At 33.8% G+C, this 56,222-nt stretch carries 45 protein-coding genes and 1 tRNA gene; 31 read left to right on the plus strand and 15 right to left on the minus strand.

Annotated features, from left to right (window positions below; translation table 11 throughout):
* From IJ258_RS06450 to IJ258_RS06490, 9 genes are all read left to right on the plus strand, one after another.
* Positions 1-213, plus strand: a 213-nt coding sequence (locus IJ258_RS06450) for a hypothetical protein (RefSeq protein WP_292804620.1), incomplete at its 5' end; no start/stop codon positions are given.
* Positions 214-349: 136 nt separating this feature from the next.
* Positions 350-4,117, plus strand: coding sequence for a DUF3344 domain-containing protein (locus IJ258_RS06455; protein WP_292804622.1), 3,768 nt, complete (start codon positions 350-352; stop codon positions 4,115-4,117).
* 68 nt (positions 4,118-4,185) lie between these two features.
* Complete coding sequence (locus IJ258_RS06460) at positions 4,186-4,761, plus strand: flavodoxin family protein (RefSeq protein ID WP_292804624.1); 576 nt, start codon at positions 4,186-4,188, stop codon at positions 4,759-4,761.
* Between the two features lie 49 nt (positions 4,762-4,810).
* A complete protein-coding gene (locus IJ258_RS06465; protein ID WP_292804627.1) occupies positions 4,811-6,370 on the plus strand; it encodes a flippase in 1,560 nt (519 codons plus the stop codon).
* Between the two features lie 118 nt (positions 6,371-6,488).
* A complete protein-coding gene (locus tag IJ258_RS06470) occupies positions 6,489-7,181 on the plus strand; it encodes a TOBE domain-containing protein (RefSeq protein ID WP_292804630.1) in 693 nt (230 codons plus the stop codon).
* Positions 7,182-7,190: 9 nt separating this feature from the next.
* On the plus strand, positions 7,191-7,394 hold the full coding sequence (locus tag IJ258_RS06475; RefSeq protein WP_292804633.1) for a 4Fe-4S binding protein: 204 nt from the start codon (positions 7,191-7,193) through the stop codon (positions 7,392-7,394).
* Positions 7,395-7,433: 39 nt separating this feature from the next.
* On the plus strand, positions 7,434-8,012 hold the full coding sequence (hisB, locus tag IJ258_RS06480; protein WP_292804636.1) for an imidazoleglycerol-phosphate dehydratase HisB: 579 nt from the start codon (positions 7,434-7,436) through the stop codon (positions 8,010-8,012).
* Positions 8,013-8,513: 501 nt separating this feature from the next.
* Entirely contained in the window at positions 8,514-8,777 is a 264-nt protein-coding gene (locus IJ258_RS06485) for a hypothetical protein (protein WP_292804639.1), read from the plus strand.
* Entirely contained in the window at positions 8,774-9,049 is a 276-nt protein-coding gene (locus IJ258_RS06490) for a type II toxin-antitoxin system RelE/ParE family toxin (protein ID WP_292804642.1), read from the plus strand. The genes IJ258_RS06485 and IJ258_RS06490 overlap by 4 nt, the downstream gene beginning before the upstream one ends.
* A gap of 154 nt (positions 9,050-9,203) precedes the next feature.
* On the opposite strand, the gene IJ258_RS06495 is transcribed toward IJ258_RS06490, so the two are convergent.
* A complete protein-coding gene (locus IJ258_RS06495; protein ID WP_292804645.1) occupies positions 9,204-10,031 on the minus strand; it encodes a F420-dependent methylenetetrahydromethanopterin dehydrogenase in 828 nt (275 codons plus the stop codon).
* A 256-nt stretch (positions 10,032-10,287) separates the two neighbouring features.
* Positions 10,288-10,359, minus strand: a tRNA-Val gene (locus IJ258_RS06500).
* Between the two features lie 121 nt (positions 10,360-10,480).
* On the opposite strand from IJ258_RS06500, the gene IJ258_RS06505 reads away from it, so the two are divergent.
* Together IJ258_RS06505 and IJ258_RS06510 are read left to right on the plus strand one after the other, a co-directional pair.
* Positions 10,481-11,404, plus strand: a complete 924-nt coding sequence (locus IJ258_RS06505; protein ID WP_292804648.1) for a branched-chain amino acid transaminase — start codon at positions 10,481-10,483, stop codon at positions 11,402-11,404.
* A 12-nt stretch (positions 11,405-11,416) separates the two neighbouring features.
* The gene (locus IJ258_RS06510; protein ID WP_292804651.1) at positions 11,417-12,250 is read left to right on the plus strand and encodes an undecaprenyl-diphosphate phosphatase; all 834 of its coding nucleotides are present in this window, start codon (positions 11,417-11,419) and stop codon (positions 12,248-12,250) included.
* Between the two features lie 804 nt (positions 12,251-13,054).
* On the opposite strand, the gene cobT is transcribed toward IJ258_RS06510, so the two are convergent.
* Entirely contained in the window at positions 13,055-14,119 is a 1,065-nt protein-coding gene (cobT, locus tag IJ258_RS06515) for a nicotinate mononucleotide-dependent phosphoribosyltransferase CobT (RefSeq protein ID WP_292804655.1), read from the minus strand.
* Positions 14,112-14,612 carry a hypothetical protein gene (locus IJ258_RS06520; RefSeq protein WP_292804658.1) on the minus strand — a complete coding sequence of 167 codons (501 nt, stop codon included), beginning with the start codon at positions 14,610-14,612 and terminating at the stop codon, positions 14,112-14,114. Before IJ258_RS06520 ends, cobT begins: the two co-directional genes overlap by 8 nt.
* A gap of 82 nt (positions 14,613-14,694) precedes the next feature.
* On the opposite strand from IJ258_RS06520, the gene IJ258_RS06525 reads away from it, so the two are divergent.
* The 8 genes from IJ258_RS06525 (at position 14,695) to IJ258_RS06560 (ending at position 25,262) form a co-directional block, all read left to right on the plus strand.
* Positions 14,695-16,293 carry a bifunctional N(6)-L-threonylcarbamoyladenine synthase/serine/threonine protein kinase gene (locus IJ258_RS06525; protein WP_292804661.1) on the plus strand — a complete coding sequence of 533 codons (1,599 nt, stop codon included), beginning with the start codon at positions 14,695-14,697 and terminating at the stop codon, positions 16,291-16,293.
* 43 nt (positions 16,294-16,336) lie between these two features.
* Positions 16,337-16,888, plus strand: coding sequence for an XTP/dITP diphosphatase (locus IJ258_RS06530; RefSeq protein WP_292804665.1), 552 nt, complete (start codon positions 16,337-16,339; stop codon positions 16,886-16,888).
* Between the two features lie 62 nt (positions 16,889-16,950).
* Positions 16,951-17,349, plus strand: coding sequence for a 30S ribosomal protein S15 (locus IJ258_RS06535; protein ID WP_292804668.1), 399 nt, complete (start codon positions 16,951-16,953; stop codon positions 17,347-17,349).
* Positions 17,339-18,673, plus strand: coding sequence for a DHH family phosphoesterase (locus tag IJ258_RS06540; protein ID WP_292804671.1), 1,335 nt, complete (start codon positions 17,339-17,341; stop codon positions 18,671-18,673). The genes IJ258_RS06535 and IJ258_RS06540 overlap by 11 nt, the downstream gene beginning before the upstream one ends.
* 1 nt (position 18,674) lies before the next feature.
* A complete protein-coding gene (locus IJ258_RS06545; RefSeq protein ID WP_292804673.1) occupies positions 18,675-19,862 on the plus strand; it encodes an aconitase X catalytic domain-containing protein in 1,188 nt (395 codons plus the stop codon).
* Positions 19,863-19,999: 137 nt separating this feature from the next.
* Positions 20,000-21,385: a Mur ligase family protein gene (locus IJ258_RS06550; RefSeq protein ID WP_292804676.1), complete on the plus strand. Its 1,386-nt coding sequence runs from the start codon at positions 20,000-20,002 to the stop codon at positions 21,383-21,385.
* Positions 21,378-22,886 (plus strand): Mur ligase family protein, encoded by a 1,509-nt coding sequence (locus IJ258_RS06555; protein WP_292804679.1) that lies wholly within the window; start codon positions 21,378-21,380, stop codon positions 22,884-22,886. The genes IJ258_RS06550 and IJ258_RS06555 overlap by 8 nt, the downstream gene beginning before the upstream one ends.
* 57 nt (positions 22,887-22,943) lie before the next feature.
* Entirely contained in the window at positions 22,944-25,262 is a 2,319-nt protein-coding gene (locus IJ258_RS06560) for a DEAD/DEAH box helicase (protein ID WP_292804682.1), read from the plus strand.
* Here the strand turns inward: IJ258_RS06560 and IJ258_RS06565 are convergent.
* From IJ258_RS06565 to hisS, 4 genes are read right to left on the minus strand one after another with little or no spacing between them, the layout of a single operon-like run.
* Positions 25,259-26,008, minus strand: coding sequence for a sugar phosphate isomerase/epimerase (locus IJ258_RS06565; RefSeq protein ID WP_292804685.1), 750 nt, complete (start codon positions 26,006-26,008; stop codon positions 25,259-25,261). The two genes, IJ258_RS06560 and IJ258_RS06565, sit on opposite strands and share 4 nt — an antisense overlap.
* A 5-nt stretch (positions 26,009-26,013) precedes the next feature.
* Entirely contained in the window at positions 26,014-27,858 is a 1,845-nt protein-coding gene (locus tag IJ258_RS06570) for a PINc/VapC family ATPase (RefSeq protein ID WP_292804688.1), read from the minus strand.
* The gene (hisI, locus tag IJ258_RS06575) at positions 27,859-28,266 is read right to left on the minus strand and encodes a phosphoribosyl-AMP cyclohydrolase (protein WP_292804691.1); all 408 of its coding nucleotides are present in this window, start codon (positions 28,264-28,266) and stop codon (positions 27,859-27,861) included. It abuts the gene before it with no gap.
* A 3-nt stretch (positions 28,267-28,269) separates the two neighbouring features.
* Positions 28,270-29,565: a histidine--tRNA ligase gene (hisS, locus tag IJ258_RS06580; protein ID WP_292804694.1), complete on the minus strand. Its 1,296-nt coding sequence runs from the start codon at positions 29,563-29,565 to the stop codon at positions 28,270-28,272.
* 189 nt (positions 29,566-29,754) lie between these two features.
* On the opposite strand from hisS, the gene IJ258_RS06585 reads away from it, so the two are divergent.
* Together IJ258_RS06585 and IJ258_RS06590 are read left to right on the plus strand one after the other, a co-directional pair.
* On the plus strand, positions 29,755-29,895 hold the full coding sequence (locus tag IJ258_RS06585) for a hypothetical protein (RefSeq protein WP_292804697.1): 141 nt from the start codon (positions 29,755-29,757) through the stop codon (positions 29,893-29,895).
* Complete coding sequence (locus IJ258_RS06590; RefSeq protein WP_292804700.1) at positions 29,892-30,059, plus strand: hypothetical protein; 168 nt, start codon at positions 29,892-29,894, stop codon at positions 30,057-30,059. The genes IJ258_RS06585 and IJ258_RS06590 overlap by 4 nt, the downstream gene beginning before the upstream one ends.
* Before the next feature lie 268 nt (positions 30,060-30,327).
* On the opposite strand, the gene IJ258_RS06595 is transcribed toward IJ258_RS06590, so the two are convergent.
* Together IJ258_RS06595 and IJ258_RS06600 are read right to left on the minus strand one after the other, a co-directional pair.
* On the minus strand, positions 30,328-30,468 hold the full coding sequence (locus IJ258_RS06595; RefSeq protein ID WP_292804702.1) for a hypothetical protein: 141 nt from the start codon (positions 30,466-30,468) through the stop codon (positions 30,328-30,330).
* 81 nt (positions 30,469-30,549) lie between these two features.
* Entirely contained in the window at positions 30,550-31,809 is a 1,260-nt protein-coding gene (locus IJ258_RS06600; RefSeq protein WP_292804705.1) for a transposase, read from the minus strand.
* Between the two features lie 439 nt (positions 31,810-32,248).
* Here IJ258_RS06600 and IJ258_RS06605 point away from each other — a divergent pair, with 439 nt between their 5' ends.
* Together IJ258_RS06605 and IJ258_RS06610 are read left to right on the plus strand one after the other, a co-directional pair.
* Positions 32,249-33,097 carry a shikimate dehydrogenase gene (locus tag IJ258_RS06605; RefSeq protein WP_292804708.1) on the plus strand — a complete coding sequence of 283 codons (849 nt, stop codon included), beginning with the start codon at positions 32,249-32,251 and terminating at the stop codon, positions 33,095-33,097.
* A gap of 7 nt (positions 33,098-33,104) precedes the next feature.
* Positions 33,105-33,788 carry an ATPase gene (locus IJ258_RS06610; RefSeq protein WP_292804711.1) on the plus strand — a complete coding sequence of 228 codons (684 nt, stop codon included), beginning with the start codon at positions 33,105-33,107 and terminating at the stop codon, positions 33,786-33,788.
* Here IJ258_RS06610 and IJ258_RS06615 read toward each other — a convergent pair.
* Positions 33,785-35,284: a replication factor C large subunit gene (locus IJ258_RS06615; RefSeq protein ID WP_292804713.1), complete on the minus strand. Its 1,500-nt coding sequence runs from the start codon at positions 35,282-35,284 to the stop codon at positions 33,785-33,787. The genes IJ258_RS06610 and IJ258_RS06615 overlap by 4 nt on opposite strands.
* A gap of 10 nt (positions 35,285-35,294) precedes the next feature.
* Positions 35,295-36,242, minus strand: coding sequence for a replication factor C small subunit (locus tag IJ258_RS06620; RefSeq protein ID WP_292804716.1), 948 nt, complete (start codon positions 36,240-36,242; stop codon positions 35,295-35,297).
* A 148-nt stretch (positions 36,243-36,390) separates the two neighbouring features.
* On the opposite strand from IJ258_RS06620, the gene IJ258_RS06625 reads away from it, so the two are divergent.
* On the plus strand, positions 36,391-37,350 hold the full coding sequence (locus IJ258_RS06625) for a zinc metalloprotease HtpX (protein ID WP_292804719.1): 960 nt from the start codon (positions 36,391-36,393) through the stop codon (positions 37,348-37,350).
* Entirely contained in the window at positions 37,347-38,078 is a 732-nt protein-coding gene (locus IJ258_RS06630; protein ID WP_292804722.1) for a tRNA (adenine-N1)-methyltransferase, read from the plus strand. Before IJ258_RS06625 ends, IJ258_RS06630 begins: the two co-directional genes overlap by 4 nt.
* Positions 38,079-38,182: 104 nt before the next feature.
* Here IJ258_RS06630 and leuS read toward each other — a convergent pair whose 3' ends face one another.
* Both leuS and IJ258_RS06640 read right to left on the minus strand, forming a co-directional pair.
* Positions 38,183-41,038 (minus strand): leucine--tRNA ligase, encoded by a 2,856-nt coding sequence (gene leuS, locus IJ258_RS06635; RefSeq protein WP_292804725.1) that lies wholly within the window; start codon positions 41,036-41,038, stop codon positions 38,183-38,185.
* Positions 41,039-41,048: 10 nt separating this feature from the next.
* The gene (locus IJ258_RS06640; protein ID WP_394355654.1) at positions 41,049-41,828 is read right to left on the minus strand and encodes an NAD+ synthase; all 780 of its coding nucleotides are present in this window, start codon (positions 41,826-41,828) and stop codon (positions 41,049-41,051) included.
* A 74-nt stretch (positions 41,829-41,902) separates the two neighbouring features.
* On the opposite strand from IJ258_RS06640, the gene IJ258_RS06645 reads away from it, so the two are divergent.
* A complete protein-coding gene (locus IJ258_RS06645; protein ID WP_292804728.1) occupies positions 41,903-42,295 on the plus strand; it encodes a nuclear transport factor 2 family protein in 393 nt (130 codons plus the stop codon).
* Positions 42,296-42,822: 527 nt separating this feature from the next.
* Here the strand turns inward: IJ258_RS06645 and IJ258_RS06650 are convergent.
* Entirely contained in the window at positions 42,823-47,586 is a 4,764-nt protein-coding gene (locus tag IJ258_RS06650; protein WP_292804731.1) for a hypothetical protein, read from the minus strand.
* A 242-nt stretch (positions 47,587-47,828) separates the two neighbouring features.
* On the opposite strand from IJ258_RS06650, the gene IJ258_RS06655 reads away from it, so the two are divergent.
* The 5 genes from IJ258_RS06655 to IJ258_RS06675 all read left to right on the plus strand — a co-directional run.
* Positions 47,829-53,099 carry an Ig-like domain repeat protein gene (locus tag IJ258_RS06655; RefSeq protein ID WP_292804734.1) on the plus strand — a complete coding sequence of 1,757 codons (5,271 nt, stop codon included), beginning with the start codon at positions 47,829-47,831 and terminating at the stop codon, positions 53,097-53,099.
* 239 nt (positions 53,100-53,338) lie between these two features.
* A complete protein-coding gene (locus IJ258_RS06660) occupies positions 53,339-54,739 on the plus strand; it encodes an AAA family ATPase (RefSeq protein ID WP_292804737.1) in 1,401 nt (466 codons plus the stop codon).
* Positions 54,740-54,745: 6 nt separating this feature from the next.
* A complete protein-coding gene (locus IJ258_RS06665) occupies positions 54,746-54,928 on the plus strand; it encodes a hypothetical protein (protein WP_292804739.1) in 183 nt (60 codons plus the stop codon).
* A 27-nt stretch (positions 54,929-54,955) separates the two neighbouring features.
* Positions 54,956-55,234 (plus strand): hypothetical protein, encoded by a 279-nt coding sequence (locus IJ258_RS06670; protein WP_292804741.1) that lies wholly within the window; start codon positions 54,956-54,958, stop codon positions 55,232-55,234.
* A gap of 250 nt (positions 55,235-55,484) precedes the next feature.
* Positions 55,485-56,222 (plus strand): right-handed parallel beta-helix repeat-containing protein (locus IJ258_RS06675; RefSeq protein WP_292804744.1); only part of this gene is annotated, 738 nt, incomplete at its 3' end.

Genomic DNA, 56,222 nt, shown 5'->3' on the forward strand with positions numbered 1-56,222 from the left:
ACTTTAAAATCTGAAGGAAAAGCTTTGGCTAAAAAGAAAATCACTTTAACTGTCAAAGGTAAAACTTTCAAAGCTAAAACCAATTCAAAAGGTGTGGCTACAATTAAAGTTAAACTTAATAAAAGAGGAACTTTCAAGTACAAAGTGAAATTCGCTGGTGATGGAGCTTACAAAGCAATCAGTAAAAAAGGTAAAATTGTAATCAAAAAATAGGGATTAATTTCTCTATTTTATTTTTTTTTAAGATTTTCTCATTTTTTCAAACTTTTTGGAAAAACTTATATTATTATTTTTAATAAATATATTATCTAAATAATAAAATATTATTAAAAATTATTAAGGTAGGACAATGATTAATAAAAAATTTTTTCTAATTATTTTAACATTTGTTCTCATCATTAATGTTAGTATGGTCTTTGCTGAAGACACTAATGATTTAAATCAAACTACTGATGATACGGACATATTATCTATTGATGATGAGAGTGTTGGCTTGCAGGAGATTGAATCGTCTTCTGTCGATGAAAAATTATCTGATTCTCATGAAGATATTTTAAAAGATGGGGTCATAAGCGACGACATCCCTCTTGTTGAGAAAGGTGTTGTTTCAGGAGGTGTGGATTTAACAGCTACACATCCATGGGCGCCTAGTGATAGTGTTAACGGTAATCACGGTGGAATAACTTATTTAATACCGTCAGAAGCCACTGACATTAAGTTCGCATATGTTTATGTTAATATTTATGCGGGAAGTGCACAGCCAACTTATGATATAATTGCAAATACTACTATAACCACTGCTAATGCCACTTCTACTCATTCAGAATATTTATGGTATCCAAATGGGGTAATTGACGGTACAAGATTTGTTTTAAATGATTATATAGATAAAGTCTATTCTGATTATATGATCTTTTATAATATAACAGATATTGTTCAAGGATTGAATGGGACTTCAGTGTCTGTTGATGTTCTTTCCCTGCCTGGAAGCAAACAATTCGACGGCAGAATTAAGTTGGTATCTTTAATTCTTGCATATGATGATGGTGATGATGATGAGGTCTTCTACCAGTTCAATGCAGGTCAAGCATGGACTAATGCCAAGACCGGTGTTTCTTTTGATGCAGGTGAAATTGAATTAGGGGAAAATGGTAAAGCAACTCTTACAAATATTGGACTTTCAAGCAATGATGCGTTTTATGAGTTGAATGGTATGCCTCTAATTTCTCAGGAGGATTATGGAGATGTTTACATTGATGGAAGTTATTACCAATATCACGAGTGGGATTTAACTGACCTATTTGAACCTGAGTTTTATTTGGAATGCACAGCCAGTTCTTCCGGATGGGCTTCATTTAAAGAAGCCATGTCCCTTTTGGTCGTTGACAACAGCTTTTATTCTAGAGATGATGCTGGTAGCGATGAACTCTCATTCAGAACAGAGTATTCATTAGGTACCACTCCAATCATCCTTGTTTATGCAGGTACCAATAATACCATAACAGCTTCCGTTAAAGTGAATAACGCAGGAAATTATAACCTTAAGTTATTGGCTGATGGTGTGGAAGTGGATAGCGTTAACGTTAATTTGCAAAAATTGGTGGCTACAACCGTTCATCTCACTGATCCTACAATCAGGGCTGTTGATAAAAACACTGATTATAAGGCAAATCATGATAAAACTAATTACACTTTATTATTGTATTATGATGGGGAAATAGTCAATTCGTTTTCAAGTCTCATTCCGGTTCTCTACAATGGTCTTTTAAGTAAAGATCTCGCATATGAATCAGGTTATGACATTCCATTCTCATACAATGCTTCAATCACTGGAGATATTGTAGTTGATGTTAAAGATGAGAACACATACTTGAATAGAAAAGATTTAAACAGAACAGATGTTTGGAATCTGGAATTGCCTAGCGGTTCTAATCTTGTTAGGGCATTTATTTATGTTCCTTATAATTACTATATTCCAAATTATCTCAATAACATTACTGAAGATGAAAATCTGATTGAGGCCACATTCAACGGAAACAAATTGAACGTATGCGGATATTATAGGGATCAATCCAATATTCTTCATGCATTTACAACTGAATATCCTTATGCAGTATATGGATATGGTGTTTTCATTTATGATGTGACTGACTATCTTAGAAATGGTGACAATACATTGTTCCTCAAGAAATTTGATGAATATCCTGCATTAAATCCAAGCACCCTGGTATACATGTATAACATGACAGGTAGCGATACTGTAAAATTTATTTATATAGACAATACTGCAGATATTCTTGAAAACTCTTACAATGTGGCCAACAGGCCAGTCGAATTGAATACCAGATTCAATGTCAGTTCCGAATTGGTTCAATCTGCGGACCTTTACGTTTTTGCTGCAACAGACGATTCCGGTGATGATGCATACATTGTTTTTAATGGTGAAAAAACCAAATGGACAATTGAAGGCAGACAAACCTCTTTTAAAAAGTTAAATATTAAAAGAACAGTTAAGGATATCAACAATGTCACTGTTGGTGCCTATTCCAATATGCCGGGGTACAGAATCTTTGCATTGCAGCAAATAATGGTGTTAACCAAAAAAATACAGACTTCTGTTTCTTCAATAAACACTGAATATGATAATGTTGTCTTTGCGGGCAATTCTAACAAAGTATACATCGAAATTAAAAACACAAGAAGTGGCGAGTTTACAGTTAAGCTGTATGCGGATGATGTCTTCATAGGTTCACAGGATATTATTCTAAATGGAAAAAGCACTACAATATCATTAATTGACCCAACAATCAGGCCGATTGATGAAAATACAGTTTATGGTGCTACTAATGATAAAGTCAACTACACTGCTCAAATAATATTCAATGGGGAAAAGATTAGTTCATATTCAATTAATGCTCCTATATTATATGATGGTTACTTGGGAAAAGATTTATCCTATCCTTCAAATGCATTTAATCCTTTCTTTAATGGAACAATAACCGGAGATATTGTAATTGATATCAAGGATTACAATTCCTATCTGGATAATTACGGCACTTCCAGGACAGATGCATGGACTGTAACCTTGCCTGCCAATTCCGCCCTTGTAAAATCATTAATATATGTGCCTTATAATTACTTCAACCCTAATGAAGGATTAACCGAAAATTTAAGCATGTTTTCAACAAGATTCAATGATGTTGAAATAACTCCTATTATGCTGTACAGGGATCAAATCAACTTTGGAAGAGAAGCTGACTATGGATATGGTGTCTTGGTTTATGATGTAAGCCAATTAATTAAGGCAGGTTCCAATTCATTTGCTTTAACTAAAAAATCAAACATTCCATTTGTTTATCCGTCAACCCTAATTTATATGTACAATACAACAGGAAGCAAAACCATTAAGGATGTTTACATTTCAAATGATGCAGATTTGCTCTCTTTCGTTGATTTCAATGATTTGAATAGGGAAGTTAAGGTGGATTCTGTATTTAATGTTAACTCTAGTGGGAAAGTAGATGCTAAACTGTATATTTTTGCTGCTGGTGCTCAAAAGGGTGAAGGTAATGTTATTTTCAATAACATGTTAAATGAAGATGTTTGGAATGGAAATTCCAATTCCACAGATTTGTATGTCTTAGATGTCACCAATTCAATTGGGGATGCCAATTCAGTATCATTTATTTCAACCAATTCTTATTTATTGGCATTGCAACAGATTATTGTAATTACTAAAGAAGCTCCTAAGGAGGACGATACTTCTACAAACACTACTCCGGGAGATTCCACTAATCCTGATACCAATAAACAAGGCACTGCTAAAGTAACCAAAAAAGCAACTAAAATAACTGCTAAAAAGAAAAAATTCAAGGCAAAAACCAAAATTAAAAAATACTCAATTACCTTAAAATCCGGTAATAAAGCTGTTAAAAAGGTTAAAGTTACTATTAAAATAGGTAAGAAAACTTACACTGCAAAAACCAACAGTAAGGGTAAAGCAACCTTTAAAATTAAGAAACTAACCAAAAAAGGCAAATATAATGCAGTTATTAAGTTTAAAGGAAACAGTGCTTACAAAGCATCAAGTAAAAAAGTGAAAATAACTATTAAATAGAGATTTATTTCTCTATTTATTCTATTTTTTAATAAAATATTTTAATTGATTTGGCTAAAACTATCTTCATGAAAGTTTTTGGAATCTGTGCAAGTCCCCGTAAGAGCACAACAGAATATATTTTAACACAGGCACTAAAAAAATTAAATTGTGAAACAGAAATGTTTACATGTAATGGTAAAGATTTAAAGCCATGTCTTCATTGTGACTATTGTCTTGAAAACAAGAAATGCATCATACAGGACGATATGGGTGAGGTATATGAGAATCTTCAAAGCGCTGACGGAATCATTCTGGCAACTCCCGTGCAATCCGGATCAATATCAGCAAACCTCTCAATAATTATGGACAGGACACGGGCATTGGAAGCTATTGATTATAATTTGCTAAGAGGAAAAATCGGAATGAGCATTGCAGTTGGAGGGGACCGAACCGGCGGGCAGGATTTCGCCCACATGTCAAATATAACTTACTTCATGATACATGGTATCATTCCTGTCAGTGGAGGACCATTCGGTTCCAATTTGGGAGCATCTTTCTGGTCACAGGATTCAATAGATGAAATTAAAAAAGACGAGTATGGAATGGAGTCATTAAACAGGACTTTGCGGGAATTTGAAAATTTCCTAAATAAATATATTTAAATATCAAAATCAATTTATATTAATAATAACTGATTTTTAAGGTTAGATTATGGCAAATAAGTTAGTAAGGGGTAGTTTGATAATTCTTATAGGTAACATTATCTTCCGTTTGGGAGGTTATGTCTATCGTTTTTTAATGGCGATACTCCTAGGGCCTACCGCTTATGGTATTTTGGGAATTACTCTGCCGTTTCAAGGAATTTTCCAGACATTATCTGCAGGAGGTCTTCCTCCAGCTATTGCAAAATATGTTGCGGAATATGAAGCCGTTGATGAAAAGGATATGGCTCGTCAAACCATCTATACGGCCTTGAAGATAATGGTATTTCTGGGACTGTTCTTTGGAGTGCTGATGATATTTGTTGTAGCACCTTGGCTTGCCTACAACTATCTTGGAAAGCCTGCTGCATTGGTTCCTTTGCAGATTGTCGGTTTAATCACTCCTTTCAGTGTTATTGTTGGCGCTTTTAGAGGAGCATTCCAGGGAGTTTACAAGATGGAGTATATTGTATATACTCGTGCTGTTGAGCAACTCGGTATGATTTTATGTGCTACTGCATTTGTCTTAATTGGTCTTTCAACCGTGGGGGCATTGTGGGGTACTGTTTTAGGTTATTCCCTATCAGTTGTTGCTGCAGTATATATTTTCAAATTCCATATGGGCAAATACATTCCAAAAGCTAGTGATGATTTTATTTTTACCAGAAAAGACGAGTTAAAACTTGCAGGAACCTTAGTTAAGTTTTCAATACCTGTTATTATCACTGCTATTGCAGAAATGCTTATCTATAACATTTGTACCATTGTTATGGGCAGATTTTTAACCTTTGCTGACATAGGATTTTTCGCTGCGGCCGATCCTATAGCACGTTTGCCGTTAATCATATCCATTTCCATTGCAACTACAATTTTACCTGCTTCATCCGAGGCTTTCAAGCTTAAGGATACCAGTTCTTTGCAAAAATATGTTTCTGAAGCTTATAAATTGTCATTGTTGTTTGTTGTTCCGATGTGTGTTGGCCTGGCGCTCTTTGCTTCCCCTACATTAAGGATTTTGTACTTTAAGAATCCGGCTTATGTTGCAGGGGCATCAGCACTGGCAATCCTGTCAATCGGTATGACATTCTATTCAATATTTGCTATTTCAACCAGTATCATTCAGGGTATTGGTAATCCAAGAATTCCAATGTATATTTTAGTTGGCGGAGCAATTGTTACCGGTGTCTTGAATTGGATTATGGTTCCTACCATGGGTATTGCAGGCGGTGCACTCGCTACCAGTATCGCATGCTTGCTGATGATGATTCCATGTGTGTATTTTGTATTCAGGTTAACTAAAACAAAGTCACCAACAGCTTCAATCGTTAAAATAATTGTTGCGTCATTGATTATGGGTGTTTTTGCATTTTTCATTCCAAAAACCACATTATGGTTATTCCCAGGAATCTTTGCATGTGTTGTAGTTTATTTCTTTGCATTGATATTGGTCAAATTCTTCCAAAAGGATGATATCGAAAGCTTAAGAAGGTTTTCATCTAAATTCGGACCATTGGCTAAGATTGCAGATAAGCTTTTAAATTTCGTTGAAAAATTGGAATTCAGAGACTGATTTTTCGATATGAATTTTTTTTTGAAATTATTTTCGAGTTTAATAATTTGAATCAAATAGTAAATTTATTTAAATAAGATAAATAAATATATTATCATTATATTTCGGGGGATTTTATATGACTGATGTGAGTGCAGGTGTTGAATATAAGATTAATGTAGACGGCAACTCATTTTTGCTTGACAGTAAAAAATACAATTTGTTAGAATCTATTTTAGAAACAGGTTCTCTAACAGCAGCTGCTAAGGAAATAAATGTTTCTTATAGAACTGCATTAAATTATATTGAAAAAATCGAGTCAACACTTGATGTTAAAGTTGTAAATACCACTAAAGGTGGAAAAGGCGGAGGTGGAGGAACCTCATTAACTGAAGAGGGTTACTCTATCCTAAAAGAATGTAAAAAGATTAATGCTATTATGGAACTTCACAAAGATGTGAATGAGATTGAAGCTGAAATTGTGGATATTAATGATGTCAAAGGCGTAATGACCATTAAGATGAATGAGTTTGAGATTAATGCTCCATTAAATAGGAATTATGAAGTTGGCGATCATATACTGGCTTTAATCAGTTATGACAATATCTTTTTGATGCTGGAACCACAAACCTCAAGTATTCGTAATATTTTAAAAGGCCAAATTGTTGAAATGAAACTTGAAGGCGAAATCATTCGTGTTAAGGTCAATGTTGGCGGCGTTATTTTATGCAGTGACATTACAGTTTCAGCGGAAAAAGAATTGAATCTCAATATTGGTAAGGAAATTTATATTGGATTTAAGGCTATGTCTGTTGCTACTTTAAAGTTATAGGTGATTATCATGCCGTTGCAGATTTTAGTTGATGAGGAGAAATGTATTGGTTGCGGAGAGTGTGCGGAGATTTGCCCCAAGTCTGCTAAAATTTGGAAAGTTGACAGGGTTGCACATATATTGGATTTGAGATATTGTCATGTCTGTACAATATGTGCAATGAAATGCCCTACAGATTGCATTACAATTATACGTCCGGGTGAAGATGCCTGAATTATTGAAGCTAAAATTAATTATTTTATAGGTTAGATCATGTCAAGAATTTCAAATCTTTCAAGAAAAACATCAGAAACTGATATTACAGTAAAAATGAATTTGGATGGTAAGGGAGTTTATAACATATCCACTGGTGTAAACTTCTTTAATCACATGTTGGAATCATTTTCCAAGCATTCCATGATTGATTTGGGCATCAAAGCAGTGGGAGATGTTGAAATTGATGACCACCACACTATTGAAGATGTGGGAATTATTTTAGGTGAGGCGTTTCTAGAGGCTATTGGCGATAAGAAGGGCATAAAAAGAATGGCCCATGCAATTGTTCCGATGGATGAATCCGTATCCACTGTTGCAGTTGATATAAGCGGCCGCAGCTATTGCAACATGAAATTGGATTTTAAAAATGAAAAGATAGGTGACATGACCTCCGATATTGTCATTCACTTTTTTGAGTCATTCGCTTCCAGTGCAAAATTAAACATTTACGGTACAGTTGAAGGTGCAAACGATCACCACAAGGCTGAAGCGGTATTCAAGGCATTTGCAAAGGCTTTAAAGGAAGCTATTAAAATAGAGCATGATCAGATTCCTTCTACAAAAGGAGTCATATAACTCCTTTTTTAATTTTTTCAACTTGATTAAATCGTTAAATAATTAAATTCTATTAAATTGGGCCTAATTATATTTTAGTTTTATTTATTGAAGTTTTTTTTAGGACTGTTATTTCTTTTCTGATTTTCTTGTTATTTTAACTAGTTTATTTTATTTTAAATTATTTTTTTTTTAATTTCATGTAAATTGTTTTTACTTTGGAATATTGACTTAAACTTGTAAAATTGCTTTCATTTACAACAAAAACTATTTAAAATCTAAAATTGAATGTTTTGCTTGATATTTGTTTATATTATTCTAAATAAGAATATATTCAAATTAATGGGAGGTATAAATAATCTCTTAATCGGCTTAAAGAATATATTATCGGTGTTTTAAAAAATAAAGAAATTATTGTGAGGTATAGTTAATTGAAGAGTTTTGATATTAATGAGGTATTGTTCAAGATTATGGAAACTTATTTATAGTATACTGAGTATACCATATATTTGAGGAATCAAAATGATGACTAAAACTATTAAAATATCCGAAAAAACACATAAATTATTGTCTGAACTTGCATCTAAAAATGAAACTTTCAATGATGTAATCTCTTTTTTAATCAATTATTATTATGAAAATGAAGAGTTTAGTGATGAAGAAGCGAAATATTACAATGAGCAAATCGAAAAATTTGAAAATGGAAACAGGGATGATGTATCTAAAGTCACTTTATCTGATTTAGAAAAACGAATATCAAAATTAGAAAAAGAGCTTAAAAAATGACATATGAATTATTTGAACATGACCGTGTAAAAAAATTTTTCAAAAAACACAAAAAAGACAAAGCATTACTATTAAGGATTACTAAAAAATATTTTGAGATTTTAAATAATCCGTATCATTCAGAATTCATCGAATTAAATAGTGTTAAATGCCCTAAATGCCATAGGGCCAGGGTTGGAAATTATAGAATAATTTTTTATGTTTCCGATAATCATCATCAAATTGAAATTATTGATATAATCAAACGTAAAACTGATTATAGATTATTTTAAATATTTTTTTAATTCTTAGGAATTATATCAAAATATTTTCATGTTACTCTTTTTAACAAATAAAATGATTTAAGGTATATTTTAACATAGTGAGGGCATCGTTAATTGGTGATGTTTAAAAAATAAAAAAATGAAAGTAGCAAAATTATGCTACTTATTCTGGTTTAGAGATTAAGTCTGTTTTACAACCTGGGTTTCCTTCTTTCATGTGAGGGGTTCTTAAAACAGTATCATTTGCTTTTTCAATGTCTCTTGCTTCTTGAGCTAATTTAGCAGCGCATGCAGCAATTTCGTGAGCAGCAGCTACTAAAGGAATGAAGTTTTCGTAACCTTTGGTCATGAAACATCCTTTCATGTCTAAGTTTGCAACGGATCCAGCCATTTCGTATGCAGCAATAGCTTTTGCTTTTGCGTATGGGTTTGCAAATCCGCCAGCTTCTGCAGCTTTTTCAGCAGTAATAATGAGTTTAGGTAATTCGATTTCACCTGCTTCTGCTTGTGCGATTACGTCGTCAATGGTTTTTTGGACTAATCTTAATGCACCGGTTTCAGCGAGTACTTTTAAGATGTCAGAGTTGAAAATAGCCATTTCAGTTGGGTCTAACCATTCTCTTTTTGCACCAATCATTGGGTCAGACATTACAATAATGTAACCTAAGCCTTGTTCGTCCATTTCATCTTTTTTACCTTTACCAGGTGCGTCACCAACGATGATAGCAGGGATGTCTTTTTCAGATAATAATTCTCTTGCTTTAGCTGGTCCAGGTGCTCCTGGGTTTGGGCTAATGAAGATTGCAAAATCAGGTTCGAAAGCGTCTATTTTAGGAACAACGTCTTCGACTTGTTCTGGGTTCATTTTTGCTCCAGATCCAAAGGTTCTTACATCGATGTTTGGTCTGTCTGCTCTTTCGTCTAACAAAAGGTCAATTACTGGTGAAGTACCAATATTACCACTTTTAATAATAGCAATTTTAACTACCATAATTTTATCTCCTTATTTGATAATTAATTCTTTAATCAGAAAACTATTTAAATTTTATTATTTGAAAATTTTAATCATTAATTATTTTTTTATCTAAATAATGTTCAATGAAATAAAAGTAATATTAAATAGTTGAATATTGTATAAAATAAGTTGAATTCTTTGATAGAAGAAGTAAATCATGTTCAAAAAATATGCACGATACAAACCTAAAATAATCATGTATTTTGATGAAATTTTTAAAAATAGAATTGAGTGGTTCCGACGAGACTCGAACTCGTGATCCCCTCCTTGTAAGGGAGGTATCATACCACTAGACCACGGAACCAACAAACATTATTATGAATTTACTATTATATAAAACTTTCTATTTTTCAAATTTCAACTAAGAAAATTTTATAAAATACTTACTATATATTAATTATTATAATAAAAAATGATGTGATAAAATGGCTTGGGATGACAAAGCAACAAAAGTATGGGTAGATGGTGAATTCGTAGAATGGAAAGATGCAAATATATCAGTACTCTCACACGTAGTTCACTATGGAACAAGTGTATTTGAAGGTATAAGAGCATACTCAAATGAAAAAGGAGTAGCTGTATACCGTCTTGAAGAACATGTCCAAAGATTATTTGACTCAGCAAAAATATACAAAATGGACATACCATTCACTCAAGAGGAAATTGCAGAAGCAATACTTGAAACAGTTCGCATAAATGGCCTAAACGGATGTTACATCCGTCCAATAGTATTTAGAGGATATGGAGAACTTGGAGTAAACCCATTAGGATGTCCTGTTAATGTTGCAATTGCTGCATGGGAATGGGGATCATATCTTGGTGAAGAAGGAATGGAAAACGGAGTAGACATTGGTGTATCATCATGGAGAAAACCGGCACCGGACACTTTCCCTACACTTGCAAAATGTGGAGCAAACTACATGAACTCACAACTTGCAAAACTCGAAGCAATCGACAACGGATTTGATGAAGCAATCATGCTTGACTATGAAGGACACGTTTCAGAAGGAAGTGGAGAAAACATATTCTTAGTTGAAGGAGAAACATTACACACTCCTACAATGGCATCATCTAACCTCAGAGGAATTACAAGAGACTCCATCATGACTATCGCTCGTGATTTAGGCTATGAAGTAGTTGAAGAAACAATCTCAAGAGAAAGATTATACATTGCAGATGAAGTATTCTTCACAGGAACTGCAGCTGAAGTAACTCCAATCCGTTCAATCGATCACAGAACAATAGGAATCGGAAAAAGAGGGCCTGTCTCAGAAAAAATACAAAAAGCATTCTTTGATATTGTAGAAGCTAAAGTAGAAGACAAATATGATTGGTTAACTTACATCTAAGCGGTGTAGAATATGGATATACTTCAGGGAATTATTATCGGCATAGTTCAGGGATTGACTGAATTCCTGCCGGTCAGTAGTTCAGCGCACTTAGTTTTTATTCAAAATCTTTTAGGTGTTGAAAGCTCTCTTGCTTTCGATACATTCCTTCACTTAGGAACCTTAATAGCAGTATTGTGGTTTTTCAGGTATGATATTTACAAAATGCTTAAATCATGGTGGTTAAGTATTGGAGATATCTTGCAAGGAAGATTTAAGGAAGGCTTTTACGATGACCCTTACAAGAGACTTGCATGGTATGTAATTCTTGCAACAGTTCCTGTCGGCATTGTTGGAGTGCTGTTTGAAGACTCTGTAGATGCATTGTTTGCAGGTGCATTATATGTTCCGGCTTTCTTTTTGTTTGTAACAGGTACTATTTTGTATTTGTCTCAAAGAATGACCAGCGGTGAGATAAATTACAATACAATAACTAAAAAAGAAGCATTATTCATGGGACTGGGTCAAGCTTGTGCAATATTGCCTGGACTTTCACGTTCAGGTACAACAATCGCAGCAGGTTTAACAATAGGTCTTGATAAGGAATTTGCAGCAAAATTCAGTTTTATATTATCAATTCCTGCGATTTTCGGTGCATTCGTATTACAACTAAAAGATATAGGTTCTGCATTGGATGTAAACTTCCTTCCGGTATTTTTAGGTTTTATTGCAGCTATTATTGCAGGATACTTGGCTATCAAGTGGATGCTTGACTTGATACAGAATAGAAGCTTGGATATTTTTGCATATTATTGCTGGTTGATGGGTATAATAGTATTTATGGGTTCAATTGCCCATATATTCTAAATTATATCTTTTCTTTTTTTAAAAAACAGATTTAAAAATATTAATATAAAGTTAGAAAGATTCTAACTTAATATTAAACCCCTATAATTAATAAGTTATAACAAATAATTTCTTCTAGAATACATTCAGTTATTTTGATGTTATATATATTTTTGGATACAATCCGAGAGTTAAAAAACTAACTACATGATATTTTAGAATAAGTAATGTATTAAACTATATTGTTATCAAAAATAGATTTTAAATGTTAATATAAAGTTAGAAAGATTCTAACTCAATATTAACTCCCCATAAATTTAACAAGTATTACAGAAAAATTCTTGTAACATTTGTACATTCCTTTATTTGTTTTATTGTTATATATATTTTTGGATATGTATCTGAAAGCAGAAAATCTTACCAAAAGTTAAATTCTAAACTTTAAATTTTTTGTCGTTCAACTACGGTTACATTTTTAGCAAAATTTTTCTATAATGATGGTGATGAGTCGTAATAAGGTTATTATTAATATGATTAATAATTCTGTCTTTTTACTCAAATTAATCACCTTTTAATTTATGGGGTTGATTTAATTTTCAGCAAGCAAAAGCTTTTAGGACTAGTTCAATTGTATATTATGTATCATATAATATATAATTTTTCTATTTATCAATTTTAAACTCTTTAAACTGTATAATATTGTTTTTACTTCGTTTTTTACATTAAAAAAGAAATATTGTAATCATTGTAAAAAATTTAAGTAATTGTGTTAAAACAAGTAAATGATGGTTAATATAAAAATAAGAGTAGAGATTAAATAAATCTCTATTTGCAAACTTTTTCGATTTTTTTTCTTAATCTTTCAACGGAATTTCCCAAAACCAGTGCAGTATACATTGCGCCGCCGGCACCTGCACCTTCCTTGACAAATCCTTTCAGGTAGTTTTTCAATCCTTCATGTTCTGATTCTTCAAACCTTGGATCAACCACGTTCACAGTGATATTGTCGTCAATTTGGTTTAAAATGCCAAATAAATCAGCGGTTTCATCAGCGGCTACAAATACGGTTGTTGCAAGATTTATTCTTGAAAAGTCAAATGTTGGTTGAATCGATTTGATAACAGCACAGGTTGCAGCCATTTGTGTTCCTCCAGCTAAAATAATTGGAATGTCTGATCCAATAACTAATCCTGCAATTGCCGGAATAGTAGGATCTCCTACTGCACCGATTGCCTGCATTGCATCAGCCTCTCCAGGTTTTATTCCTGCATTTTCAAGTCCTTCATTTACGGTTTTTGACTTTAAATCATGAGGATTATGGGGCATGCTGCCGCTTACCTTCTCATTTGCTTCATAACCCAGTGCCTTTAGAACTCCAAGCGCTGTTGTTGTTCCTGCAGCGATACTTTCACCAATAATTAGCATTTCATGTCTTTGTGACAGTTCATTACCTAAATCCTTTGCATTTTCAAAGATTTCCAATGGGTTAAGAACACCTTTTCCGGTTCTTATGTCTCTTCCGTATTCGCTGCCCAAATTAACGTATTCGACGTCAGGTTTGATTTTTGATCCTGCATCAACTATTACAAAGGGGGTTTCTGAAACTTGAAGTGCTGCTTTTGTAAGTCTTGCAGGAGTTGGTGCTGCTGCATCTCCAACTACAGTTTCTGCAGGTGCTTCACAGCATCTTACTTCTCCCAATACCATAAATTCAGCATCACTTGCAGGTGTGTATTCGGTCAGGTCGGCTGAGGGTCCTGCCCCTGAAATTCCTTCTATTAATGAGGTTTCTGTAGTGCCTATTGTAAGTAAGAATACAGCTTCATCTTCCACTTCTTGCAATTTTTCTGTTAATTCACTTGAGCCGTATGTTGTTACACCATCAATCATTGTTTTCACCTTGTTTTTTCAATAAATCTATAATTATCTTATTTTGGTTAATAATCTTTTTGTTTTGAAGCATGATTTTCTTTAACATTTCTTCTTGTGTCAATTCATTGTCGGTTTTAAATGTCTGACCGTCTCTTGCTCTTGCAGGGATTCTTATTTGTTCTTTTGGAGGTAACTTATCACTGTCCCCTTTTGGTGGAATAACTCCTCTGGAAGCGCTGTCCTCTTTTGAGACAAAATCCACATATCTGTGTGTCACCTTGTTTTTTCCACGTTCATCTAAAAGCTCCATCAATCTGTTGTCAACATTTTCAACACCAACCAACTCTTCCTGCTCCACTTCATGAATCAATCGTTTCTGAATGTTGTATGCATTGTAAATTGGTATTCCTCGTGTTTTGCATTCGTTTTTAAACATGTCGTGGATGTTGATGTCACCGGTTAGCTGTTTCACTCTTTTTTGTTCTAAAGTATTAGCACTATAAAATCCCATGTTTTCACTTTTGTTTTTTGAAATTAAAAAATATTTTTATATTCTATTAGTATAACATATTATATTAATTAAATTTTTTTCAGTGATTATTTTGATAAGTTTAGGAATTGAAGGAACAGCGGAAAAAACCGGTGTAGGCATAGTTGACAGTGACGGCAATATTCTGGCGATGGCTGGAAAACAGTTGTATCCAGAAGAAGGTGGAATTCACCCCCGTTTGGCTGCCGAACACCATGCAGAGTGGATTCCTAAACTGATACCTCAGGCTTTGGATGAATCCGGTCTTAAATATTCAGATATCGATTTGATTTCATTTTCACAGGGTCCTGGATTGGGGCCGGCCTTAAGAATTGTGGCAACTTCAGCTAGAAGTCTTGCATTGTCACTTAAAAAACCAATTATTGGTGTAAATCACTGTATAGGGCATGTTGAAGTTGGAAAACTGGATACTGGTGCGGTAAATCCTGTGGCTTTATATGTAAGTGGAGGCAACAGTCAGGTAATCGCTTATGAAAGTGGAAGATACAGAATATTCGGTGAAACATTGGATATTGCAGTCGGCAATTGTCTTGACCACTTCGGCCGTGAAACCGGTCTGGGGCATCCTGGTGGGCCGGTAATAGAAAAATTGGCGAAAAAAGGTTCATATGTTGATTTGCCGTATATCGTAAAGGGAATGGATTTTTCTTTTTCAGGATTATTGTCAGCGGCATTAAGAGAAGCAGAGAAAGGAACTCCAATGGAGGATGTTTGCTTTTCACTTCAGGAAACTGCTTTTTCAATGCTTGTTGAAGTAACTGAGCGTGCTCTGTCACACACTCAAAAGGATGAGGTAATGCTGTGCGGGGGGGTTTCAGCCAATTCAAGGTTGCGTGAAATGCTCAAAACAATGTCTGAGGAGCATGGAGCTAAATTCTATATGCCTGAAATGAAGCTCTGCGGGGACAATGGTGTCATGATTGCGTGGCTTGGACTTTTGATGTGTAATGAGTTCGGACCGATGGATTTAAAGGATACCAATATCATTCAAAAATTCCGTACTGATGAAGTGGATATTCCATGGATAGACAATACAAAGACCTATCTCGAACTGCCTGTGGAGTTCATCGCTAAAGGTGCTGAGTCAAACATTGTTAAAAGTGAGTATCTAGGTGAAAGGGCAGTCATTAAAGATCGTATTCCAAAAGGCTACAGAATCCCTGAAATTGATAATAAAATCAGAAAGGCAAGATGTAAAGAGGAAGCTAAACTATTGAGTGATGCCAAAAGGGCTGGTGTTAAAACACCAGTTTTATATGATGTTAATTTGGCGGATAAATCCCTTACTATGGAAGAGATTTGTGGAGTAATGCTTAAAGAAGTAATTGATGAAGATTTGGCATTCAGACTTGGCTGTGAAATTTCCAAACTGCATTCTGCTGATATTATTCATGGTGACATTACAACTTCTAATATATTATTTGATGATGGTAAACTTGTTTTCATTGATTTTGGACTTGGAAGATACTCACAATTAAAAGAGGATAAGGCTGTTGATTTACTTGTTTTAAAAAAATCTTTGCAGAGTATTGATTATAATCTTGCTGTCAAATATTTTGATTTGGTATTAAAAGGTTATGATGATGATTCAATACTTAAAGTAATAAATGATATTGAATCTAGAGGAAGATATGCTCATTAGATGACCATCAATTATAATAAAAATCATCATCATAATTAAAATCATGATAACATTTATAACTGGTAACGAACATAAAGTAAAAGAAGCAGAGAATATTTTCAAAGATTATGGCATTGAACTTGAGCATATTGATTTGGGTTACGAAGAACCCCAAGGAACTCTTGAGGAAGTGGCTCTATCAGGCGCAAAATATGCTAGCCGTAAGCTTGACAAACCTGTGATTGTTGAAGATGCTGGTTTATTCATTAAGGCTTTAAATGGATTTCCGGGAACATATTCACATTATGTTCAAGATACTATTGGAAATGAAGGAATTTTAAAGCTATTGAAAGATACTGATGACCGTTATGCCGAATTCAGGTCAGTTATTGGGTACTGTGCCCCCAATTCTGAGCCCAAGACTTTTTTAGGCAAGGTCGAAGGTGAAATCGCAGTTGATGAGAGAGGAGATTTGGGATTTGCATTTGATCCTTTATTTTATGTTCCAAGTCTGGACAAGACTTTCGGAGAACTTACAACTAGTGAGAAAAACCAGTTTTCACATAGAAAAAATTCATTGAAGAAATTTATCGAATGGTATTCTAGTCAAGAATAACTTTATTTTCTGTTTATTATTGGGCTTATTTAATATTTAAAAAATTTAAAGAGGTTTATATTATGGCAAGACCAGAATGGGTAACTTATAGTGATGAAGAAATTGAAGAAATGATTTTAAAATTCAACAGAGAAGGTAAAAGTACTTCCGAAATCGGTATTATCTTAAGAGACCAATACGGAATTCCATCAGTTAAAGATGTGACCGGTGAAAGAATCACCCAAATCTTAAAAAGAAATGATCAAGCTGGTGAATACCCAGAAGACTTATTAAACTTAATCAAAAGAGCTGTAAACATCAGAGACCACTTAGAAGAAAATCCTAAAGATTTACACTCTAAAAGAGGATTAACTATCATTGAAGCAAGAATCAGAAAATTAGCTTCTTACTATGTAAGTGAAGGCGAATTACCTGAAGGATGGAGATATAATCCAAAAGAAGCAGCACTCCTTGTTAAATAGGGCTAGTGAAGCTACCAGTATGCTCAAAGAGCATATTGAAAATGATAGTGTTATAAGATTAATTTCTCATAACGATGCTGATGGTATATCAGCTGCAGCAGTTATAGCCAATGCTTTAGCTGAGGAAGATGTTCAGTTCCACACAACAATTATTCCACGGTTAAAGGAAGATATAGTAAATCAACTCAGGTCAGAGAAATATGATTTATTTATCTTCTCAGATATGGGTAGTCCATTTATTAAGGAATTTAACACATATAAGCATGATGTTATAGTTGCTGACCACCACCAAGTGGACGATACTGCTTCTGAAAGCAATGTGGTCCACATCAACCCTCATTTGTTTGAAATTGATGGGAGTCGTGATTTATGCGGAGCAGGTTCAGCTTATCTTGCCGTGCGTGATTTGGACAAAAAGCATCTTGCTTATTTTGCTCTTGTAGGTGCATTTGGTGATATGCAAGGCCAAGATGGTTTTACCGGTGTCAATCAGTTGATTTTAAATGATGCACTTGAAAGTGGTACAGTTGAAGTTCATGAAGGATTAAAGATTGTATCTAAAGCTTCTGAACCTATTTTCAAATCTTTAGCTTACACTTTTTCACCGCCACTGCCAGGGATAAGTGGGGATTTGGAAGGTTCTCAGGAATTTCTTGAAAGAATGAATTTGTCTTATGGAATCAAGTTCACAGATATGGAAGATGAAGAAAAGGACCTTCTTAAAGACGCGCTTATGGAAATCAATCCGGAAATTTTCGGTGATTGTTATACAGTTCCGAAAGAAACTCCATTATTGCGTGACTTGGAGGAGTATTCTTATATCCTTGATGCTTGTGGTAAAAACAAAAAACAGGGTTTAGGTTTAAGTATTGCACTTGGAGAACGTGACCAGGCATTGGATGCTGCTTTAAGACTTCAACGCCAATATCGTGACCAAATAGTAAAAGGTCTTGAATGGATTAAACGCGAAGGTGCCCAACAATTAAATGCCATCCAGTATTTATATTCTGAGGATAAGGTTTTAAAATCTGTAATGGGTACAATTGCAAGTATTGGATTGTCTGTTAAATTATTAGATGATTCAAAACCTGTCATTGGAATGTCTAGACTTCACAAGGACATTAAAATATCTGGCAGAACCACCCGTGATATGGTGGCAAATGGAGTTAATTTGGGCAAAGCCCTTAAAGATTCATCAAATAACTTTATGGGAACTGGCGGAGGTCATGACATTGCAGCCGGTGCAATGATACCATATGAAGCAAAAGATCAATTCCTGCACTTAGTGGATGAGATGGTTGAATATCAATTAAATAATGATTAACATGTATTTGACAAAAGAAGAACAAGAAATGTGTGATGGTGAATATGGAGAAACCATCCGTAAAAGTATGGATATTTTAGTGGCATTGGGTGATATTTACGGTGCTTCTAAACTGGTTGACATTACTTCAGCACAGGTATCTGGTGTTTCTTATAAAACAATTGGAGAAGCAGGTCTTGAATACTTGCAGGATCTGGCGCAGGATGGAAGTGGAAAAGCAACTATTAATGCTTCACTGAATCCTCCAGGCACTGATTTGGACAATTGGAAGGAGTTGGGTTTTCCAGAATACTTTGCAATTAAGCAGAATGAGATTGTAGATGCTTATGCCAATCTGGGAATTGCGAAAACATGTACATGTACTCCTTATTTGGTTGGTAATGTTCCAAGATTTAGAGACCATGTGTCATGGTCCGAATCATCTGCTGTAGCCTATGTCAATTCTGTAATTGGTGCTCGCAGTAATCGTGAAGGCGGTCCGGCAGCTCTTGCAGCAGCTATTGTTGGAAAAACTCCGCTTTATGGATTCCATCTAGATCAGAACCGTAAAGCTAATTTGGTTGTTGATGTTACAACTGAATTGTCTGGTGCAGATTTTGGAGCATTAGGTTATATAATAGGTAAATTTGTTGGAGGAGGAATACCTTACTTTAAACTCCAGAACACTCCAAATAATAACAATTTAAAAACTTTGGGAGCGGCACTGGCATCCTCAGGTTCTGTTGCACTTTATCATGTTGAAGATGTAACTCCTGAATTTAATAATAATCATGTTGAAGAAATTGAGGATATAATGTTCATAACTGATAAGGAAATTACTGAAACTCGTGAATCATTAACTACAACTGATAAGGAAATTGATTTAGTTTGTTTAGGTTGTCCTCATGCATCACTTGAAGAAATTAAGGAAGTTGCATCTGTTGTTAAAGGTAAAACTATTAAAAATAAGCTATGGATTTGCACATCTGTTAGTGTAAAGGCTACTGCTGATAGGATGGGTTACACTCAAATAATCGAAGCTGCAGGTGGAAATATTGTGTGTGACACTTGTATGGTTGTGGCTCCAATTGAAGAGATGGGCTTTGAAGTAATTGGAGTAAACTCTGCAAAGGCAGCAAATTATGTTCCGTCTATGTGCGGTCTTGATGTTGTATATGGAGACGTAGAAAATCTTATTCAGTTTGAATAAGGTTTTAATTTCTTTTTTTCTAATTTTTAATTAATTTTATTTTTTTATATAATTTTTCATTTAATCAGTTTTTCCAAAACATTAAATTTAATAAAATCTATAAATTATACTAATAGAATTTTAGAGGATGCTTTTTTATGAATTATTTAGTTGTTGGTGCTGGAAATGCTAGTAGGCCTGTTGCAAGATTGCTTAACTATTTAGGTCATGATGTTGTTATAACTGATTTAAAAGATATTTCAGAGTTTAAAATTGAATTCCAGCGAAGCTTAATTGAAATGGAAAAGGAAGGCGTTACATTAGACATGGCCAATAAAAATCCGTCTGTTGATGGTTTTGATGCTGTTTATATGCCTCCTACTTTACCTGACTCTGCACCAATAGCTAAAATGATTAAAAATTCAGATTTAAAAGTATTGTCTAATGAAGAATTCTCAACAATCGTCAATGATTTAATTCCAGTTGATATAATCGGTATAACTGGTACAATGGGTAAGACAACAACTACATATATTACAACAAGTTTATTTAAGCAGGCAGGTTACAATGTTTGGTCTTGCTCCTCATTAGTAAATAATCTGGTCAGTGAAGCTATTATTGAGGGTATTGTTAAAGGCAGGGCTGATAATTGTGACATTGCAATTTTTGAACTTCCTCATGGAACTATCGGTCTTTTGGATAGATTGGATATAAAGATTGGTCTTTTAACTAATATTGCTGAAGATCACTTGTCTGAATTTGGCGGTTCCTTGGAGCTTTATCAGCAAAGAAAATTAATCCTGGAAAGTATGAGTGAAACATTCATCGCAAACCGCTCCTGCTTTGATATCATAAATCCTAAAAGAGGCGATGCATTATATTATGCTTTGGATGAAAATGTTGATTTTAAAGGCATCATCGGTGATGAATCTTTAACCATAGAACATGGTGGAGAATCTTTCACAACACCCTTCTACATGATGAGCTACTTTTTTGAAAACTCAGTTGCTGCCAGTGCAATAGCTTTAACGTATGGTGTTAAAAAAGAGGATATTATTGATGCATTAACTGATTTTAAAGGTTTACCTGCACACATGGATGATGTAGGTATCTATAATGGAAGAAAAGTCATATTGGATTCAGCATTTTTATACGATGGGATGAAAATCACACTTGATTACTTTAAGGATGAAAGCGTAGTGCTGTTCTTGGACCATTTTGACACACTGTCTGTGAGAGACAAGGCAGAAGTTGGTCAGCTTGTAAGCAATTATAATTTAAAATGTGTAATAGCCAGTGGTTTTAATGAAGTAACACAAACTGTTGAAATCGAAGCAGCACAAGAAATCCTTGATGCAATAACAAATCCTGATATCGAAAAAGTAGCAGTTGATGACATTGAAATTGCTGCCCAAGAGACATTCAAATACTCAAAACCGGGAGACATTATATTGCACATGGGACCACTTATAGCATATGACAGACTGACTACTGTGGATAAGATTATGAAAGGACTTGAAAAAGGGGTTAAAAAATATGAATAAAAATAAAACCTTTGGAGTTATAGGTGTTTGCGGAGCAAACGGTAATTTAATAGCAAGAATACTAAAACAAAGAGGGTATAATGTTGTTGGAACAGACATAACATTCAAAAAAGACTGCCGATTTTCAAAATCTCTCGAAGGCTATGACATTGAAGTGTTTTATGGTCAAACACCTGAAGCTTTCTTTAAAAAAGTTGATTATATTATCCCACCATTAAGTCTATCAAAAGATTCCGAATTATTAAAAAATTGTGAAAAGCCAATTTTGACATTGTCTGAAGTAATTGATATGATAAAACCTGAAAAACCAGTATTTGGAATTACAGGAACCAACGGTAAAACAACCTCCACAACTCTTCTTAAAAAGATTGCATATGATAACGGAATAAAACCATGTGAGCATGAACTTGAAGGCATGCAGGGAAATGCAGAGTTCATTCCAATCCTGCAGTCCAGACTCAATGGGGATGTTGGAATTTTAGAAGTCGGAACATTCGGAGTTCCGGGAACTGTCGGAAGAATTGTTAAAAATACTGAAATGTCCGGCGGTTTAATAACTAACATTACACCTGACCATTTAAATGACCTTGGAAGCTTTATGGATTATGCCAATGTAAAAGGGGAATTCATTGAAGAGCTTGGATTGGGTCAGCTAATCGTAAATGGTCATGATCCGACAATAATGGGACTTTTACGTGAACTGGACTTTAAAGGGGAAGTAATCACATTCGGAGTGGATGAGCTGCCGGATTCAATTGGGATGAAAGAATGTGTCTGTGGGCGTGAAGTGGCCGTAAAAGAAATAATTTCAGGTTGCGGATACTATTTCTGTCAATGCGGTGTAACAACACCACAAGTGGACTACATTGCAACAAATGTTGACTTGCCAAATCGTACATTTGACCTGCACACTCCAACAGAAAAATTAACAGTGAAAATGGGTGTTGACGGTCTTCACAATGTTTATAATCTGACTGGAGTAATCATTGCCGCACACAAGTTTTTAGATTTGCCTTATGATAAGATATTACCTACAATTGCAAGTTTCACTGGTGTAAGTGGAAGAATGGAGGAAGTTGGTAAAGTAAAAGGCAAAGATATTTTTGTTGATTATGCACATAATCCTGCAGGTGTTGAAACTGTATTAAAAGAGTTTAAAAAATTATTTGGAGATTTTACAACAGTTATCACAGTTTCATCAGAATCAGGATACAGAGGAGATATCGATATATTTAACAGCGTTCTCAAATTCTCAAAGTTCATAGTGCCTGCTTCTGTTGCTTCTCAAAAGATTGCAGTTGAAAAATTAAAATCCAATCCTAAACTAAATGATAGAATCTTTTTAAACCATGTTGACGATTTTGTTAAAACTTCTACATTAGGTGCATCTGAAGAGGAAGTCCGTGATGGATTAAGAAAGGCATTAAATCTGGATTGTGAAATGGTAATTGCAATCGGTGAGGCTGCAACCAAATTTAAATCTATTGTTTTTGACTTGTAATACTTTTCAAATGCTCTCTCTTAACCTTTTTAAATAATGTTAAATACATATGATACTATGGCTAGCTACATTAATCATCCACTACTCAAAAAAGATGCAATCGAATCAAGATTATATCAGCAGATTCTTGCGGGAGATGTATTAAAGAAAGGAAATACTATGGTAGTTGCACCTACTGCTTTAGGTAAAACAATCGTAGCAATACTTGTAGCAGCAGACAGATTAAACAAAGTCAAAAACTCAAAAGTACTTGTTTTGGCACCTTCCAAACCATTGGCCATTCAGCATGAGGAAAGCTTTAAGGAATTCATCACATTGCCATGCACTTCAATTACAGGAGCTGTCAAAACTGATGAACGTGTTAAAAGATGGGAAGAGTCAAGAATAATTTCAGCAACACCACAAACAGTTGAATCAGACCTGTTGAATGGCAGGTACGATTTAAGCAATGTGTCATTGATAGTATTTGATGAATGCCATCATGGGGTTGGATCATATTCATATGTTTATTTGGCATCAAGATATGTTCAGGAATCCAATTTCAATCTTATTTTAGGCCTTACAGCTTCTCCAGGTTCGGATAAGTATAAAATCAAGGAAGTTTGTGAAAACCTTTATATTCAAAATATCGTGGTTAAAACTGAAGATGATGCTGATGTTAAGCCTTATTTTAATCCGGTAGAAATTGAATGGGTTAAAATCAAGATGAGCAGTGAACTCCAAAAAATTAAGGAAAATATCGACAAAGCACTTAAGATAAGACTTAAAGCCTTAAAGAATATGGGTATTATTAAAACAGTTTCAGTTACAAAAGTTGATATTTTAAAGGCAAGAGGCAGAGTTCAAGGGGAAATTGCTCGCTCGGCCAATCCTGATAAGGATTTGTTTCAGGCAATATCTATTTTAAGTGCAGTAATTAATGTTCAGCATGCTCAGGAGCTGATTGAAACTCAAGGGGTTCAAACATTCAATAAATATATTGACCGTTTGCGTAAAAAGAAAACAAAAGCTGCTAAATCATTGATGTGGGATGAAAATTTTTCCCGTGCAATATCTCTTGCTAAAAAAGCTGAGCATCATGGATGGGAGCATCCGAAACTCAGGGAAGTCACTAAAATCTTAAAGCAGGAATTAGGTGACAATGGTCAGACTAAATTAACCACTTCCAGATTTGATGATAAAAGCGATGAATCAGCATCCAAAGTAATTGTATTTACACAATATCGTGACACACTTGAAATGATTCATCAAAAGCTTGAAAAAGAGGGAATCAAATCAGCTAAATTCTTTGGTCAGGCTTCCAAGGATGGTGAAAAAGGCCTTACACAAAAACAGCAAAAGGCTATAATAAAATCCTTTAGAATGGGAGAATATGATGTATTATTGTCAACAAGTGTGGCTGAAGAGGGTATTGACATACCTGCAGTTGATCTGGTAGTGTTATATGAGCCGGTACCTTCTGAAGTACGTATGATTCAAAGAAGAGGCAGAACCGGTCGTAAAAGAACTGGACGAGTAAAAGTGTTAATTACAGAAGGAACACGTGATGAAGGTTATTACTGGTCAAGTATGCGCAAGGAAGACAGGATGAAAAATCAGTTAATTGATCCTGACGTTCTGGAGGAATTGAATGCCTCTGCAATCGAGAGAATGGAAAATCAAAAAAACATTAAGGTTGTTGAAAGGCCAAAAGAGGAAAATGATTTTCCAATTGTTTATGCTGATTCACGTGAAGGCAATTCTAAGGTTATAAGACATTTGAGTGAAATGGAAATAGATGTCAAGGTTCGCTCCATGGCTGTTGCAGATTATCAGGTAAGCGATGAGGTGGCAATTGAGAGAAAAACTGCTAAGGATTTTGTTGACTCAATAGTTGATAAAAGATTATTCAAGCAGGCCAAGGAACTGTCTGAAGAGTTCAAGCATCCTATTTTAATTCTTGAAGGAGATGATTTATTTACTGGTTTTATTAATCCGAATGCCATTCGGGGGTCTATGGCATCAATAGCAATTGATTTTGGAATTAGTATTCTTCCAACAAGAAATGCACAGGATACTGCAGCTATGATTAAACGGATTGCAGTTCGTGAACAGAATGGTGAGAGAACTCCTATTCAGATTCGTACAGATAAAAAACCGGTCAGCTTGATGGAGCAGCAATTGTTTATCATCGAATCCCTACCGAATATTGGGCCGGTCAATGCTAAAAATTTATTGAAACACTTTGGTAGTGTCGATAAAGTACTTAATGCTTCCGAAACTCAGCTTCAGGAAGTTGAAGGTATCGGTAAAAAAACAGCTCATGACATTAGAAAGGTAATTGAGTCCAAATATCTGTATTTTGAAAAGGAAATTAAGGAAAAAAAACTTCTTTAGAAGTTCTTTTTCATATAATCATAACTTTTTTTGATGGAATCGTAGTCATTTACTTCGAGTATGTAGATGCCATTGAAGTTTTTACTCTCTAAAGTGTTGACTATATCATTTAATTTAATTGAGCCTTCACCTAATGGTAGGTGTGCATCATCATCACCAAAATTATCATGGATATGTATGTGTTTAATTGAATCAAAAATCATCTCGTCTGGGGAAAATCCTGCATGGTTTGCATGACCGATATCTAGTGTCATATAAAGTCCGTTATTTTCAAGAAATTCATTCAGTTCAACCATGTCACTGAAAAGCATGCTTGGGAAATTTGGCATATTCTCAAAAGTGGTCAATACGCCTAAATCCTCACCATACTTGCCAAGTTCAATCATAGATTCTTTTGCAAAAGCATTGACTTCATTTTTAAAGAACTTGTTTGGAAGAAATGATGTAACTCCCGGATGAATCACGACTGCTTCAGCATCAATTTCATTTGCAAGGTCTATTGACTTTTTAATCTGTTTTAGACTGTTCAGTCTGGACTCATCCTGAAGACTTGCAATATTGACATCCATGAATGGTGCATGAATTGAATATTTTAAATCAAAACTTTCCAGCATGTCGGAAGTTATATTTTCACAAGGGTATTGATGGACCAGTTCGGCATAATCCAATCCTAAAGTTTCAATGTATTCCAGTGTATTTTCCAAACTGTATTCTATTCCGGCTAGTGTTGATGCTCCAATTTTCATATTAATCACATTTTTTGAACTGCAGTAATTTCTAATCCCATTTCAATTGCTTCTATAATGAAATCAGATAATTCAATTCCTCTTTTAATTTTGATTTCTCCCTTTTTGGAAGTTGTTGCGGTTAGAAGGTATTCTCCGTTAATTTGTATGTCGAAGTTTTTGCGACCATTGTCACGGCCAAGTTCCAAAATCAGTTGCTTTTTGGTATGTAATATGTCCACTTCAAATGGTGTCTTATTAACAGGTTTTGATTCTATTACCTCAACACCCAAACTTATTCCAATCATCTCTTCAATTTCAGCTATTCTTTTGCCGTTTTTCCCGATAATTTTTGGAATGAATTCTTCTGGAATGTAAATATTTGCTCTTTCAGGTGAAATGACTTCAACATCAACCTTTGCCTTTTTAGGAACTAGTTTTTTGACTTTTCTTAATATTTCTCTTTCAGCGATTCTGTCGACAGAGGATTTGTAATTTTCTTCTTCATTAGATCCGTTTACAAGGTCAATGTCCATTACAATAGTCTGTTCACCATATGTGTAGATTTCATTTTTGAGCTCACCTGTTTCAAAATCACGCACTTCAATAACAGGTCTTGCAAGGTCTGCCTCTTTCATTCCGGTTGGAACCTTAACAGTCATTTTAGTCTCATATACACTTCTAACTTCACCATCTTCAATATAAATGCTTGTATCAACTATTGATGGAATCACTCCCAATTCCACTCTTGAAGCGATTCTCTGGATTGCATCAATCGGTCTTGTAGCATGAACTACACCAATCATTCCAACACCTGCAAGCCTCATATCTGCAAAGATGTTGAAATCAGTGTTTTTTCTTAACTCATCGTAAATGGTATAGTCAGGTCTTACAAGTAATAAAACATCAGCTGTATTTTCCATGCTTCCCTCAAGGGGTGCATATTGTGTGATTTCATCAGGCAGTTGCAGGTCACGCGGGGATTCCATAGTCTTTACAACTTTATTTAATTTTGAGGAGTAGTATTTACCTATTGCCTGTACAAAAGTGGATTTACCCGCACCCGGTGAACCTGATATGAGAATTCCTTCAGCATTATTTCTTATTCTTTCCAGTAACTTATCGGATAAATGGTATTCATTTAAATCAATATTAGCAACCGGTCTAACAGCTGTAATTTCCAATGCTTCAGAAAAAGGAGGATATGCTATTGAAATACGGTACTCTCTTGACTGAACAACATATGAACCTTCTTTATCAGATTCCAAATAGGTTTTAGGATCACTTTTGGCACGGTCAAGAATCTCATCAACTATTTCTTTAAGTTCACTGTAAGTATATGCCTTTTCATTTAGAATGTCAAAGTCAATGTGGCCTGGGCGGCCTTTTTTAGCCATTGGCACTACATTTTCCTTTAGATGAATGGACATTGTGTCATCATCAAAGTATTTCTCGATTGATAATGGCTTTAAACTAAATTCCTGTTTATAATAATAAACGGGGATTCCTTGTGCTTTTGCGGTTTCAGCCTGAACCTTGTCATTTGTAAGCAGTGTTCCCATTTCACTTCTTGCAACATCACGAATAATTGAGTCAATTTCACCGCTTTTAGCATATTTTATATCATAATTTGTTGGTCTTTTTCCTTTAAAGCTCACTGCAAGTTCACCTTCATCCTGAAGGGCCTGTAGTTTCTGAAGCTCCTTTAAACCTTTGCGTCCTTCTGAGCGATTGGCATTCGCCTGGTGTTCAAGTTCGCATACAACTGCTTCAGGCACAATGATTTCAGGATAATCAAGATTACTTTCTTCAACAATCTTGCTTACTGCACCTATGATTACTGCACTTGTATCGGGGATTATACATTTCATTTAATACACATCTTCTGGATTAACAAGTCTTTCTAAGATAATTTCCAAATCTTCATCATTTAAATTATCAATATCAATTTCATTGTCGGTTTTAAGGCGTCTAAAGAAGCATGATTCATATCCTTCATGGCATGCTGCACCGGTCTGGGTGATTTTTAGGATGATAGCATCCATGTCACAGTCAACAAGGATTTCATGAACTTCCTGGAAATGACCAGAGGATTCTCCTTTAAGCCATAACTTGTTTCTTGAAGTGCTCCAGTAATGTGCATTTCCTGTTTCAATGGTCTTAATCAATGCTTCTTTGTTCATATTTGCAAGCATTAATATCTCATTGGTTTCAGCATCTTGTGCAATTGCAGTAATCACTGGTATCCCATTGATTTCATGTCTAAAATTAATGTTCATAATTTATTCTCCTTTCAAGTAACTTACAATATTTTCAATGTTAACCAATTCCTGATCGCCACTAACCATATCCTTAACGGTAACTTTTCCTTCAGCCAAATCCTTTTCGCCGATGATAATCATTTTAGGAACTTTAATCTTATCAGCATAATTCATGAGCTTCTTGAATTTCTTGCCGTTCAAGTCAACATCCACCTTAATGTCGTTCTTTCTCAGATTTTGAGTTATTTCAAATGCTTTCAGGCGAACATCCTTTGAGATTGGTGCAACATAAGCATCAAGGTATGGCGGTAACTCTTCCTTGTCGGTTAACTCCTCAATCGCATTCATAAGTCTGTCAAAACCAAGTGCAAAACCGGTTGATTCAACTTCCTGACCTCCGAAGACCTTGACAAGGGAGTATGATCCTCCGCCGCAGATTTGCTTTTGGGCACCGAGCTCTGGAACATATATCTCAAACACGATTCCTGTGTAGTAGTCAAGTCCACGGGCAACACCTAAGTTTAAAGTGTAATTTTCAACCTGGAAAGCATCCAGTAGACTGATTAATTCTTTTAATTCTTCTAATGATTCATTTGGCTCTTCATATGGTGCAATCAAATCTTCAACTTCACCGATGATTGATTTGTCACCTACCAAATCGATAAGTTTTAACAGGATTTGGTTAAGTTCGTCATTGTCGATGACTGGTTCATCGCCGCTTAATGACTCAATTAAAAGGTCTTTGTCTCCTTTGTCAATTACAACCATGATTTCCCTTTGGGTTTCAGTTGAAATGTCGAAGTGTTTGAAAAGGCCTCTGATGATTCCAAGGTGGTTTATGTTAACGTCAGCGGTTGTGATTCCTAATGATTGTATTGCATCACTGCATAGTGCAATGACTTCAGCTTCGCCCTGTGGGGTTTTAGCGCCGATCAGTTCACATCCGAATTGCCAGAACTGTCTGAACCTTCCCTTTTGAGGTCTTTCATATCTAAAGCAGCTTCCATAATAATATAATTTGATAGGCTTTGTGGAAGTCTTTTCCAACTCATTTAAGTATAATCTTGCAACAGGAGCAGTGATTTCAGGTCTGAGAGTCAATTCACGGTCAGACTTGTCCTTGAAATTGTATAACTGGTCAACAATTTCCTCTCCTGATTTAGTAGTAAATAACTTTAATTCTTCAAATAATGGTGTTTTGATTTCCTGATAACCATAACTTTCAAATACTTTTCTCAAGGTACTTTCTGCTTGTTTTCTTTCTCTCATTTCTTCAAATAAGGAATCTCTTGTACCTCTTGGTCTTAAAAATTCCATTTTAATGCTCCTTTTGATAATATTTATTATAATTAAATTATGGTTTTACAAAGTTATATAATCTTTGTATTATGCACTAATTTCAATATTGGTTTAAACATGTTATTTTACGATTTAACATAATTATTGATTTTAATATAAAATATTAAGGGTAAAACTATTTAATATATAAAAAATATAGGTTATACTATGGATATTGAGTATATTAAGAATAATTACAAATTTGAAACTTTGACTTGTGAACATGATGTCTCTGGATTTGAAAGTGAATCTGAAGATTTAAACGAGTTTCTAAAAAACGATGCATTGAACCTTAAAATGATAAATTGAGCATTACAAAATTAATCACCTGTGATAATGAACTTGTTGGTTATGTTTCTCTTTTGACGGATTCAATTCCTTTAAAAGATATTCGTGATGATAATCTTAAAAAGGATATTAAAAAACAGTTAAATATTATAATAAAAAGAAAAAATTACCTGCAATTAAAATAGGGCGGTTAGCTATTGATAAGAAATATTCTAATGAAGGATTAGGTTCTGATGTGTTGGTGAATATTCTTTTCAATATTAAAAATATCGCTGAGACAAGTGTTGGCTTGTGGTTTGTTACGGTAGATGGCTATGCAAAAGCTTATAAGTTCTATGTTGATTATAATTTTGTTAATTTGAAAAAAGATGACGAAAAATTGAGAAAAAACTAGATACAATTATAGAACGAAATCCTAATCAAACATTCCTCTTGTATCTAGATTTAAAAAAACTAGAATAAGACTTTTCTAGTTTCATCATATCTTTTTTTAAACTCTTTATCTTTTTTGGAAAGAGGTTCATTCATCCTATTTAAAAATTCTGCAGCTTCTTTACCATATAATGTTGGAGTATCTGCAATAGGTTTTGCCATAAAATCACCTCATTGTTTTTTTCATTTCTTATTTTAATTCTTTTTATTTGAACCTCTCCGGCTTGAAGAAGCCGGAGATTCTTAGGCCATACCTACTGTTTCGTCAAAGCATTTCCATTCATAAGTATATATGAATTCTCCTTGACTAGTAGGCATGAAATCTACTAAGCATAGCACTATTGAACCAGTAGCGCGTACACCTTCGTCTAAAATATTTTTTGCCGCATTAACATCTCTTGATAGGATGCTGTGGCAGTGTGGGCATTCCCATTCTCTTTCATCACGACCTAGACTATGATTTATTTCACCACAGACATTACATTTTTTACTGGAAGGGAACCATCGATCGATTTGTATAAATTCACGTCCATACCATCGTGCTTTGTATCGTATCATTTCAATGAGTTTTCCCCATCCGATTTCATGAATGCTTCTACTTAAATTACGTGAACGTATCATTCCCTTTATGTTTAGAGTCTCCATTGCTATGAATTTACAGTGTTTAACGATATTGTAGGATATTTTATGATAATAATCGTTTACTACATTGTTTTTCTTGTTCTGCCATTTGTGGAGTTTTCGTAGGGTTTTTTTCCAGTTGGATCCGCCTTCTTTTTGACGTGAAAGTTTTTGTTGGTAATATTGTATTCTTCCGTTTATTCTTTTCAAATCAGGTTTAGATATGACTTTTCCGTTGGAAAAAGTTAGGAAGTCTGTTAATCCAACATCAATGCCGACGTATAACTCTGGTGTGGAGAATTTTTCTCTTGGATGTATTTTTTCTAGTTCGTAGACTATGCAAACGAACCATTTTCCATTTTCTTTTAGGATAGTGGCTTCTTTGATTTTACCATCAATGTCACGTTTATATTTAACTTCAATGTATCCTAATTTGTTTAAACGTAATCGGTTGTCTTCCCATCGTATTGACTCTTTAATTCCGTCTTTGGTAGGATATTCGTTGTTTCTGATTGTAATGGATCCTACGGGATTGTCTTTAAGAGATTTGAATTTAGGACGTCCACTTCTTCCACTATAGTATCCTTCATAGGCTTTTATTAGGCGGTCGGTGGATGCTTGTATGCAGGTGGATTCTGCTTTTTTAAGGAATTGTTTTTGTTTTTTTAGATTTTTAACAATTTTTTGTGTGTATGTGCGGTTGACTTTAGAGTTTTTGCCTATTGCAAATTCTTTGACTAGGTTTTCACGGTAAATACTGTATTCTAATGTTTTGTTGAATACATAACCTGTGGCACGCAAATTGAAATTTAATTCCCCTTCTAAATCCTCATCAGGGACAAACTCAATCTTATCAGTTAAAATAAAACTCTTATCAACCATAAATACTATTCCTTTACACTCTTTTTTTTAGACAAAGATGCTAATAATTTTTTTTATACATGAAAAAACATGATTTATTTTGATAAAATATCAAAAACTGTTTTTTCCTATAACTTTATTTATATACTTTTATAATACAAGGAGTTTATCCAAGAGAGCACTTGAAAAGTAATCACATTTTTTTATATTGCAAAAAAATTCTAAAAATTAAAAACACTGCTTAAAAGTGCAATTCATCTCCGGCTTAAAGAAGCCGGAGAATTCTTACACAATAATGTTAAATAATTTATTATTTTAATCATGTCAATTTTCTTGTTTAAATATTATAAGACATTATATTTCTTTAATTTTTATTTTACCAATTATTAATTCTTTTTTGAGATAATTTTTAATTGACATGAGAAATAATTATATATTTTCATTACTTAACTATTATTATATGAATATTAAAGGAAGTACAAATATTGTAGGTCTGATAGGCCATCCTGTAGAACACAGTTTCTCACCGCCAATGCACAATGCTGCATTCAAGGCTCTGGACATGGATTATGCATATGTTGCATTTGATGTTGACCCGTCAAATCTGAAATCTGCAATTGAAGGTGCAAAATCATTAAACATTAAAGGATTCAATGTTACAATCCCTCATAAGATAGGTGTGATGGATTTTCTGGATGGAATCGACGAAGTTGCAGAATTGATCGGTGCAGTAAACACAATTGATTTTAAAGACATGAAAGGATATAATACAGATGGTATCGGTGCTGTTAAGGCTATTGAAGAGGTAACTTCAATCAAGGGTAAAAATATCGTTATTGCAGGTGCAGGCGGAGCATCAAGGGCGATTTCATTTTACATTGCAAAATATGGTGCGGATTCACTGACAATACTTAACAGAAACATTGATAAGGCACAGAAGTTAGCAAGGGATGTTTCAGAGTCAGGATTGATCGGCAATGTCAAATCAGATTCAATAAATGATATTAATTCATATTTGGATGATGCAGATATTTTAATAAATACTACTCCGATTGGAATGCATCCGAATGTTGATGTTGAACCGATTGCAACTGCAGACCATCTGCATGAAGACATGGCTGTATTTGATGCAGTCTATAATCCTAATGAAACTGTACTTTTAAAAGAAGCAATTAAAGCCGGTGCAAAACCAGTTTATGGCATTAAGATGCTGCTGTATCAAGGAGCGGAAAGTTTCAGAATATGGACTGGTGAAAACCCGCCGGTTGATGTGATGGAAAATGCTTTAAGGGATACTCTTAATTTGTAGTGATAATATGGATTTTATGTTTGATATTTCTGGACTGGCAAGTGAGGAAGATAAATTCAGCTCATCAAAAAAGGATGTATTGAAATACCTGAAAATAATTGGTGTAGATACCAGATTCATATCTTATACTCCAAAAAAGATTTATATTAACAATTTGAGGTTTTCAAAGTTTTCAAGGACTCGTGAAGCCACCTTTAACAAGCAATATGGTGAAATTGAAGTTGTCAGGAACAAATTGTTTCAGAAAATATGTGCTAAATCATCAAAGGTGCTCTCCCTTGAGATAAAGCCAAATTCAAGAATACTGATGCCTGAGGATAATTTTATCATAGAGCTATTATTGGAACCCTATACCAGAAAATATGGGGTCGAGCTTGTTTATGAGGGAGAATATGATTTGAAAGTCAATCCGATAATTCTAGATGACCAAGTTAACAATATTTTTGAAGGAATCTTTAATGGTGAAGGTTTAAACTACAACCAGGATGAAAATGAGATTTATCCATTAATCAATGTTTCACTCGATTGGATTAATTCATTTTTAAAAATGGATAATCAAGAGATAATTGAAAAGCAAAATAAAAATGAATTGGCAAATTCATTTAGTGAGTTTTTAGATGATGTTGCCCCTCAGTATAAGGAGAATGTCTTAAGTGCTTCAGAATATATTGCTACAAAAAATAAAAATTAAAAGCTGAAAAGTGTTGTTTGTTTAGTTGTTTCTTTCTTTTCAACTTTTTCTTCTTCAACTTCTTCAGGAACTTCCTCTTCAGCTATTTCCTCGCTTTCAGATTCTTCAATTCCTGGAATTTCAAACGGTAAATCATTATCTGTATTTTCTTCGGCTTCAGGAATGACATTAATCATCTGATTTTTAAGCTCTTCCGCACGTCTGTCACGTTCTTCAACTCTCATTTGAGCTTTACGTTTTTCCATTTTTGTTATAACTTTCTTAGGTATTTTTTTCTTTCTGAATACTTTGATTAGCTTTTCAGTTTCTTTTTCATCTTGTTCGTCAAAAAAACCTAAAAAGTCGGAAATTTCCCATGCAAGCTCGTCATCCTGAAACATTATTTCAAGATATGGAAACATTGAAACGGCTACTCCACTTGAAACATGCATTTTTTCAAACATTTTTTCAGTAATTTTGTCACGTAAATTACGTTTTCCACGGTTGCGGCTCATAGTTGTAAATATTGTTGGGGTTTGGATTTTAGTGAATTTCTTATATGTTTCATGTTTGGAATTGCTCACACCTATTCCCATAAAATCGGTTGCATACTTCCAGTATCCATAGTGGCGGCTTCTATTGGTTCTTCCAAAAAACAAGTCCGCTTTTGAAATGTAGTCATATGCTTTTTTTATCTCATCAGCTTTCTTGTACTCTCTTGGAATGTTTTCTGCAATATATTCCATAACAAGTGTTGGGTCTTCTTCAATCCACATTGCTTCCTTAACATGTGCCGGAGTTTTACTTTTAAGCACGCCTGTAATTGCATTGAAAATATCTGACCTTGTATCTTTTGTCACGATATTTTCAACATCGCTGACCTTTAATGTGTGGTCTGAATCTGACAATGCCTGAAGTGTATTGATTGCTGATCTCACATCTCCCTGTGATTTTACGGCAATTTCCTTTAACGCTGCCGGTTCTGCTTCAACACCTTCTGCTTTAGCTATTTTTCTTAAAAGTGCTGAAATGGAGTTCCAACGAGATTTTTTCATTTTAATTACTTGGCATTTTGGCTTGATTGATTGCAAACGTTTTGAGTAAAAATCATTGGCTATTAAAATCATAGGATGCTGTGATTTTTTGATTATCTCACCAATTGCCTTTACACCGCCTCTGTCGTTTGTTCCGTGTATTCCATCGACTTCATCAAGGATGATTAACTTGTATTCATCACCGAATAATGATCTGGATGATGATGACTCGCCGATTGTGCTTTTGATAACATCCTGTGAACGTCTGTCACTTGCATTTAATTCAATATATTCTGAAAACTCTTTTGCTATAATTAATGCCAATGTGGTTTTTCCGATTCCGGGAGGTCCAACTAGAAGCAATGGAATTTGCGGGTCATTGTTTTTCCATGCATCAACCCAGTCTGTGATTATCTTAATCTCTTTTTTATTACCTACCACCTGTGATAGTTCCTGCGGTCGGTATTTGTCAGTCCATAACATTTCTCTACCTTTATAAGAATTGGGTCAGTAGTGCCTCAAGCTGTATTCTTGGATTGGCTCCTTCTCTTATTCTGAAATCACATTCAGCTATTGCTTCAATTAAATCCATGTAAATGTTTGCGTCCATTTTGCCATCTATAACTCTTTTGGAAACGTCCTTATAAATCTGCTCTACCATATCTTCGCCACTGGTTCCCTGAAGCACCATTGTGTCTCTGAGCATGTTTCTTGCACCTAAAAAGTCTCCCATAAGTGCTTTATTAATCATATTTCCAATGTCTTGCGGTTTAGCTTTAGATACTACTTCATAAACAGAATCTTCACTTATCGCTTCTCCTTCTGAAGCGGCAGCCTGCAATACATTGACTGCTTTTCTCATATCTCCTTCAGCAAAATAAACTATGCTTTCAAGACCTTTATCGGTTGATTCAAATCCTTCATTTTCGCAAATGAATTGGAGACGTTCCTTGATTTCTTCTGCTTTTAGTGGAGCGAATCTGAAAATTGCACATCTTGATTGAATAGGGTCAATGATTTTTGATGAGTAGTTACATGAAAGTATAAATGAAGCGGTTTTGGTATACATTTCCATTTCACGACGAAGTGCATGCTGTGCGTCTTTTGTCATGTTGTCCACTTCATCCAGGAAAATAATTCTGAATGGTGCACCAACCGGTTTTAATCTACAGAAACTTTTAATCTGATTTCTTACTGTGTCAATTCCTCTTGCATCAGATGCATTTAATTCTAAAAAATTGTTTCTCCAGTATTCTCCAAGAATGGATTTTGCTAGTGCTAAGGCTGTGGTGGTTTTACCGACACCTGCGGGACCTGTAAACATCAGGTTAGGCATACTTCCTTCGCCAACATATTTTTCTAGTCTTGCTACGATTTGCTTTTGTCCTACAATGTCTTCTAATTTTTGTGGTCTATATTTTTCTACCCATGGTCCGCTCATTTAATCACCATTTTATTATGATAATATTTATGTATAATGTGGTTAAATTATTTTTTGATTAACTTTTTAAATATATGAAATCTAACTATTATATAATTAAAGTGAGCGTTTGGAAAGTAATGTTTTCAAAAAAATTAAGGTGTTAAAAATGAGAGGAACTTGGAAACTTAAATTAAGAATGTGGATAACTTCAATTTTAATGTTTACAATTGTTTATTTCCTAGTCATGCTGGCAGGATGGTACTTAGGTGTCAGAAGCTACATGATTTGGTTATTTGCAAGTTTAGTGATTGTATTTTTACAGTATTGGTTTGGACCGTCATTGGTAAAACGTTCAATGAATGTAAGGCCACTGTCAGAAGCTGAAGCACCTCACATACATCAGATGGTTGAGGAATTGGCTAATGAAGCAGGCATTAAAAAGCCAGAAATAGGATTGTCTGAAGTAAACATTCCAAATGCATTTGCCTATGGAAGATCCAGCAGAAGCGGCCATATTGCAATCACCCGTCCAATATTGGGATTGCTTGACCGTGATGAGCTAAGGGCTGTTATCGGTCATGAAATGGGTCATATCAAACATAATGATATGATAGTGACTTCAGCTGTAAGTGTAATTCCTATGATTTGCTACTACATTGCATTATCATTCATGTTTTCAGGTGACCGTGATAATGGTGCAACAATTATTATTGGAATAGTCGGTTACCTATTCTATCTGATTGGTCAGCTATTGGTACTGTTTATTTCAAGAACTCGTGAATATTATGCAGATGAAGCCAGTGTGGAATTTGGAAATCGTCCTGCCGCTTTGGTATCAGCACTTTACAAATTGTCTTATGGTGCTGCAAGATGTGATAATGATACCATATCTGATTTAAATACCAACAGAGCATTTTTTGTAAATGACATCAACAATGCACAAAATGATATCAATGATTTCAGACAAATTGACTTTGATGGCAACGGTAAAATCACTGATGATGAGTTAAGAAGGTTGGCTAATTCAGATGTAAAAATTTCTAAAAAGAATGGATTGATGGAACTTTTATCCACTCACCCTGATTCACTTAAAAGAGTAAAAAGATTGGCGGAGCTAGAACCATGAAAATGATTCTTGATAAGCGTGGAAAAAAGTATGTTTTAAAACCAGGTGAGGAATTTCAAAGTGATCTTGGAATTATAAAAGCTGAGGTTTTGGATGAAGCACAAATTGGTGATGAGGTAAAAAGTCACCTTGACCATACATTTAAAATTATGAAACCCAACATCAATGATTTCATAGACATTATGGACAGAAGATGTTCTATTCTTATTCAAAAAGATATAGGGCAGGTTTTAGCTCATTCTGGTTTGGGAGCAGGTTCAAGAGTGGTTGATGCAGGAACTGGTGCAGGTGCAATTGCACTTAATTTCGGCAACATTGTCGGACCGGATGGTGATGTGTTTACATATGAAATCCGTGAAGACTTTGCAGAAGTTGCTCAAAAGAACATTGAAAACTTCGGAATCACAAATATTCATGTCAAAAACCAGAATATTAAGGATGGAATTGATGAAGATAACATTGATTTGGTATTTTTGGATTTACCGAAACCATTTGAGATATTTGAGGATGTTTTAGATGCGTTGAATGTTGGAGGATGGTTATGTGTCTATGCTCCATATATCGATCAGGCTGAAACATCTTATCATGTAGCTAAAAAATTAGGTTTTTATGATATAGAAATATTTGAAACTTTAGAACGTGGTTTGGAAGTTCGCCAACAGGGTGTAAGGCCAAAAACACGTATGGTTGGCCATAGCGGATATCTTATGTTTGCAAGAAAATTATAGCTTATATTTAATTAATTTTAGCTATAATTATTTACTATTTTTATTATTATTTAAAACAATATCTATAATCTAGGCAAAAAAAGTAAAATAATGGAATAGAATACCTATTCCATAAAAATAGCTGGTTTATAAGGCATTGCATTTCTCGCCTTGTTTTGTGGGTCGTAGGAATCATCAGTATGGATGATAACTTCATTGCCACATTCTTCCTTGATGTAGTCAAGTGCATCAGAAAGGATTTCTTCTTCGTTGATTTTACCGATGTATCTAGTTTTGGTTATTTCCTTACCGATTTTTTTAGCAACCATTGCTATTTCCTTTTTATCATCGTAGATTTTAGCACCGATTGCTCTTCCCATAATCTGGCCGATATCTGGTTTTCCAACTTCGTCAGCTATTTTATATAACTCCCATTTCCATTCAGGGGCAAGGTAGATATGGATTTTTTCCACTTCTTCTCCAACCATTTTCTTGATGTGGGCAATATCTTTGATGATGTTTTCAACAAGTCCTTCTGATTTTTCAATAACCGGACTGATTAAACTTTCATCAGCTTCAGGCCATGATGCTTCACTTACAAATCCTTCACCGCCATATGTGCTCCATAACTCTTCAGATGTGTGTGGAGTGAATGGTGCTAAAAGCCTGATCCATGCTTCAAGAACAGTTGACAATACATAGATTACTGCAGGGTCTTCATTATCAATAATGTGTTTTACACGGTATAAGTAGTGGTCAACATCTTTCTTAAGCAAGAATAGAGAATCCTGTAATGCTTGTCTTGTTTGGAACACTTCTAATGCTTCAGTTGCATTTTTAATACGTTGGTTGAGTTGACTAATCATCCATAAGTCAATAGTACGGGTCAATTCAACTTCTTCGATGTTGCTTAAGTCGAGTTTGGAACCTTTTATTTCTTCAACTCTTGCTGCAAATTCACGGAACCATTCAAGTCTTCTTTTGGTTCCAAGAACCTCTTTTTCTCTCCAGTCAAAGTCTTGCCATGGTTCAGCAGAAGCCATTAAGAAAAGTCTTACAACATCAGCAGTGTAGTCTCTGATAGCATCTTTAAGTAAAATGACATTACCTTTTGAGGAAGACATTTTGTTTCCTTCTAAAAGCCCCATACCAAATACGACTGTTCCTCTTGGCCATTTGTCTTTAGGATAAATTGCACTGTGGTGGAACATTAAAAAGCTTAAGTGGTTTCCTACTAAATCCTTTGCAGACAATCTCCAATCTAATGGATACCAGTAGTTGAACTCATCCTGAATTTCTTTAACCTTTTCAGCAGGAACTGTAATTTCGCCGGAATCTTTATTTAAAAGAACTTTATCGAAAAATGCTCTTGTTAAATCATCCGGATTCATGTCACGTAAGTATTTAGCAATTGAATAGTATGACATGTAGATTGTTGAGTCTGTTAAAGGTTCAATTAACCATTGGTCGTCCCAAGGAAGTCTTGTTCCAAGTCCCACTTTTCTTGAACATGCCCAGTCATCCAACCAGTTAAGGTAATACTCGAAATTGTTTTTTATTTCTTTTGGAATGACTGTTTCACCTTCAAGCACCTCAAGAGTCTTTTCAGTCCACTCTTCATCACCGTATTTCATGAACCATTGGTCGTCCATGATTTTTACCACACAATTGTTACCGCATCTGCACACTACTGGTCTTTCAGCAAAGTCATACATGATTGTAGCCATATTTTCGGATATTAATTTCTCTTTTAACTCTTCACGAGCAAAGCGAACTTTCATGCCACCAAAATCAGGTATGGAATCAATGATTTTACCTTTACTGTGTTGCTGTTTGTATAATTCATTTGTAGCTTCATGCAATTTTTCATCGTTCTGGTCAGTGATTCCTAAGCGTTCAATAATATCGGCAGCTGGAATTTCACCGTATCCTTTAAGTGTACAGACAGGAATAGGTTCAACATTTTCAACAATGCCTGCTAAATTGTATTTGCTGATTAATTCTTCATTTTTCTTTAAATCTTGAAGAGCAATATAGTCTGCCGGTGCATCAGCAGGTTCTGAAAATACTACTCCGCTACCGTATGATGCACTTACAAAGCTTGCTGGGAAAACTGGAATTTCATCGCCTGTAAATGGGTTTGTAGCCATTTTACCGATTAAATCATTAGGATCGATTTCTTCAATTATATTCAAGTCTTTGATTTGATTGGATAAGTTGTAGTGAGCTTCTTTTGTAATGACCCATTTTTCACCATCAGCATCTACCAAAACATATTCGACATCAGGATTTAACCAGATGTTGGTTGCACCTACAATAGTCTCAGGTCTGAGTGTTGCAGTTACTAGAACTTTATCATCAATTGTGAATTTAAGTAATGTAAGTTCATTGACACCTACGCCTTCCCCTTCAAGCAAGTCATGGTCTCCAACAGGGTTGTCACAGTTTGGACAGTATTTAACTGGGTGTTCTCCTTTTTGAACCAATCCTTTTTCATATAATGTGGTTATTTGCCATTCTATGAATTTTTTATAGGTTGGATCGATTGTTCTAAATTCCCTTCTCCAGTCGATTGAATAACCCATTTCTTCCATAACTTCATGATATTCTGTTGAGAAGTACTTTACGATAAATTCAGGGTCTTCAAGTTTTGGTAATGTTTCTTTTGGAACACCGTGAACTCTGTGGTATAAGTCAAGTGTCCAAGGGTCTTTTCTTTGGATTCTGTCAGCTATTCCAATAACTGGTGCACCTGTAACGTGCCATGCCATTGGGAATAATACATTGTAACCTTCCATTCTTTTAAATCTTGCATAAACATCAGGCACAGTATATGTACGGCCGTGACCAATATGCATTGCTCCACTTGGATATGGGAAAGCCACGGTTAAGAATAATTTTTCTCGCTCATCAGGGTTTGATTCGAATAGTTTTGCATCAGCCCATTTTTTCTGCCATTTCTTTTCAATATTTTCGCTCACTAAATCACCATTAAATTATTGTTTTTTTAGGACTTTCAGGAACTTTGCTTTTATGTTCGCTCCTGATAACTTTTGTAATAATCATATCAACATCATCTATTGGAATATTTAATTTTTGAGCAATTTCAGCATTTTTCATATCTTTTTCAGTATATGAATATAGAATTTGATCAATTAAATCGTAACTCATTCCAATTTCTTCTTCATCAGTTTGATTGTTCCATAAACCTGCTCTTGGAGGTTTTTCAATGATTTCCTGTGGAACATTTAAATATTCAGCCAATTTGTAAACATCATTTTTGTATAAATCTCCAATAGGTTCAATATCACATGCTCCATCACCGTATTTGGTAAAGTAACCAATTAGAATTTCACTTTTATTACCTGTTCCACTTACAAGGTAATTGTTGGCATTTGCATAATAATAAATGATGGACATTCTGATTCTGGCTTTAAGGTTTCCAATAGCAAGTTCTGATTCTTCAAGCTGTGTCATTGACAAATATTCATTTAAAATGCTGTCAATAGCTATTTCTTTATAATCAATACCTAATCCCTGTGCTATTGTAATTCCATGAAGCTTGTCTTCTGTTGGTGTAGTAGTGGATGGCATAATGATTCCGAATACCTTATCCTTACCTAATGCTTCACATGCAAGGTATGCTGCAAGAGTAGAGTCAATTCCTCCACTTAAACCAACAATAACTCCATTAGTATTGGCTTCAGCGACTTTTGCTTGGATAAAGTTCACAATGTCATTTTTAGTTTTTTCTAAATTCAATTCTGGAATATTACTAATATTATCACCAACCTATTCATTCATACATTAAATAATATATACTTTTTAATTTATAATAGTATAGTATGAGTGTAGAAGTTATTTGTGAAAAATCATTTAGTAATGCTGATAAGGAAATATTGGATAGATTTATCGAGTTTCAAAAGGCTTTGATTTTAAAGGATGATGAAAAGTTAAATGAAATTCTTATGGATGATTATGAATTGGTTCATATGTCAGGAAAAACACAATCCAAAGAGGAATTCATCTCTGAGGTGATGGATGGAACACTTAATTATTTCAAATCAGTGATTGAAGAGCCTACTATTCTTCATGATGATGATTCTTCAGCCACATTAATTGCAGATGTCACATTGACTGCTCGTGTTTATGGACTTCATGGCAAATGGACATTGAATACTGTTGCAAGTTTTAGAAAAATAGATGGAATATGGTATTTCGGTAATTGGGATAATTAACTGTTTTATGAATATTTATCTAAAATATAATTTCATTAATAACTAACTTTAAATAGTATAAAACATTAATAGTTTTAGTAACTAAAAGTAAGAAATAGGATTTTCGATTACTTACCACTTTTCCGTGGACAATTTATAGAATAATGTATTGTCATCACCAATTATAAAATTTTGCTTTTTGTTTTCAACAAGTTTGGATATTCATAAAAACATAAAGAACATAAAAAAATTTTATGATTCTTATGTTTCTTATGTTTTCATTAATCAATAGAGGTTTTCATAACCAATTTCTTAATGGAAAATATTTTCAGTGTTAACGTAAACATTCTACCTGATTTTCGATTTCATTAATTAAACATTTTTTGAAGAGGGATATTAATAAAATCGAGGTTATAAAAAAAATTTAATTGATGGTGATGGATTTAAAGTAGTTTATTTGACTGTTATGGTATTGGTGTTTTTCTGTTTGCCATAACTTGTTTTGATTTTGTATTTTCCTTTTTTAAGGTTTTTGACTTTGATTTTAGCTATTCCTTTTTATTGGTTTTAGCCTTGTATTTTTTTCCGTTGATTTTAAATGTTATTTTCTTGTTTTTGAGTTTCTTTCCGTTTTTGTTTAAAAGCTTTGCAGTGTATGTTAGTGTTTTTCCCTTTTTGATTTTCTTGTTTTTTGTTATTAATGTTGGTTTTACTGTGATCTTGTTTGAAACCTTTATGTTTTTATAGGTTGATGTGATAGTGTATTTGCCTGCTTTAAGACTGAGTTTTAGTGTTGCATAACCCTGGCTGTCGGTTTTTACCTGTACTGTGTTTTTGTTGATTTTTATGTTTATGATTTCTCCTTTTACTGGTTGGTTGTTGTTGGTGAGTCTTATTTTGTAGTATTTGGTGGCTCCATAGTACTGCACTATGTTAGTGTTTCCGGTTATCTTGTAGTTGTTTTTTGCAACGTTGAATGTTCCGGTGGTGTTTGCGTATGTTAAAAGTTGTGTTCCTGGATAAATTGCATTGAATGTGTATTGGCCGGTTTTAAACTCGCCGAGGTTTCTTGATCCCACACCATCGGTTATTATGACCTTGTAGTATTGGCCGTTTATTTCAAGTATGACGTTATCGTTGATTTTTTCATCACTGGTCAATGTTGCATAAACCATCAGGTCATCGTCCTGGCTGACGTTTGGAATTTGTACAGTGATTTTTACAGGAACTTTCACAGTCAGTGTTTTAGTGACTGTTGTAGTGTTGTATGTCGCTTTTGCGGTGTATGTTCCTGCACTCACCTTTACCGGATAGTATATGGTTCCGTTTTCATCGGTTTTTAAAGTTATTGTCTGGTTGTTGAACTCCAATGTGATGTCAGTGTATTCGTAAGGATTTTCTCCAATGTCTTTTAGGATTATTCTGATATATCCTTCCTGATTTGACAGTAGTGTTGTTGTCTCAAGTGTCATCTGTGGTTTACCGTCTAGGAATTTTGTGGCACTCCAGTTGCTTATTGAATAATAGTTGTCACCGTTGTAGTGGATGTATATGTAGTTAGTTCCTCTTTTGAACTTGACAGAGGTGGTGATTTCGCCCTCTGTGAGGTTCAATATTGTCAGGTCGTTGTTAATGTATATTCCCACTTCTCCGGTGCAGTTTCTGTAGTTGGTTTGGATATGGATGATTCCGGTCAGGTTTTCATTGAATGTTATCTCCACGTTTAACTTTGAAGTTATTCTTGCCACGCTGAATGTGGTTGTGGCATTGGACGGAAGATATTTATTATCACCCAAGTAGTAGATGTTAACTTGATATGTTCCCTCTTTTAAGTCTGTAATTGTAATCGGTGTAATGGTTTTGTTTATAAATATTGTCTGATTGACTCCATTGATTTCAAGTATCGCTTCGCCTCTAACATCACCTGGAGTGATGGTGATGTTTACTGTGGCTGTGGCTTCACCTTCCTTGACATCTCTGCTTGACAGAGTAATGTTTGTTGTGTATCTGCTTACGATGAAGAGTGTGCTTGCACTTCCGCCGAGGTAGTATTCGTCCTCTTCAAATATTACGGTAGCATTCCATATTCCTTCCTCAAAGTTTTTAGGATTAAGTGTTCTTGATCCTTGAGTGTCTGCAAGGAATTTACGAACTTTATCTCCTTTAGTTAAGTATAAATATCCCTTTAACATTGCAGTATCCGGTGCTACTGTTATTGTTATCTCACCCTTCTGATCAACTTTGATTTCTTTAGCAGTTATTGTAATGTTTGTTGGAATCTTATGAACAGTAAACGGATAATATTGATTTATAACTCTAAAATAGTCATCATCACCGTTGTAGTCTATTCTCATGGTATAATTTGCCGGTTTTAATGTTTCATTTATTGTGTAGTTGCACTCACCATCCGTTAGGTTTAGTGTGACTTTTTTGTTGTTATATGTTAATGTTATGTTTCCTGTCGGTGTTGTGTTTCCAGTTATTTTCACATGGAAGGTGATGTTATTCCCGTCATTGTATGTGATATTGTTGTAGGTAACGGTCATTTCTGGGTATTCTTTTCCTATATCAACTATTGCAGTGTTTTTATGGTTTAGGATGTTTGCATATATTGTGTATATTGCTTTGATATGTGTGTAGTTGAAGTTGAATGTGTATTTGTCTTTTAAAAGGAGGGTAATATTGACATATTCTCCGTTTTCGTTGATTGTTGTTATTGTTGCGTTCAATCCTGGTGTTAAGAGTTTGTTCCAGTCATTAAATTCAATTTTATCAACTCCATTGGTTAGAGCGAGTGTTAGTGTAATGTTTTTGTTTTCGTTGAGTTTGATTGGGCAGTATTCATATTCAAATGAGGGAATGAAATAGTAATTTGTTTCAGCGTTTTTTATGATGCTGCTTGGATTTAAGCAGTAAAAATTATAGTTTATTGTTGATGTTCCGATATTAAATAAGAAACTTTGAGGGGAATGTCTTCCGCTTGCAGTATCAAAGCCAATATAAATTTCTGTGTTTAATAGATAACTGTACATTACAGTTATCTTTCCATTATTGTATATGTTAAATGATCCCTCTCCTCCATAATGTTCATTCCACACAGGTGTGTTATTGTCAAAGATACATCCCGATAGTTCCATGTTCCCATTATTTTTAATAGTTCCATAATATACCTTCCAATTACCATTACTTCCGGGAGTTATTTTATTGTCTTTGATTATTGTTTTTGTGATTGTAGCTTTTCCAGTTTCACTATTTGATATCACTCCGGCATACACATTTGTAATGTAGGTGAATACCTCTCCAGTGGGTTGTTCTACATATTTTGTTATATGTATTGGGTAGTGTGGTGTGTTGTTTATAATTTGACTATTGTTTATTGTCATTATTCCACTATTATGTATTCCAGTACCTGCTCCCTGAGCGAATCCTGATGTGGAACTGCATTTGCTTATTATTGTATTATTCATGATTAGTGTTCCTTCATTACATATTCCTCCACCATAACCTGTAACGATTTTTGATTCTGTTATTGTGGAATTGTTTATGTTGCATTTTCCGGTGGTATAAATTGAACCTCCCTTTTTCATTTCACTGATTGTTCCTTTTGATTGGCTGTTATTGAATATTGAATTTTCAATACTTAGTTGGTTTATATTGTATATTGTTCCTCCGTTGCTTCCGGTTATTGTATGGAATGTTGTGTTGGTTATTGTTAAGTTGTTGGTATTGTATATTGCTCCTCCGTCATTTCCAGTGATGCTTTTGAAAAATGTGTTGATTATGGTGGTTTGTTTGGTGTTGTATATTGCTCCTCCATTGTTTCCAGTTATTGTATGGAATGTTGTGCCATTTATTCTACATTCATTGGTGTTATATATTGCTCCGCCATTTCTGCCTTGAATATTTTTGAATGATGTGTTGGTTATTGTTAAGTTATTGGTATTGTATATTGCTCCTCCTTCAAAAGATCTGCTTGTTTTTTCATAGGAAATGGATGTGAAACTATTATCTAATCTTTGGATATACTGTGTTTTGTAGGATAGTATGTTGGATACTGTTATGTTTTCTAATTGAGCATTATTTATTTCACAAATTCCATCATTATATATTGTTCTAAAGTTTATATTTATGAATTTAGAGGAATTGATGATTATTTTGTTTTTATTAACAATTACTCCATCCCATGTTATATTTTTATTGTTAGTAGTTATTTGGTGTAATTCAATGTTTTTCAGTGTTGTATTTTTCAATATTAATGTTTTGGTATTGTAGATTAATCCATTTTCAGGAATATCTTCAATGTTGAATGTGAAGCTATTGCATGTTTTTGTAGTGTTTTTGATTATTGTGTTTTCAACTTGTAATTCTCCGTTGTTGATTATTATTCTTCCAATATTATTGTTGAAATTGTTATTTGTTATTTTAAGGTTTCCATGATTCTTTATTATGTAATCAGTGAGGATATTGGTGAAAGTGAGGTTTATTAATGCAACCTTTGCTTGTGGGTTTATTTTAAATATTGTTCCATGTTCCATTCCATTGATAACACAGTTTTCACCAATTATTGTAATATTTTTATCAATAGTAATCGTTATATTTTCATCATTTAAGAAAGTAATGTTGTTTAAATGGATTATACTATTTGTTGGTGCATCATTTATTGCTTTTTTCAAGTATTTCAATTGATTGGTCCAATTTTCGTTAGAGTAATTAATATTGTTGATGAGTATTGTATTGTTTTTCAAAGTGTTCAGGTTTATGTTTTTTTGTTCTTCAAAACTTAATGTATTGGAGTTTATCTGAAGCAATGTTGCCTGTAATTCTGTTTTATCTTTTACTGTGTAAGCGAATGAAGTATCTAATGTTTGATGGGCATTTTCGATATATTCTAGATTCTGGTCGGAAATCTTGATTGTTTTAATTATTGTACTGTTTTCATAAATTTGTATTTGGCATTTGTTATAATGGCTTTGAGACATGTATAAATCCCAGTCTAAATGGAGGTTAATTGTAACATTTTGTGTAGTGCTTGATGATGAAGAATTTTTAACTGTTAATGTTAATTGAGTATTGTATACTGCCCCGTTTGAATAGTCCAAATAGCTTAAGGGGGGGTCTTGATTTTCATTTATCTTGAGAGGTGTTTCTGTGTTGTTTTGTGGTGTTTCTAGGATACTTTGATCTTCATTAATTGATGTTAAGTTTTCATTTATATCATTTATATTTGTGTTATTTTCTGTTGCATGTATACTTGTCATTGTTGCCAACATTAGTAAAATTAGAATGATTAATATGTATTTTTTCAATTTCATTTTTATTTTTCTCCATCATGTTTTCTGCAGATACATATTTAATTACAATATGTTTTATATTTAGTTAGGATAACTTTATATATTTTTTACTATAAATAATATTTCATTAGAATAATTATCAACTATATTTGATTAAGGTTATGGGGTTTGATAATTTTTTTCTAATGATAAAATTAATTGTTTGATGTAAAAGGGGTTATTTTGCATTAGATTTTGATATTTGAGAATAAAGGAGAAATAATATGAAGTGTCATAAAATATTAATTTCTTTAGTTTTCATCATGTTTCTTGTAGGAATCACTTGTGTTTCTGCAGAAGACATTGATGATATAAGTGATTTGTCATCTAATGATGCAGATGATGTACTTTCTGTGGATGAATCATTGGATGATAATCTGGCTGTTGAAGAGAGTGATTTGTTATCAGATCCAACTTCTGCAACTGTTGATAGTTGGTCAGGATTATCTGGTGCAGTTAATAGTAAGGATATTGTTTATATTAACTCAAGTTTTGCACCAGGTAATCAAATACAATTCACTCGTAGTGTAACTGTTATTGGATCTTCTGGCAATTATATTGGTGGAAGTGATTCAAATCATATTGCAAGTTACAGCAACATTCCTTTTTATACAACTAGTGCTGTAACTGTAACTTTGAAAAACATTAAATTCCAAAATTGTGGTGGAAACATCTTCATGCAATTTAACGGAAATGGTAATTATATAGTTGAAAACTGTACTTTTGAAAACATTACAGCAAATGGTGACCACCAAGCAGTTTTATATTTAAGTTTAGGTAACTGTAACATTACAAATTGTACTTTTGAAAAATGTACAACAAGTTATGGTACTGTAAGTAATTACAATTCAGGAAGCGTAAATGCGGTCCATATGACTGTTAGAGGCACAACTTTTAAAGACAATTATGCAAGCGTTGAACCTGGTGCAATTAATAACTGTGGTCAATTAATTGTCTATGATTCTGTATTTGAAAATAATGAAGCGGCTTGGTGGGCTGGAGCAATACATACTCATTATAATGCTAATACCACTATTGTCCGTTCAAACTTTAAAAATAACATTGCAGGATGGAACGGTGGAGCATTATATTCTTACAGTTATTTGACTGTAATTGATTCTAACTTCACAGGTAATGAGGCACACGGGTCCAATGGTGGGGCTATTGCTGCAAGTTACTATATGAGCAGACCTTATGTTACTATTGAAAATTGTGAATTTGATAGTAATATTGCTTCTGGCAGTGGAGGTGCAATTTCCTTTGGTGCAGGCACTATTAGTGTTGAAAATTCAAGATTCAATGATAATGTTGCATCTAGTGGTACTGGTGGTGCAATTTCCTTGGGTACTGCCACTGCTAATGTGAATAGTTGTAATTTCACATGCAATCATGCTAGTGCCAGAGGCGGTGCAATTTATGCTAGTGGTGCAGGTACTTTAAATGTCAATTATTCAAATTTTGTAAACAACACAGGTAGTGAAGGTAATGATATTGCATATTATTACACTGCTAAAAAAACTAATAAAGCATTTTTAAATTATGATTATAATGAATTCTGGGGCGTAAATAATGCTTCAGGATCAATATATGCTTATAACACTCAATATTTAAATCATAATCCTGGAAATAATAATGTTTTCCATGATATTAGTGAATACGTAACTCCTGGTGAAGAAAATACAACTAACGATACCAATGGGTCTTCTGGTACCATTATTGTTCCGGATAGTTTTAATGGTGTTCAATTGTGGAATGCTAGTTTAAGTGGTGCTTTAGGTGGTACTCCTCTTGTTAGTGGTGAAAGAATATATGTTCCTAATGGTCAGGCGATTTATTGTTTAAATATTACTAATGGTGATTTATTATGGAATGTTTCATCTGAATGGGGTTATTTCCATGAGTTAGGTTTACATAATGGTGTTCTTGTTGCTCCTTGTGCATGGGATAAATTCTACATGTTTGATGCAGTTACTGGTAGTGAAATCCAACCTGCTAGTAATATATATCAGGCTTCTAGTTATTATGCTCCTGCAATTGATGGAAATACAATTTATGTAAGTAGTGAATATCCTTATGGTGTGAATAATAATTCTTGGATAGCTGTTATTAAGTATGAGAATAATGTTTATTCTTATGTTGGAAGTATTTTGGAAATTAATAATGCTTCTAGTGCTTTGATTTCTCAACCTATTGTTCGTAATGGTTATCTCTGGGTTAATACTATAAATGGTTTAATGTGTGTAGATTTATCAACAAATACTTCCAGTATTGTTTTAACTAATACAGTTGGTAAACCTGTTGTTGGTGGAGACATTATATATGTTTTAACTAGTGACAATCACATTTGTGGTGTAGATTCTAGTGGTAGTGTTGTTAAAAATATCACAGTTAATGAATCAGATGTTGTTGGCACTACTTTAGCAATTAATAGTGCAAATACTATTTTGTACACCGTTTCAGCAAATGGATTTATTTATCGTGTAACAATTAGTTCAGGCAATATTGTTCGTAGCATTCAAGTAAATCCTGTTTCTTCTGCATTAACTATTGGTAGTGATGGTTATTTATATATTGGTGATGATGCAGGAATATTTTGGGTTATTAACATATTTAAAGATGGAACTTGGAAAAATGAAGTAATATGGGCATTCAATGCTTCTTCACCAATACATGGAGCGCCAATAATTGATGAGGGTATTGTTTATATTGGGACCGATGATACAATTTATGCGGTATCTGAGTCTTCAAGTAGTTTATATTCCCTAAATCAGAATGGAGTATATGCTCGTAATGGAGAAATTTCTCTTAAAAATCAATTATTAGGTATGGGAAGTAATGAAATTCTTAAAGAGAATTTAGTTCCCGGGAAAGATAAGTATACTACTTATCCTAAAGAAAACACCGTATTTTATCTTAATGAAGGAGTTTATACTATAAAATCTTTTAGGATTGGTGGGGAGGTATTGTATGATGAGGATTATGAAGAGATTGGTGTAGATAATAAAAATAATATTACTGTTAGGCCTAATGGAAACGATGTAGTGATTATAAAATTTGTTAAACAAAGTGCTGCTACCGAAACAGTAAGGTTTTGGCGTGGTGAGAATTTCATCATGGAAAATCTAAAATTTACTTCAGATGTACCACTTTCGTCTGATAATCTTATGGGATCATATAATTGTAAAAATGTTATGATTAATAATTGTACCTTTGAAAACATAGACAATAAAGGGATTATTTTTAAAATTTTTGATGGAACCTCAAATATTACTTTTAAAAATTGTAAATTTATTAATTGTACCTGTAATAGTTTAATTTCAACTGCGAACAACAACTGTAATGACATAAATTTATTAAATTGTATTGTTGAAAATTTCACTGGAAAAAAATCTGATAGTAGTAGTTTTATATTTAATGGTGGATCAAATATTTATTTAGAAAATAATACTTTTAATAATAATAATTCTATTGCTATTTCTGGAGGAAAAATTGTTTCTGAAGTATCATTTAATGTTTTAACTAATCAAGTAACATTAAATACACAAAGTGATATTTTTATTGAGTTATTGGATGATAATAATAATCATATTCATTCTTCTGCATTTAAATTCATTGTTGATGATGGTGAACCTGTAGCTCCTACTAGTTTTGATAAAACTACTGGACTTTATAAATTAACTTATACTCCAACAAAAACTGGCAAAATTCCAGTTTCAATCCAATGTAGTAATGTTGTATTGGATGAGGTAACTCCTGTTGACATTCTTGTTGTAGAATCTCCGGAATTAACAATTAATGCAACAGATTCTATTATCTACGGAGCTACTGCAGTATATGTTAATGCTACTTTAAAAGAGGACATCAATGGTGAAAACGTAACTTTCACTCTTTTAAAAGGCAGCACTGTTATTGATTCTGTAAATGCTACAGTTACTAATGGTTTTGCTAATGCTACATTCAACCAAAAATTGTCTTATGGAAGTCACACTCTCAGTGTAAGTTATTCAGGTAACAATAATTATGGTGCAGCATCTGATTCCAAAACTTTCACTGTTAATCAAGCTACTCCAGATATTAAGGTAGAAGTTAATCCAGTTATTGGCGTTGGTAATCCTGTTGTAGTTACAATTACTTTGCCAGAAGATATTACTGGAGAATTTGAAATTATTGGTATTGCACGTAATACCTCTGGCCATGCAGTTAATGCAAAACAAAATATTCAAATTAATAGCACTGTTTTAACCATAGTATTTAATGAAACTATTCCTGTAGATGAGTATTGGATTTGGTATACTTATCCTGGTGATGCAAACTACAAAAAAGTTACTATCAGTAATATAAAAGATCAACATGAGGGTGCTGCTGAATTTAAAGTTGTGAAAAACAATCCTACTTTAAATATTACTCATTCAACCCCCGTTCTTAATGAAAATGTCACTATTACAGTTACCATGAACAAGGACATTAATGAGGATGTTAATGTAACTATTAATAATCTTGACCCTGTAGTTAAACAGGTTGTTAATGGTAGTTTAGTATTTAATATTACCAATGCTCCTTATGGACCTCAAAACATTACTGTAAGCTTTGCAGGTAATGATAAGTATAATGCAACTAAAAACAACACTTACTTCTTTGTAGGCAAGTTTGATGTTAACTTAAAAATTACTGCTGATGCAATCACTTATGGTGAACCTTTGGTTGTTATGGTTAATGCTAATAAGGATTTCAATGGGGAAGTCTTTGTTAAAATAGGCAATACCACAAAACCTGTTGATGTAGTTGAAGGTAAAGGTAATGCTACATTTACTAACTTAACTGCAGGTGAATACTTCATCAATGCCACTTTCACTGAAGATGAAACTTTCTATGCAGACAGTGCAAACACTACTGCTACCGTTAAAGGTGTTGAAGTTCCTGCTGATAAAGCAATCAGTACTAATGTACCAGCAAACACAAAATCACCTACCTTCAGCATCAAATTAGAAAAAGATGCTACAGGTACTTTCACAGTCAATATTGACAATGGTAAGATTGTCAAGACTGCTGAGTTAAAAGATGGTGCTGCAAGCATTACTGTTGCTGATTTGGCTGCCGGTGATCACACAATTAGTGTTTCATACTCAGGTGATGGCAAGTATGCTCCAATCACCCAAAACACTACTTTAAACATCAAAGAACCGGTCAAACCAACTACTAAGGTTACTAAAAAGGCTACCAAGATTGTTGCTAAAAAGAAAACTTTCAAGGCTAAAGTTAAAGTTAAGAAATATACTATAACTTTAAAATCTGGCAAGACACTCCTTAAGAAGGTTAAGGTTACTTTGAAAGTTAAGGGCAAAACCTATAAGGCAACCACCAACAATAAAGGTAAGGCTACCTTTAAGATTAAGAACTTGAAGAAAAAAGGTACCTATAAGGCTGTTATTAAGTTCAAAGGAAACAAGAACTATAAGGCAAGCAGTAAAAAAGTTAAAATTAAAGTTAAAAAATAGATGAATAACTCATCTATTTTCTTTTTTTATTTTTTTATATTAATTTATATTTTATTTCGGGCATTATTTTGTTCTATTTTTTAATTATTTGATTAATAAATTTATTATACTATCTTTTAAGCAAAAGTTGTCTGAACTTGTAAAATTGATTTCATTTGCAAGCGAAATTATTTAAACAATAAGTTATAAATTGTAATTCAGTGAAATATTTTTTTACATGAATGATTGGAGGTGATGGTATGGTTAATGATTTGAAGATTAAAAATTTCGGTCCAATCAAAAGTGCAGATTTTAGCATTGCTCCTTTGACCATCTTTGTCGGACCTAATGCTTCGGGTAAGTCTTATGCTACTCTTTTAATGCATTCGTTGCTAAATCCATTTAATCGGAATATTGATTCTCAACTTAATTCAGTCAAATCTTTGGAGTACTTGCTTGATGGGGATGGCGACCTTTTCAATGAGTTTAATGAGAATTTTATAAATTATTTGGGGTCTGATTTTGATTTTTCTGAAATGTCTTTTGAATTTCCGAGTGATAAATTTAACAGGTTGCTTGAATTAGGTGTCGGTAGATTTTACACAGAATCAGTTGAAAATAAGCTGAAAAGTAATTTTGACAGTTCCCTGGATAATCTTAATAATGTGGTTTTGAATGATTCGTTTAATTTGGAATTTAATGGCATTCATTTTAGAAATGAAAATAATCATTTGGTAGTGGATGGTTTGCTTGATGCAATTGGGGAGATTAAAATTGAAAATGAGAATTTGATATTGGGTGTTTCAAGAAAAAATGGTAATGTTGTGATTACTTTGAATCCTATTGCATTGCATTTGAATACCATTAAAAATGAGTATATTCCTTCAATTATTTATGGAATCATATCGGAGGTTTTAATTTATAATTTGATAAGTAATTCTTATTATATTCCTGCTTCAAGCTATGCAATATCTAATGATTTAAATGATAATTTATCTAAACAGATTAATGGTGATTTCAAGGCATCTAAAATAGATAAGGAATTGATGTCATTGCTTTTGAATAATAAGTCTTCTGGCGAAGGATTTTTTAAAAGTATTGCTGTTAAAATGAGTGTGGAAATTTTTGGTGGCATTCTTGACTTTAAGGATGTTGATGAGGGTATAAAATTCATTGACACTCAAAACAATGTGGAATTTGATTTCAATTCTGTTTCATCATCAATAAAGGAATTGGCTCCTTTTATAAAATATTTGTCTGATTTGTCAAGAGAAAATGATACTGTAATCATTGAAGAGCCAGAAAATCATCTTCATCCAAAAAATCAAAGAATTCTTGTTAAATATTTGGTGGAATTAATCAACCGTGGATTGAATATAATATTGAATACTCATAGTGATTATATTCTGGAGCAGTTTAATAATTTCATCAGACTGGGTGGGGTCGATGAGGATAAATTAAATCAGTTGAATTATTCCACTAAACACGTCCTTGACCATGAAGACATTAGAATATATAACTTTAAAAAGGAATCTGATTATCTGTTTGAAGCGGATTTGGTTGATGTTAATGAAACAGGTTTTGTTGATGAGAATTTCTCTAAAATCACTGATGAATTATATGATGAATCTGTAGACATCATTGATTCAATGAAGAGGTGATTTATTGTGATAAGGAAGTTTCTTCAAAGATACTACTCAAACAAGAGCTGTAAGATTGATAAGATTTTTACAAATAACTGTAAGGAGAATAATTGTAAAATAAGCAATGTTTCTCAGGATAATGTTATTTTGGACGGGGATGAGATTGAAAAATGTTTGACCAAGCATCTGAAAAACTCTGCAGATTGAATTATTATTTCATCCAATGGCAATGAATTGACAATTGTTGTTTGTGAATTGTCTAAAGGAAAGCGCAATCCGGAAGTGATAAAAAGAAAAATGGAACATACAAGCAATCATATTGCAGATATTCTTAAAGGCTCTGAATTTGAAATTGTGCATTTCAGGTGTTGTTTTGTCGGCAAGTATGAGGATATTTATAAGGGTGTTATGAAAAAGAAATCGCCGGTTGTTAGAATCTCAAATTTGAAAATGCATAATATTGTTATTGATCGTTTTGATTGCGGTGTTTCTTTTGATAAGTTGTGCTTATAATCCATTTGCCTTTTCAAAAATCAGTTTTTTATTTTTCAAATCATTTATTTTATTTTCTTTTTAATTTATTTCACAGGTTTTAAATCAATACTCTATTTAATTGATAGTTTATTTAAATATTTTCAGTTGGGATTTGCCTTAAAAAGGGAATTAAACCATATTTTAATAAAATATATATTTTACTTTAAACATACTGTTAAATGTATTTTAATTTTTATTAAAATAGTTTTATAATGTAGATGTGTGGGAGGTGAGAAAGATAAGAAAACCTATTAGGATACTGTTGTTGTCATTATTGATTATGATTGTCATGGTGGGTGCAGTTCAGGCTGAAGACAATACTACAGATTCTGTTTCAGCGAATTCTACCGAATTGAACGTTAAAAGTGAAGTTCAAACGCTTTCAGCCGAACCCGACTCACCGGATTTGGTGTTCAATATCACAAGCGATAACGTCGATGATTATTTTGTAAGGGGGACCTTGAAGTCCACTTACTCATATGCTAACCTGTTCATATCCGAGGATATGGAGGATCTTGGCATATTGACAATCAGGGCAAACAATGTGACAATAAACGGCAACAATCATACATTGAAAAACACCTTTTTCAGCATTGAGTCTACCGGCGTTACATTGAACAATCTGACACTCTGTTTGACTGAAAGCGATGAGGATAATGATTATGCGGCCATTGACCTTTGGAAGGCAAGCGGCACTACAATAAGCAATGTGAACATTGAATTTAACGCTACACGTGACACCAGCGCCTACGGAATCTATTCACAGGGAACCAGATACTCACTAATCAATAACCTGAAAATAATCAACACTACAGTCAACATCACTGGTGATAACCGTGCTGAAGGACGTGTCTATGGTATAAGGATGGAATATTCTCCAAATGCAGTACTTGAAAACAATACGATTAATGCCAATTTGCCTTTGCACACGGTTGCGTTCAGGGGTACCACTGCAGACCTGGACTCT

It is taken from the genome of Methanobrevibacter sp. (genome assembly GCF_017468685.1).
In the GTDB taxonomy this organism is placed as follows: Archaea; Methanobacteriota; Methanobacteria; order Methanobacteriales; family Methanobacteriaceae; genus Methanocatella.

What these genes read in the sequence shown, in the direction of transcription:
- IJ258_RS06495 (WP_292804645.1), bottom strand. Translation starts at nt 10,031, where the DNA reads ATGGTAGTTAAAATTGCTATTATTAAAAGTGGTAATATTGGTACTTCA.
- IJ258_RS06655 (WP_292804734.1), top strand. Translation starts at nt 47,829, where the DNA reads ATGAAGTGTCATAAAATATTAATTTCTTTAGTTTTCATCATGTTTCTT.
- IJ258_RS06535 (WP_292804668.1), top strand. Translation starts at nt 16,951, where the DNA reads ATGGCAAGACCAGAATGGGTAACTTATAGTGATGAAGAAATTGAAGAA.
- IJ258_RS06560 (WP_292804682.1), top strand. Translation starts at nt 22,944, where the DNA reads ATGGCTAGCTACATTAATCATCCACTACTCAAAAAAGATGCAATCGAA.
- IJ258_RS06550 (WP_292804676.1), top strand. Translation starts at nt 20,000, where the DNA reads ATGAATTATTTAGTTGTTGGTGCTGGAAATGCTAGTAGGCCTGTTGCA.
- cobT (WP_292804655.1), bottom strand. Translation starts at nt 14,119, where the DNA reads ATGATTGATGGTGTAACAACATACGGCTCAAGTGAATTAACAGAAAAA.
- IJ258_RS06630 (WP_292804722.1), top strand. Translation starts at nt 37,347, where the DNA reads ATGAAAATGATTCTTGATAAGCGTGGAAAAAAGTATGTTTTAAAACCA.
- hisI (WP_292804691.1), bottom strand. Translation starts at nt 28,266, where the DNA reads ATGAACATTAATTTTAGACATGAAATCAATGGGATACCAGTGATTACT.
- IJ258_RS06615 (WP_292804713.1), bottom strand. Translation starts at nt 35,284, where the DNA reads ATGTTATGGACTGACAAATACCGACCGCAGGAACTATCACAGGTGGTA.
- hisB (WP_292804636.1), top strand. Translation starts at nt 7,434, where the DNA reads ATGTCAAGAATTTCAAATCTTTCAAGAAAAACATCAGAAACTGATATT.
- IJ258_RS06610 (WP_292804711.1), top strand. Translation starts at nt 33,105, where the DNA reads ATGGATTTTATGTTTGATATTTCTGGACTGGCAAGTGAGGAAGATAAA.
- IJ258_RS06475 (WP_292804633.1), top strand. Translation starts at nt 7,191, where the DNA reads ATGCCGTTGCAGATTTTAGTTGATGAGGAGAAATGTATTGGTTGCGGA.
- IJ258_RS06485 (WP_292804639.1), top strand. Translation starts at nt 8,514, where the DNA reads ATGATGACTAAAACTATTAAAATATCCGAAAAAACACATAAATTATTG.
- IJ258_RS06595 (WP_292804702.1), bottom strand. Translation starts at nt 30,468, where the DNA reads ATGGCAAAACCTATTGCAGATACTCCAACATTATATGGTAAAGAAGCT.
- hisS (WP_292804694.1), bottom strand. Translation starts at nt 29,565, where the DNA reads ATGGAATTTTTAAGACCAAGAGGTACAAGAGATTCCTTATTTGAAGAA.
- IJ258_RS06660 (WP_292804737.1), top strand. Translation starts at nt 53,339, where the DNA reads ATGGTTAATGATTTGAAGATTAAAAATTTCGGTCCAATCAAAAGTGCA.
- IJ258_RS06545 (WP_292804673.1), top strand. Translation starts at nt 18,675, where the DNA reads ATGTATTTGACAAAAGAAGAACAAGAAATGTGTGATGGTGAATATGGA.
- IJ258_RS06600 (WP_292804705.1), bottom strand. Translation starts at nt 31,809, where the DNA reads ATGGTTGATAAGAGTTTTATTTTAACTGATAAGATTGAGTTTGTCCCT.
- IJ258_RS06460 (WP_292804624.1), top strand. Translation starts at nt 4,186, where the DNA reads ATGAAAGTTTTTGGAATCTGTGCAAGTCCCCGTAAGAGCACAACAGAA.
- IJ258_RS06605 (WP_292804708.1), top strand. Translation starts at nt 32,249, where the DNA reads ATGAATATTAAAGGAAGTACAAATATTGTAGGTCTGATAGGCCATCCT.
- IJ258_RS06645 (WP_292804728.1), top strand. Translation starts at nt 41,903, where the DNA reads ATGAGTGTAGAAGTTATTTGTGAAAAATCATTTAGTAATGCTGATAAG.
- IJ258_RS06585 (WP_292804697.1), top strand. Translation starts at nt 29,755, where the DNA reads ATGGATATTGAGTATATTAAGAATAATTACAAATTTGAAACTTTGACT.
- IJ258_RS06530 (WP_292804665.1), top strand. Translation starts at nt 16,337, where the DNA reads ATGATAACATTTATAACTGGTAACGAACATAAAGTAAAAGAAGCAGAG.
- IJ258_RS06520 (WP_292804658.1), bottom strand. Translation starts at nt 14,612, where the DNA reads ATGGGATTTTATAGTGCTAATACTTTAGAACAAAAAAGAGTGAAACAG.
- IJ258_RS06455 (WP_292804622.1), top strand. Translation starts at nt 350, where the DNA reads ATGATTAATAAAAAATTTTTTCTAATTATTTTAACATTTGTTCTCATC.
- IJ258_RS06555 (WP_292804679.1), top strand. Translation starts at nt 21,378, where the DNA reads ATGAATAAAAATAAAACCTTTGGAGTTATAGGTGTTTGCGGAGCAAAC.
- IJ258_RS06470 (WP_292804630.1), top strand. Translation starts at nt 6,489, where the DNA reads ATGACTGATGTGAGTGCAGGTGTTGAATATAAGATTAATGTAGACGGC.
- IJ258_RS06465 (WP_292804627.1), top strand. Translation starts at nt 4,811, where the DNA reads ATGGCAAATAAGTTAGTAAGGGGTAGTTTGATAATTCTTATAGGTAAC.
- IJ258_RS06505 (WP_292804648.1), top strand. Translation starts at nt 10,481, where the DNA reads ATGGCTTGGGATGACAAAGCAACAAAAGTATGGGTAGATGGTGAATTC.
- IJ258_RS06510 (WP_292804651.1), top strand. Translation starts at nt 11,417, where the DNA reads ATGGATATACTTCAGGGAATTATTATCGGCATAGTTCAGGGATTGACT.
- IJ258_RS06570 (WP_292804688.1), bottom strand. Translation starts at nt 27,858, where the DNA reads ATGAAATGTATAATCCCCGATACAAGTGCAGTAATCATAGGTGCAGTA.
- IJ258_RS06565 (WP_292804685.1), bottom strand. Translation starts at nt 26,008, where the DNA reads ATGAAAATTGGAGCATCAACACTAGCCGGAATAGAATACAGTTTGGAA.
- IJ258_RS06490 (WP_292804642.1), top strand. Translation starts at nt 8,774, where the DNA reads ATGACATATGAATTATTTGAACATGACCGTGTAAAAAAATTTTTCAAA.
- IJ258_RS06620 (WP_292804716.1), bottom strand. Translation starts at nt 36,242, where the DNA reads ATGAGCGGACCATGGGTAGAAAAATATAGACCACAAAAATTAGAAGAC.
- IJ258_RS06625 (WP_292804719.1), top strand. Translation starts at nt 36,391, where the DNA reads ATGAGAGGAACTTGGAAACTTAAATTAAGAATGTGGATAACTTCAATT.
- IJ258_RS06650 (WP_292804731.1), bottom strand. Translation starts at nt 47,586, where the DNA reads ATGAAATTGAAAAAATACATATTAATCATTCTAATTTTACTAATGTTG.